Genomic DNA, 55,303 nt, shown 5'->3' with positions numbered 1-55,303 from the left:
CCGCAACGGTTGCCTCTACCTGTATCGTCGCGAGAGCGGTTTCGCCAGGGCGGCCGGTGGCAGGGCGCTGCGCGCCGGGTTTGGCGTGCATCAGGAGGTCCTGACGCCGGGTGAGGTGGCCGCGCTCGAGCCGCGCCTACCTCCGACCGGGACCCGCGGACTGTACTTCCCGGATTCGATGAACGTCACCGATCCAAAGACGCTGATGCGGCGGCTGCTCGATGCCGCAACCGCCCGCGGCGTGTCGGTGGCACACGCTGCTATATCAGGGCTGCAGGTCGAGGCGGACGGTGTCAGGCTCAGCGGTTGCGGCCTTCGCGTCAAGGCGAATACGGTGGTGATCGCCGCGGGTGCGCAATCGCGGGCGCTGGCCATGCAGGCAGGCGACGGCATCCCGCTCGAGACTGAACGCGGCTATCATCTCGAATTCCCGACCGAAGCGCCTTTGCTCAATCGTCCGGTCTGTCCTGTCGATCTCGGCTTCTACATGACGCCGATGACCGGCCGGCTGCGTGTCGCCGGAACCGTCGAGCTCGGCGGGCTTGCAGCGCCGGCAAATCCGCGCCGGCTGGCGCTGCTGGATCGCGGTGCCAGGCAGTTCTTCCCCTCACTCGGCCGGCCCTCATCCGAATGGCTCGGGTTCCGGCCGTCGCTGCCCGATTCCCGGCCCGTCATCGGTCGGTCACGTGGCAGCCCCAGGGTGATCCATGCCTTCGGTCATGGTCATCTCGGCCTCACTCTGGCGCCGATCACCGCCCGCCTGGTCGCCGACCTGATTGCCGGACGCGGCGATCCTGACTGCCTCGCGCCCTTTGCGGCGGACCGCTTCGGTGCATGAAGGTAGGTCGGCGCCGCCGCGGCAGCGTAGCGCGTGTAAGCTTGGGCAGGCGTTCGGCAATCCAAGCAAAAACCCGCCCCGGTCTCCGGAGCGGGTCTGTTGCCTGAGGCGGAACTCAACACATGTCCGCAGCCGCAAAGTCGCCTCACGATGCTGAAGATCTGGTTAACCCGCCATATTTGATTCAAATCCAACTGTGGATGTTCGCCTTTGGGTAAATCGAAATGGGCCATCCTTGTCCAGCGGCGGGCAAAAGGAGAATCCATGACCAGTGACTTTGCCGCAGCCCACCTCCATCTTGAACGAGCCTGCCACTATTTGCGCGGCGATGACGAGACGAGCAGCGCGGCGCGCCCCGCCCTGGACATCCTGATCGATGCAATTGTCGCAGCCCAGTACAAGCGTCCGCCCGCTGACGTGGTGGAATTTCCCAGAACGGCAAAGCAGCGTTAGTCGGCGAAGCGCGGCGCATCCGCAGGATTAATACGCCGCTTCAAGTTCTTGTTTTCATACATGTCGTTGTCTTGACATGTCGTTGTCTTGATACTGCTGCGCGCCCTCGGGTCAGGCCCGAGGGCATGCCTTGGGCGACATGCAGTCGCGGGCGAAACACATGGAGCGCGATGGCCAGTTCAAATTAAACGCATCCCGCTTTGGGGCCGCCGCACCTCTCCCAATGGCTGATGCTCGGCAGCAGGAGCTACCGACGACGGCGGATTGACTCTTATCTGCGCTCGTGCTGATGTTGCAGTGCAACATAGAACGGTTCCGAAGGCGCCAGGTCGTCCCCAGTTGGGCGCCAAAAGAACCTGCAGGGGAACTTGAGGGGGCTTAACTGGTGTTTATTGGGCAGCAGCAGTATTCAAGCGCGACACCGATATGGAACGTTGGTCGCGGCAAGATCACGAAAGTCAGAGGACGGGACGATACATTTGACGGGTTGACCGCATTTGCCCCGTTCTGGGCAATGGCGGCGATCTTCAGTATCGCCGGTGATATCTACTCCATGCTTGGCTACAAGGGGCCGCTGTTTGCCGCTCTGAGCTGGTCGGTCGTCCTGTTCAGCCTGCTACTCCTGCTGTACCCGCGGCGAACCGAGTTCTTGATCGGGCTCGTGATGGTATCGCTTGTGCTGTACGCGCTGCGCATGCCGGTCGCTTCGAACAACAAGACGATCACGGCGGTGATGAACGGGGCTATCCTGCTTAGCGCAGCAGTGCTCTATCTGCGGGCCGCCGGCCGCGGCGCCGCGCTGGCCCGGATGGAGCTTTATCAACAGATCCGGATCGTCGCCCGGGCGCTGCTCGCCATCATGTATTTCTACGGCATCTTCCACAAGATCAACACCGATTTCCTCGATCCTTCCGTGAGTTGCGCGGTGGGCCTCTACGCTCCGCTGGCTCGTCCGTTCGGCCTCGAGGACAATCTGTTTGGCCGGTATCTTGCGATCTTCGCCACCTTCGTCATTGAGGCGATCGCGATCGTGTCTCTCTACTGGAAGCGCTATTTCGCCGTGGGGTTCATCCTCGCACTCGTCTTCCATTACGTGATCCCGATCTCGGCCTATTCCTGGTACATGGACTTTTCCAGCCTGGTGTTCGCGCTGTATGTGCTGAGCATCCCCACGCCCGCCAGCGAGGCGCTCTATCGCACCTCGCTGGAGTTTACCAATCCGCTGCGCGAGACGTTCGGCCGGATCGGGATCTTGCTGCCGGGCGCGGCCGTGATGCTGGTCGCGGTCACTCTCGTCATTGTGCTCACCTATGCTTTTCCCGGGCGCTCCTTCGACATGATGGTCCACTCCGTCTGGATCCTCATTTGGGCGGTAGTGGGCGGCGCGGCGATGGTGGTGCTGTCCTATGTGGCCCTGCAGAACCTGCCTTGCCGGACCGTCTCCTCGCCGCGCCAGCCGCTCTGGGTCTATTTGGTGCCGGGCTTGTTCTTCCTCTCCTGCCTGTCACCCTATGTCGGGCTCAAGACGGAGAGTTCCATCAACATGTTCAGCAATCTGCACACCGAAGCCGGCCAGACCAACCATCTGCTCTTTCCCAAGCCACCATACATGTTCAACTATCAGAACGAGGTGGTGAAGATCGTTGATTCCTCCGAGCCCCATCTCGTCCGGCAGTCGCAGGCGGGCAATTACCACGTCCTCCTCGATGTGAAGAAACAACTGCGCCGGAAGCCCGAGGCTTGGGTGACTTACGTGAAGGATGGCGAGACGATTACCCGCGCCAACGCGTCGACCTTCGCAGGCGAAATGCCCAGCCTCCTCGAACGCAAGTTGCTTGTGTTCAAGTTGGTGGATTTCTCGCGGCCGAAGTCCTGCACCCACTGAGCGCCGCTCTCACGGAAACTGGTAGATGTCGCCGGGCAGTCTAGCCATCCATTTCGCCGGGAACTGTCTAAAGCGTGTCGCGATTGCAAGGGACACGCGGCGCTTTAAGTTCATGTCGTTGTCGCAAAACCGCTGCGCACCCTCGGGTCAGGGCCCGAGGGCATGCTTTTGTGACATGCTTTAGCGCCGTTCGAGGTCTGCAGGGATCAGCGAGCGGCCGCGAAGCCTCAGGGTGGCCCGGCGTCCGAGCTTGAGCGCCGGATAGATCAGCCGCGCGGCCGTCCTGTTTGAGAGAATCCTGCGGTTGAGCCAGCCGAAAAGCGTCGAAGAGGAACTGAGGATCGCCATGAGATTGATGGCTTCCTCGCCGTGGTAGACGCGATCCTCGAAAACGAAGAGCATGCCCTCGTTCAGGTCGAAGCCCTGGCGCTGAAACTCGACAACGCGCGGATCGCCGGAGCGCGCGTCAAGAAGTTCGACAGGACCGACCGCGTCGCGCAGCCGGGCAAAGCGGACATAGCTCTGGCAGAAGATGCAGTCGCCGTCATAGACGATAAGCGCCGACTTGCCGGGGGGCTTCATTGCAGCGTCGGATCCTGACTGTGCCCGATCGGTGCTTCTACGGAGCTATCGATCGCGCAATTGCCGTAGAACGCGCAGCCGGAGACGACGGGCAGATTGCTGAAGGCGTCGAGGATGGCGACGAGCACCAGCCCGACAATGCCGAGCATCAACATTTTCTTGTAGGCGGACAAGTCGCGAAGCATCTTGGTCCTTTGCTGCTTGATGCGGACCTGGTCGATCCGAGGTCAAAGCGCGATCGATTTCAACAGCCGGCTGGTTGCAAGAACGGCAGCCCGTGCCGGCCAAAGGTTTCCTATCGCTTGAACTGCCATAGTCGGCACCAGCCTGTTATTGTGCAACGCAACAATGGGTGAAGATCGGCGGAAAATCAAGCGGAATGCTGAATTTCGCCGACTTTTGCGACATTGCGTCGGCGGCAACCGGCAATGCGGACCTCCGAGCCAATTCGCACTTGCCACACAGTATGATGCAATGCACAATCACCATCGAAACCGAAGGACCGGGCCGGCCGATAAGCCGTATCCAGGAAACGCTGAAGTTGAACCTGCCCATACGTGAGACCTGGCTGGACACCGCCAAGGGCTTGGGAATCACCCTCGTCGTCATGGCCCACGTCCTCGACCACAGCACCTGGCGATGGGCGCACCCGATTTACTTTGCGGCATCGCTGTTCTTCATGCCGTTCTTCTTCATCATTTCAGGCTATCTTTTTGCCGTGACGGAGAGGAAGGCGCTTTTCCGGAAGCGCGTCCAGGGCCTGCTCATTCCCTATGTGATGTTTCTCGGCGCGATCATGGCGAGCGTGCTCGTTGTGGACTTTTTGCGCGGCGACACCCCGGCGCCCTGGCAGATCAGGGAACTCATCACCGACGCGCTGCTGGGCGGACGGCACCTGACGCGCGAACTCGGCGTGTTCTGGTTCGTCACCTGCCTCGTCGCCACGCAACTCGTCTACAACGAGGTCGCGATCAGGACCAGCGGACCGACCGATCCCGGCATGCTGATCTTCGTCGGCGCATCCGTCGGCCTCGCCTATTCAATCCAGGCCTACTGGCAGGAGGTGCGCGCGCCGCTGGCTCTGACGAACGTGCCGCTCGCCATCGGCGCATTCTGGTTCGGACATTTCCTGCGCGAACGCGGCATGAGCGCGCTGTGGTCGGCGGTGTTTGTCGTGGCGGTTGCCGGGGTCGCGCTCGCGGCGGCGCGGACGGGTTCCGACTTTACCTTCAGCATGAAGAACGCCATCTTCGGCCCGCCGCTTCTCGGCCTGCTCGTTGCATTGGCGATCTCGACCTTTATCCTCGGCCTCGTCCGCTTCATGGCGATGCCGAGCTTGCGCATCGCTCCGTTGGCGGAAATCGGCGCAGCCTCCCTGGTGATCATGTTCGTCCATCAGTTCGTTCATTTCACGCTGCGGGACTTCGGAATGTCTTCCGAGTTGGCGCTGATCGCCCTGTCGCTCGGACTTCCCTATCTGCTCTATCGCGGACTGAGATCGTCCCGGATACTGTCGCCCTGGTTCATCGGAAGCGGAGACCTGGCGCTCAGCATCCAACTGATGAGGCGGACCCTCGCCTTCCGGGCAGGCTGAGCAAGAACGCGTCCAGGTGACGGCAGCAGCGGTTTGCTTCCGGATCGGAGCCGTCCGGCGCCCGGTTCGTCTGCCTTGCCGGCCCGTTTCGGCCGAGCGTGTGGGCATCCCGAGTACGATTCCGGGCAGACCTTCCTGGCCCCTGTTCCCGCGAGGGCGGCGGGCGTATTCTCACGGTCCGACGGGTCGAAATCATCAGGGGAGGAGATTGCGATGGCTGAGGCAACGCGCCACGACGCCTGGCAGGCCGGGGATAGCTACGACCTCTATATGGGGCGATGGAGCCGTCAGATCGCTCCACCGTTCCTGGATTGGCTCGATCCGGCGGAGGGTCTGGACTGGCTGGAGGTGGGTTGCGGAACCGGGGCGCTGTCGGCAGCCATCCTGGCCCGTTGCAATCCCAGGAGCCTGGTGTCCATAGACCCGTCGGAGGGTTTTCTCGCCAAGGCGCGGGCAAACGTGCCGGACAAGCGTGTCGCGTTTCTCGCAGGCGATGCGCAGGCCTTGGCAGTCGAATCGGGCAGCAAGGACATGGTCGTGTCGGCGCTTGTTCTCAACTTCGTTCCCGACAGGCAAAAGGCGCTCGCCGAGATGCGGCGAGTGGCGCGCCCTGGAGCGACGATCGGCTTCTATGTGTGGGATTATCCTGGCGGCGGGGTGGAATTCATGCGGGCCTTCTGGACCGCTGCAACGGCGCTTGACCCCGGTGCCATCGACCTTACCGAAGACAGGCGTTTTCCATTTTGCACACAAGATGGATTGACCGATCTCGCGGAGAAGGCCGGCCTGGGCTCCATCGACTCCACCCGGATTGAAATGCCGGCCGTGTTCAAGGACTTTGAGGACTACTGGCGCCCCTTCACCCTTGGTGCGGGACCGGCGCCCGGCTACTGCATGAGTCTCGACCCCGCAGCTCGCCAGAGATTGATGGAGAGGCTCCGCGACAGTCTGCCGCGCGGCGAGGGCGGGTCCATTCCCCTGAAAACGAGAGCCTGGGCAGTCAAGGCGAAGGTGCGCTGATGACCGGCAGCCCATGTCGCACCAAACCGGTAGGCGGCCAATCATAGACTGCCGGCGCAAAGTTCGGGTTGACCGGCCTTGTGCGCGAAGCGACTATTCGTCTGGACAGCCGAGATGCAGATTGCGCGAGGAGATTACGATGGACGAGCCCGATCGCTGGCGTCACATGTCGAGCGCGCCAAGGGATGGCAGCCGAATCCTGGTCACAGTTCGGCCGTCTGAGCAGGGGCCAGCGGAAGTCGACCTGGCTTACTGGTCTCGAGCCGACCAGTTCGGCAGTGAGGGGTGGCGTGCTTCCGACTCGTCGCCCGGACGCGTGGTTGAATACGCCGAACCCGAGCTGAAGTGCTGGATGCCGCTGCCAACAGCCAATCTGAGCAAGGGTTCAATGCCGAGCCCTTGGGACGAAGAAGATGTCCCGCTGCTGGATGGATCGGGGATATGAGGCTGAGCGCGATCGTCACAGCTGCCAATTTCCCCCCAAGTGGGGAGATGTCCGGCAGGACAGAGGGGGGCGCCGTAGAGTGCCAACCTCAATTTCCGATCGCTGACTACATCGTCGACTTCGCTTGCCCGGACAAGAAGCTCGTCGTCGAAGTCGATGGTTCGCAGCATGCCAACGCCAATGCAGGCGACGAGGCAAGGACAAAGCGTCTTGAGCAAGACGGCTGGACTGTGCTGCGCTTCTGGAACGACGACGTCATTCGCGGCATCGACAATATCTGCCAGCATATTGTGATCGAGGCAGGGCTCGCCGGTACGACTTGATACGCCGGCGGGACAGCGCCCCTCTGTCCTGCCGGACATCTCCCCCACGAGGGGGGAGATTGGCAGCTCCGCTGTCGGCTCCCTTCTCTCAGACCCTCAGAACAGGAATGCCGCCGTGGCCGGGTTCGCGCCGGTACGGCCGGCTGATGAATCCATACCTCGAATGAGCTCGAGGTCCTTTGAATCCAGCTCGAAATCGAAGACGTCGAAATTGGCGGCAATCCGGTCCTGGTGGATCGACTTTGGAATGACGATCAGCCCTTCCTGAAGATGCCAGCGGATGATCACCTGCGCCACGGACTTGCGGTGTTTTCCGGCGATCTTTTCGAGGGTCGGGTCGCTCAACAGCCGGCCGCTGCCCAGCGGGCTCCAGCTTTCGATGCGGATGTTGTGCGTGCTGTGAAATTCTCTGGTCTGGCGCTGTTGAAACCGGGGATGGAGTTCGATCTGGTTGACTGAGGGTGTGACACCAGTCTCGCCGATGATCCGCTCCAGATGGTCCTGGTTGAAATTCGAAACACCAATCGACTTGATCCGGCCGGATTGCCTGAGTTCGATCAGCGTCTTCCACGCCTCGACATATTTGCCCTGGCTGGGCACCGGCCAGTGGATCAGGAACAGGTCGATCTGCTCGATGCCGAGCTTGTTCATCGTCTCGTCGAAAGCCCGCAGGGCGGCGTCACGCTGATGCGCGCCGTTGCGCAGTTTCGAGGTGATGAACAACTCGCTTCTCGGCACGCCAGCCGTGCGGATCGCCTGCCCGACGCCATCCTCGTTCTGGTAGCCTTCGGCGGTGTCGATCAGTCTGTAGCCGGCCTCGATTCCCCAACTCACGACTTGGGCCGTAATGGCTGGATCGACTTGCCAAACGCCAAGGCCGATCTGGGGAATGGCTGAGCTATCATTCAATGTGATCTGCTCAGCTTTAGTCAGGGTAATTTGTTCAGGCATGCTCAGGTCCTTCTGCATCGCTCCGCCCCGGCGCAGTGCTTATCTAGGCGCGGTGTCCGCCAATGCGAGTCGACAGGTGGAGAAAGTAAAAGTGCGCCGTGAAGCCGGGATGAGATCCGGTTCGAACCGCCCAGCGTTTCCAAACACGATTCCAGAGATCAATAAATTGGACCGGGGGATGGCACGCCAATCCGGATCAATCTCGAAAAATCTGGCGAAAGGCCCGACTCCCGCGCACGGCCGTCAATGTGGGCTGCCTCCCTCAAAACCGACATCGGCAAGCTGACATCGAGCGCACCCCGTGCATACGCATATTCGGGAAGATAGCCGTTAACGATGAGGCGCCAGTCAAGAGGCACCACGTCACCGACGGCTCGCATCATCTTGACGATCGTGGTCGTGCAGTTCGTCGTGATGGAATTGTAGAATTCTGGAGTCGTGGAAAGTGCATTTGCGTCCAAGACGTATTCCAGCAAGAGCGCCCGAGCCGCTTCCGGTGACACTTTTAGCCGATAGATTTGGACATCCTCTCCGCGAACGTTTGACCTGACGCCGACGACGTCTCTCTCGTCAGCCGCAATAATGACCAGGGGATTGCTCTTGAACAGGTCTGCCATGGGTGAAAACTTGCCGCCTCCATGGCGCCGCACCTCAATCGACCAGGCAAGATAGTCACCTCCTGCAAAGCCGAAGCTTATGATGACATGGGCGATTTTGGTCCCGGACCAATAAGACATGAAGAGATCCACCGTCTGAACGTTGGAGAGGTCGTAGGTCCGCGTTGTCCAGCGTTCGGTGAAATCAGTAGCGCTACGCCACTCGAAGTCGCGCACATCAGTCAGCGTCAACAGGTTTCCGTCGCGTGTGCCGGTTACCTGACGGGCGACGTCGGGCGCCCAGTCCGCGTGATCGAAAGGCCTGATGGTGCTCCACCAAACCAGAACCACAGCTAACGCAGCTGCAAACAGGACAAGCGCCCTGATGCGAAACCGGCTGAAGAGGGCGATGATAGTGGCGAGGCCGAACAAGATGAACAGGACACCGGCCAGAGCCCGTCCAAGCTCAGCCACAGGCAGACGATACCACATGGCAAGTCCGGCCCAGGCAGTCAGGATTGCGACGGCCAGCGAAAGGATGATGGCAAGCGAGATCCGAGCGATGCGACGCATCTATTCCCCCTCTGGCGGGCCGCTCTCTGGTGGCCTCGCATTGCCTGGATGCCATTTTTCACCGGACGTCCGAAGGCAGCTCTACATGACGATATTGGAGCACATTCGGGCTGTTGCGCCAACTCGGCGCCCGCCCGGCCAGCCGATAAGAGGACTGGTTGAAAAGCCCCGGCCAGCTTGCCGTTCATCGTTGGTACCCGGCGGGCCGACATGTTATGCTGTGGCGGCAACCACTGCAGCCCTAGGTGACTGTCAGGGGGATTGAGTTAGGCAACGCTTTCGGTCGTTTGGTCCCGGCCGGAAGATCGTGCTCGGAGCTGGAAATTTCGCACAAAAGCAACCGCCCGCAACGTTGTGTCTGACTGCCACAGATGCCGCGAAGCTGGCCACGTGGGAGGATATCGTGATCAAGAAACTGGCTTTCGTTTTGTCATGCACCGTCCGCATTTGCGCAGGACGAAAATCTCGAGAAACTTGGCGGCTTCAAGACGACCGGCACACCGATGATGGAGCCGATCCCGCAAACCGGAGAAAACGCAGAAGCCCTCAAAGCCATTGCAGCGAAGGTCAAAGTCCCGGATGGTTTTAAGATCTCTCTCTATGCCATCGTTCCCGACGCGCGTCATATCGCCGTAGGACCGCAGGGCGTGGTGACCTTCGTCGGTACCCGCAAAGAGCTGGTCTACTCCATGACCGACCGCAACAAGGACCGCGTCGCCGACGACGTGAAGGCCTTTGCGCCTTCGATCAAAATGACGGTTCCGAACGGCGTCTGTTTCTCGAGGGATGGCCACCTCTACGTCGTCGAACAGAACCGCGTATTGTGGTTCCCGGCGGCCGAGTTTTTCTATGAAGGTCCCGATGTCGCGGCTTTCCCGATCGTGAAGCAGGGCGAGCTGATACCCGCATCCAACGAGAGCTACAATCACACGGCCCGAACCTGTCGCGTCGGGCCTGACAACCGCATCTATATTACCATCGGCCAGCCGTTCAATGTGCCAGCCCCCGAAGTGCTCCCGGAATTCGAGAAACTCGGCATCGGCGGAATCATAAGCATGAAGCAGGACGGTACCGACCGCAAAATTTATGCGCGCGGAATGCGCAATCCCCTCGGCCTGGATTTCAACCCAAAGGATAAGACACTTTGGGTGAACGACAATCAGGTCGACGGCATGGGCGACACCATTCCCCCAGGTGAAATGAACCGTGTTACCGGACCGGACCAGAATTTTGGCTTCCCCTGGTATGGCGGCGGAAAAGTTCGTACGGTTGAGTACAAGGACGCAACAGTCCCCGAAGGCGTGATCTTCCCGGAGGTCGAGCAAGAGGCTCACGCGGCCGATCTCGGGCTGTCGTTCTATACCGGCAAGCAGTTCCCCGAAAAATACCGCGGCGGCATCTTCTCGACCCAGCACGGCTCGTGGAACCGCGTGGACCCGGTGGGGGCTCGGGTGATGTTCACCTCGCTCAAGGCGGACGGGACGGCGGACAAAGCTGAAGTGTTCGCTGACGGCTGGCTGAACGAGAATGGCGAGTATCTCGGCCGTCCTGTCGATGTTCAGATGCTCAAAGACGGTTCGCTGCTGGTGTCCGACGATTTGGCCGGGGCCGTCTGGCGGATTTCCTACGGCGATTAAGCGACTGGTCAGGCGGCGGCCTTCTGCTGCTGCCTGGCTTGCTTCTCTTGGATAAAGGAGTTCGGGGTGAGGCGTTTGATCGTCAGTCTGGCTGCGCTCTTTGCCTGTTCGTCGCTTGCGCAGGCTGGAGGTGATGCCGCTTCGGGCAAAAAAATCATGCTGAAGTGCCAAGTCTGCCATGGCAAGGACGGCATCGCCAAGCTGCCCGACGCGCCGAATATAGCAGGGCAAAAGGAGGCTTATCTTGTCAAGGCGCTGAACGCCTTCAAGACAGGCGAGCGCAAGAACGAGCAGATGACTGTCGTGACCAAGGGCTTGAGCGATGAGGATATAGCTGATGTCGCCGCCTATTATTCATCGATCAAGATCACCGTTCAGGTTCCGCCATGAGGCCAGTTCGGAGACGTCCGCCGCCTGGCTACGCCACCGAGCGATCACGGGTTCCATCCGCCGCTGCCGTACTGACGGGTAATGATCTCGAGCAGATGACCGTTGGGGTCCTCGAAATAAACGCCGCGGCCGCCGTCGTGGCGATTGATCGCGCCCAGCTGCGTCCGGCCAGGATCAGCCCAGTACGGCAGGTTCCGTTCACGAATCCTGGCGAAGATCTCGTCGAACTCGGCTTCGCTGACCAGGAAGGCGTAATGCTGCGGCCTGATTTCGCCTGAGGTATCCATGTAGTCGAGGTTGGCACCGTTTTCGGTAGTGACCATCTGGAAGGGCCCCCAGCGCCTTGGGGCGGGAAGACCAAGCATTTCCGCCAGGAATTTTGCCGACGCCTCGCTGTCGCGGGCCGGCAGTATTGTATGGTTGAAATCGATAGCCATGCCGTCACTCCCTTCGATCTCTCCTCGCACGTCGTTGTTCCGCGACTGAAGCGATGCTGCACGAGATGGGGTTTAAGGCCATAATGCTCAAGCCGGCGTGGCAACCTGCCCGATGACCTGCACGGGGTCAGCTCCATGAATACGGACAATGATCATTTCGCCGCTCTCCGGCACCTCGCCGGTCAAACCGGTGATGTTGACCTGATGCGTGACAAGGACCACAGGTCCGCCGAAACGCTGTGCGCGGAGCCAGGCCAGAAGGGCAGCGGTGCGCACTTCTGCGGCCGAACTGTCGCCAAAGAACGAATTGAGCAGCTCAAGAGGCACGACGTCGCCGATCCCGAGCAGGCGAGCGGTATCCAGGCAGCGACACCACTGGCTCGAATAGACGGCTGCCGACGAGATGCCGTTCGCACGGAACAGGTCGCCGATCGCGCGGGCCTGCGCACGACCTTGTTCCGACAGATTCCGCTGGGTGCTGCAGTCACCGAGCCTGAAGCCAGGCGGATCGCCGGAGCCTGGGGCCGCGGCATGGCGCAGCAGCGCAATGGCTTCTCCGGATCGCAGGGCTGCCCAGAGTGGCCCGGAGGCTTGGGCCGTGCCGAAGGCAGCCGCTCCGAGCGAAAGGATGAGAAATTGCCGACGTCCAATTCGCATCTTGCTTCTCACCTTTCCGATTGGCCGCTTGGCGCGGACCAGCACTTCATTCCGCAAGTAGCGACATAAATATTGGTGTCGACGATTTCAGGACCGATCAGGAGCTGGAAAGATTCCAGCCACGAGACAGGCCTCGCGTCAGCTTCCGCGATACCCTCCACATCAGCAAGGCGGCGGCCAGGCTGTAGACGCCCATCAAGGCCAGTTGCAGCGCGTAGTCGACGCCGGCGTCGATCAGGTATCCGGTGATGCCGGGGCCCATCGCCGAGGCCAGAACCATCACGGCCACCACAACCGAGCGGATCGCACCGAGATGCGCGGTGCCGTAGATCTCCGGCCACATGGCGCCCTCCAGGGTCGAGGAGAAGCCGTAGCTGATGCCAAGCAGCGCCATGAAGACGAAGATGGCGAAAGGCGCCGTCAGATAGGCAGCCGCGAAGCATGCCAGCGCCAGCGGCAGAAGGAATAGAGGCAGCAGCTGGACCGCCGAGAAGCGGTCGATCAGCCACCCGGCCAGAAGCGCAAAACCCATCGTCGTGGCGGACAGGACGGCAAATCCGGTGGCGAAGAGTTGCAGCGGCCAGCCCCGGAGCTCGGTTAGATAGACCTGGTGAAAGAAGATGGTCGTGCCGACGAAGGCGGGAGCCAGGACCCCCAGGCAGATGGCGTAGAAGGTCGGATCGCGCAGGACTTCCGCCCGCGTCCAGTGCTTCACTGCGCGTTGCGCCCTCGGCTGGGCCTCGCTCTGCGGATTGCGTTCCTTCCGGACCAGCGCACAAACCAGAGGCAAGGCCACGACCAGGATGAAGGCTGCGCAGACGAACCAGCTTCCCCGCCAGCCGACGAGGCCGGCCACGAGGACGAACAGGAAAGGCAGCAGAGCGCCGCCGACATGAAAGCCAAGCGTGACGACCGAGACGGCGCGGCCCCGGTTCGCGGCGAACCAGCGGCCTGTTGCCGTCAGAGCGGTCTGGGTCATCATCCCCTGGCCAAAAAGGCGCAGCAAATAGAGCGCAAGGAGCAGCGTTGGCAGCGAACCGGCGAACCCCATCGCAATGCTGGCGCAGGCAAGCATGAGCATCGTCGCGATCGCCATGGTCACTGTCGAATACCGGTCCAGCGGCCGCCCCAGGAACGGCAGAGTCGCCGCGCTAAGCAGCGTTGCCAGCATGTAAAGCCCGCCGAACTCGCCATGACTCAACCCGAACGTCTCGCGGATATCGCCGTTCGACAAGGCGATGAAGAAGGTCTGCCCGAAGGACGAGACGAGGGTCAGCAAAAAGGCGCCCGCGAGCCAGCGGACATTGTTGACGACGAATGCACTGAAGGACTGCATGATCCCTTTGTTTCTCGATAGAGTGCGCGCTTCCTGTTCGTCTTTATCGGCCTCCGCTGCCGGAGGATATCGGCCAGTTCCGCTTTGATCAGAGGCCTGGCTTCACGTTCGAGCCGGTCGAACTTCCATGCCGATTACCAACCAGCCAGTCCGACTTCGGCGTCCTCGCCACTCTGCTTGCGAGTGAACTCAGTCGGATGCCGTCGCGCTCTTAGGTCAGGCACTCAAAGGCATCATGCCTCTCGCTCAAGCTCAGGTTTGCTATCTTCTCCTTCTTCCCCTCTCGGATTGTATTTGCCGACACCGTCGAATGAGAAAGGCTTTTCGATGGAAGCCGGTCATTCGGTGGATGTCGGCCGAACCGGAACAATGGTATCCTGCAGGGAGCATTCGGGGAGGCGACTGCATTGACCGAGAGCTTGGAAGTCGAAGGGGCGAGAGGTTGGTCGAATCTGCTGATCGCGGCAGAAAGCGGCGATGCGGGGGCCGTTCGAGCGGAATTGGCGGCCGGCGCCAATATCAACGAGGCGGACGGCGGCGGCTGGTCAGCCCTTCATCTCGCAGCCCTCAATGCCCGCACCGCGGCGGTCGAGGCGTTGATCGAACACCCAGCAATCGATGTGAATTCCAGAAACAAATGGAAGAGCACGCCTTTGAGCCTTGCTTCGGCCAAGGGCCACTACGCCTCCATTTTCGCCCTCGTGAAACATCCCGAAATAGAGATCGATGCAAGAGCCGACTACTACGGCAGAACGGCCCTTATTGAAGCGGCAAAGAACGGGCATCTGGATGTCGTCAAGGTGCTTGTCGAGAATGGCGCCGACGTGAATCTTACTGACAAGACCGGAAGAAACAACGCGCTTATCGAGGCTATCAAGGGACGGCACTACGAGGTCGCGGGATACCTGCTTGATTCCCGGAAAATGAACTTTCTCAACAAGGATATGAGACTGAACGCCCTGATCTGGGCTGGAAGCTGCCATAACCCTCAACTCATCGAAAAGCTGGAAGTCTCGATTCATACGTTCTTCGAAGGCAAGTGAAGGTCTCGTCTCCGGTTGCAGTTGCCATTTGTGGTTACCGGACGAAGAAACAGGTAATCCTCCAATCCGGAAGGCTCGTCAGCCCTTCGCGATAAGCGCGCTGCTACTTACGATGTCTGGGCAGTGTGCCGACAAGGCCGGCCTCATATGCTGCAAATGCTTTTGCGACGCCGGCAGTGAAGTGTTCAATATCGCTCGCATGTTCGAACGCTATCCTGGTTTGCGCAAACTCCAGTGGCGAATAGTCAGGCGCTATCCGCTTGACCTCTGCGATAATGTTCTGGGCTTCCTTGAGATCGCCGAGTTGCGCATGGCACGCCGCGAGCCTTGTCAGCCGCCAGGGTGCCTTCAATGGGAGCTTCGACATGCTAAGGAGCGCGGCCTTGTAGTCTCCTGACGAGTAAAGCGCGATAGAGCGATCATAATGGTACCAATCAGGATGGATCGGGTTGATCCGTATCGCACTGTCAAGCGCCGCGAGTGCTTCAAGAGGCCTGCCTCTCATCGTGAGCAAGTATCCCATTTGAGCAATCGTATCGGCGTCATACGGATTGAGGTCGAGCGCGCGTTGAAGGTGATGTTCGGCTGCTTCGAACCGACGGGCTGAGAGGAAAGCCTGGGCGAGTACGCGATGGCAGCGTGGCTCTTCCGGCGCCAGGGTCACCGCACACTCTGCGCGGTCGATCACTGAACCAAGCAACGCTGGGGATGCCTCAGCATAGCCACCGATAATGAGATCGGCGAGCGCGATGTAGGAATGCGCCAAGGCATAGGTCGGGTCCTTCTCAACCGCCGCCTGGAAAAGACTGCGCGCAGCCTCATTGTCGTCATCACCATAGCCGCGCAGCCGGGCCAGTCCACGCAGGAGAAGCTCGTATGCGGCCAAGCTGTCCGTAGGTTTTGGGGTTGCTTGTTTAATCCCTGCGTCGTCGAGCCGAGCGACCAGCCGGTTCACCACACGGCGAGCGATTTCTTCCTGCATATCGAAGATCTGGCCGCCAGACGCAGAAAAATTATCGCTCCAGAGAACTCCACCCGTCGAGGCGGTAATGAGGCTGACGGTGACCCGCATGCCGTCTGCGCGAGTCGTCGCCCTGCCACGGACCAAATAGGTTGCGCCAAGGCTGTCGCCAACGGCACGCCAATCGGAAGCGGAATCCGAGACAAATGCAAATCCGGAATTGCGCGCCAGCACAACGACCGTTCCAAAGCGAGCCAACGCATTGACAATGTCCTCGGCGAAGCCGTCAACCAGAGGGGTGTCTTCCGGCGCACCTTCATTGCTGAAGCGCAGTACCGCAACGCTCGGCTGTCCAGAGCGCTCTGGCTTTGGCGCATCGAGAAGAGAGAGTACGTAGCCGCGTTTGGCGACCGTGCGGATAATGGTTTGGCTTTCGTCCTGCAGCGCCTTTCGCAACTCCCTGACGGCTTGCGTCAGTGAGTCCTCGGTCACGAAGACATCAGGCCACACCGCTGACATCAGTTCTGACTTGGTCGCGACACGTCCAACATTCCTGCTGAGATAGGTTAACAGATCAAATGCCTTGGAGCGGAGGGCAACAGGTTTCCCGTCGCGGAGAAGGAGGCCGCGCGCAAGATCAAGCTCGCAACTGCCAAGTGCCAGAACGTGCTCTGGATTTTCTTGCGACATCGAATGCCGACCTGATCAGCCTGACTAGACGCTGCCTGATTGGGGTCTCAATCCGCTCAGACGTCAAGGGATCAAAGGAATTTGATTCGCCTTCACTTTGGCTGGAAGCTATCCGCCTCTCCATGGCGATGATCTCGAGCATTTCGAACATCGTTCCAGGCATGGGCGCACAGGGCGACGCAGCCATAACGCAAGATACATATTCGAGGAGTTCTTGTCGGGCGGCTTGGCGCGTGTTTTCATTCAGTGACATGGTCGACCTCATCCGGTTTTTTCTTTCTTGAGAACAATGAAGCCAAAGAACGGGCGCGTACCGGAAGATTTCTGAAATTCTGCTGAATCTGCCGTGGCAGGGTTTTCCCGCAATCATTCAACCAATCGGTTGACAATTCGAAAGCGTGCCCCTATATTCAACTACATGGTTGAATTAGAGACGCCCCAGATCGACGCGGTTTTTCACGCGCTTGGCGACGCCACCCGCCGGCACATGCTTCGCGACCTCGCCGACGGCGAGCGAACGGTGAGCCAGTTGGCGGAACCCTTCGCCATGTCGTTGGCGGCCGCCTCCAAGCACATCAAGACGCTGGAGAATGCAGGGCTTATTCGTCGCGAGGTGAGGGGCCGCACACATCTGTGCCGCCTCGAACCCGGACCGCTGGCCAGCGCCCACCAATGGCTCGGCTTCTACGAGCGGTTCTGGACCAACCGTCTCGACGTCCTCGAGCGTCTGCTTCGCGAAGAGGACGCACGCAAAGCCCCGGGTGATTCCTGGGCCCAGGATGATTCCAGGAAATCGCCCGCCTCAAGAGAAGGAGACGACCAATGAACCAGATGAAAACCATCGAAGCCTATGGCGAACTGACCGAGCCCGCCACGTTCACCATCCAGCGGCTTTTGCCCGGTCCGATCGAGCGGGTCTGGGCCTATCTCACCGAGAGCGACCTGCGCCGGCAGTGGATGGCCGCGGGCCAGATGGAAATGAAAGCCGGCACCTCGTTCGAGTTGGTCTGGCGTAACGACGAGCTGACCGATCCGCCCGGCCAGCGCCCCGCCGGCTTTCCCGAAGAGCACCGGATGAAAGGACGGATCACCGAGCTCGATCAACCTTACAAGCTTGCCATCACCTGGGGAGACACCGGCGGGGTTTCCTTCTTGCTGGAGCCGAATGGGAACGATGTGCTGCTCACCGTCATCCATCGCCGGCTGCCGGAACGCGCAATCCAGCTCAACGTCACCGCCGGCTGGCACATGCACCTCGACGTGCTGGCTGCCCGCATCGCCGGCAAGACGCCGACCTCGTTCTGGGAGGGCTGGAGCCGCCTGCGGGAAGAATACGACCGCCGCCTGCCGGCCTGACACGATCGCGTCGGCTGAAGTCACCGCCCAGCCTCCACCGGCATTCGCCCGTGGAGGCTCGCACACCAGCAACGATGAAACGATGAAACGTGCTTGCATTGGGCAAGCCTGATGGAGGACGTCATGCGCAAATTGATCGCCGGAATGAAGGTTTCCGTCGACGGCAAGATGGAAGGACCCGAGGGTTACGCGGAATGGGTCGACGCGTGGTCGGAGGAGTATGGGCTGATGCCGCAAATCGATGCCTGCCTGCTCGGGAGCATCATGTACGCCGGCTACGAGCGCTACTGGAGCGCGATCCAGAATGAGCCGGTCAAGCCGTTGCCGATGACCGGCAAATTGCCGACGCCGGAGGAGCTCGAATGGGCCCGCTTTGCCGAACATACCCCGCATTATGTGCTGTCGAACACGATGAATTCGGCGGCCTGGCCAAAGACGCGCTTCCTGCGGACCTTCGACGACATCGCTGGCCTCAAGCAGCAGCCCGGCAAGGATATCTATCTCATGGGCGGTGCGCGAATGACCGCGAGCCTCATCGATGCCGGGCTGGTGGATGAACTGCGGCTTATCCTCTATCCGCTGCTCGTCGGCGAAGGGAAGGCGCTGTTTGGAGCAACGCAAAATCGTCGCGGGCTTGAACTGCGGAAGGTTCAGCAGCTCACAGATGGGCGCGTGAGCCTGGTCTATGGGATCGGCTAACGCAGCCGGTCTTCGCAGCGCTGCCTGGCTGAATTTTTTTTCTGAAAAGCACTTCGCCGGTCAGAGGGAAACCGATAGCCCACCGTCAACGGCCAGCACATGGCCGTTGACGTAGGCGGCAGCGTCTGAGGCGAGAAACACCACGGCTCCGCCGAGTTCCTCAGGCTGGGCCCAGCGGCCCGCCGGGGTTCGTGCCTCGACCCATTTGGTGAAGGCCTCGTCGCTCATAAGTGCGGTGTTGAGCTCGGTGGCGAAATAGCCGGGGGCGATCGCGTTGACGGTGATGCCGTGACGGCCCAGTTCAGCGGCGGTCGAGCGTGTCAGCCCGTGCAGGCCCGCCTTTGCCGCCACATAGGCGTGAATGGTGGGACGGCCAAGGATCGCTGCAACCGATCCGGTGTTTATTATGCGCCCGAACTTGTTTGGCAGCATCAGGCGCACCGCGTCGCGCATCATGCGGAAGCAAGCCGAAAGATTGACGGCAATCACATGGTCGAAATCCTCGTCCTGCCATTCGACCAACGGACTTCGATGCTGGATGCCGGCGTTGTTGACCAGAATATCGAGGCGGCTGTGGCGTTCGACAATCCCTTCGAGCGACGCCCTCGAGATCGCCGCGTCGGTGACATCGAACGGCAGGGCTTCGGCACCGATCCTTTCAGCCGCCGCGGACAGCGCCGCCGGATCGCGGGCATTGACGATCACCGTCGCGCCGTTTTCCGCAAGTGCCTTGGCCATGGCGAAGCCGAGACCACGCGAAGCACCCGTGACCAGCGCAACACGGCCGTTGAGCGAGAACAATTCCGACATTGAGATCCCCTAGGAAAAGGGCGGGCTATGAAAAGGGCGGGAGTTTGCTCCCGCCCAATTAACGCTATTTGGAGCACTATTTGGCGATGCAGGTATCCGCTGTCTCCGGCGTGCAAATGTCAAGGCCGGTATAGGTCGGGTCGGCCGGCGAAGCCTTGCCGTCCTTCATGTCCTTCAGCGCCATCATCGTCTTGTAGCCCATTTCGAACGGCCGCTGGCCGACCTGGCCGAGCGAGAACCCTCCTTCATCTGGTCGATCTGCACGGGAAGCGTATCGGCGACGACCAGGGACCCTGGAGCATCGAGAAGAATAGGACTTGCGAAGTTGTAGGATGACCGTATGATCTGACCCGATGATCACGGATGGCCCCTCTCAACGCGAAGCTTCCGGCGCAATTGCTGAGCTGCCTGCGCAGTTGGCGGGTGATGCGTTGATAGACGGACGGTCGCCCCAGGCAGAGCCCTACCTCCTCGATTGGGGCCGCGACAGGCGCGGAAGTGCCCGCTTCATCGTGCGTCCAGGATCGGTGGAAGAGGTCCAGGCGTTTGTGAAATGGTGCTCGCAGAGCGGTGTCGCCGTCGTCGTGCAAGGCGGCAATACCGGACTTGCCGGTGGCGCCATTCCAGACAATTCGGACTACGCAGTGCTGTCGCTTGAGCGTCTCAATCGGATACGCCGCGTCGACCCGCTCGACTTCACGCTGCAAGCGGATGCCGGGGCTGTGCTGCAGGACATCAAGGACGCCGCTGAAGCATCCGAGATGACCTTCCCGCTCGCGCTTGGCGCACAGGGATCGTGTACGATCGGCGGCAATGTCGCGACCAACGCCGGCGGTATCAATGTGCTGCGCTACGGCATGACGCGTGACCTGGTGCTCGGGCTTGAGGCGGTGCTGCCGGACGGCACCCTTTGGAGCGGCATGAACGGGCTGCGCAAGGACAATCGCGGCTACAGCCTGAAGCAATTGATGATCGGCTCGGAAGGGACGCTGGGAGTCGTCACCGGCGTCGAAGTAAGGCTCTCGCCCCGGCCGACGCAGGTCGAGACCGCCTATGTCGGACTGGGCAGCTTCCGCCAGGCGTGCGAGCTGTTCCGGATGGCAAGGCATCTCTGCTCCGACCTTCTCAGCGCGTTTGAGGTCATCGGCGAGGAGTGCCTGCCGCTGGTCCATCTCATCGATCCGAACCTGCGCTCGCCGTTGACGCGAGAATGTCCGGTTCACGCGATCGTCGAACTCGCCTGTGGGCCAGGGATAGATGCGGGCGGCCTTCTTGAAATTATGCTGACGCGCGCCCTCGAGGCCGACCTGATCAGGGACGGCGTCGTCGCGCAAAGCCGCTCGCAGGCCGCCACATTCTGGGCCATCCGTGAGGGCCTGGTCGAGGGGCAGGCGCGGCGCGGCTTTCATGTCCGCACCGATCTCTCGGTTCGTCTCAGCCAGGTGCCGACGTTGATCGAGCAAGCACGCGCGTGCATTGTGCGCGACTGGCCTGGCTGGGCATCCCTGACCTATGGCCATGCGGGCGACGGCAACATCCATTTCAACGTGCTGCCTCCGATAGATTGCGAGCCCGGCGAAGCGAGGACCGTGGGGCAGGCGGTTTTGGCCCGGCTCTACGAGCTGGTCGCAGCGCTCGGCGGCTCGTTCAGTGCCGAACATGGCGTCGGTCGCAGCCGCAGTCACGTGTTCTGGGCCGGCCTGTCGCAACGCGAACGGCAGCTTCATACCGCGATCAAGGCAGCCTTCGATCCGGCAGGCCTGTTCAATCCCGCGTGTCTCATGCCTGGTCCGGGCGATTTGTAGGGGAAAGCCGCATGAAGCAGCGTTCGTCCATCATCGGCAGCGTGGAGGCGCTTCCGCATCGCGTCGCTTCGCATCTGAGCCGCGAGATCGAGGGCGGCGACATCATCCCGGGAGCCCGGCTCCCCACCGAAAGCCAGCTCGCCGACAAGTTCGGCGTCAGCCGCAATGTTGTCAGGGAAGCGATCGCGCAGCTTCGCGCCGATGGCATGATCGAGGCGCGTCAGGGCGTAGGCGCATTCGTTATGGCGCCGGAACAGCGGACCGCCATCCGGATCGACCGTGAGGCGCTGAAAGACCAGCGCAACATGGAGCAGCTCTTCGAGCTGCGCAGCATCCTGGAGACCGAGTCTGCCACGCTGGCCGCGGCGCGCTGTACATCCGATGATCTTGACGCCATCAAGGCTGCGCTGGACCGCATGGGCGGCGAGGAGCGCTGGGAGGACGGCAGCATCGAGGCCGATCTGCTTTTCCATCGGGCGATCGCCCGGGCGACCGGCAATAGTTACATCTACACCTTCATTTCCTTCGTCTGCGAGCAGATCCGCCAGTCGATCCACTATGCCCGCCTCACCAATCCGCTCCACGACCTGGTCGAGGTCAACGTCGCCGAGCACGTGCGGATCTACGACGCGCTCGCCGCGCATGATCCACAGGCTGCCGGCGAGGCGATGCGCCGGCACATCGAAGGCGCCGCATCGCGCGTAGGCGTCGAGCTCACCGCGATCAATCGAGGCAAATGACCATGTCGCTCGGGCAGACCAAGGCAATCACCGATATCTGCCTGCTTGTAGAGGATATCGACCGCACCATCGACTTCTACACGCAGAAGCTTGGCTACCGGATCAGACGCCGCGCCGAGGGCTTTGTCGATTTTCATTCCGAGCGCGTGACGCTCGCTGCATGGCAATTGGACCACATCAATCGCCACTGCGGCGTCTCGAATGTCCGCTCACCGAAGCGGGCGCACAAGGCATGCGTCGCCATGGAACTCGAAAGCGCCGGCGAGGTCGACCGGCTCTACGCCGAACTGTCGGACAAGGGCGTGCCGTTCGTCGGGCCGCCCGGCGACTATGTCTGGAACGCGCGCTGCGCCTACTTCCACGATCCGGACGGGACGCTGTGGGAACTCTATGCCTGGACCGGCGCGGGACCGGGCGACTATCACGACACGCAAGTGTGATTGGATCGCGACGGCCCCGCAAGAAAGGGCCGCGCCGCATGCAAGCAGTCCAACAAAGGAGCAAGAAGATGAGTGGGAACGCATCGCAGTGGAATCGCAGATCGATCCTGAAGGCCGGCGCCGCCGGCCTGGCGGCTTTCGGGCCGGGACTTCAGCTGTTCGGCGCCAGCGCCTCGGCAGCCGCCAAGCTCGTCGTCCAGTATGACTGGCTGATGTCGAACGGCCAGATCGGCGACGTCGCAGCCGTCGCCAATGGCTACTTCAGCGAAGCTGGGCTCGAAGTGGAGTTCAGCCCCGGCGGGCCGAACGCCGCCACCGTGCCGCCAGTGGTGTCCGGTGCCGCCCAGCTCGGCCAATTCTCGGAATCGCCTCAACTCTATGCCGCGCGGGCGAGCGGCGTTCCGGTGAGGATCATCGCCTGCGGCTATCGCACCGGGCCCTATGCGCTGACGTCGAAACCGGAGAAGCCGATCCGGTCGGTGGCGGATCTGAAGGGGATGCGGATCGGCACGCAGCCGACCGCGCGCTTTGCCATCGACGCGATGCTCGCGAAGAACAAGATCGACCCTTCCGAGGTCACCATCGTCAATGTCGGGTTCGACAAGGCGCCGCTGGTTCGTGGCGACGTCGATGCGATCGGCGGCTGGATCACCAACACGCAGGCGCTCAGCGTCGTCGGTGACGATCGCATCGATCTGCTGTTGTCGGAGCTCGGCCTGGCGTCCTATGCCAATGTCTATTTCGCGACCGACAGCGCCATCGAATCCGATTCCGAGACCCTGGCGAAATTCATCGGCGCGGTGGCCAAAGGATGGGGCTGGGTCCATGCCAATCCCGAGCAGGCGGTCGACAAGCTTGTCGCGGCCTATCCCGAGATCGACGCGGGCTGGGAAAAGAAGACGATCCCCCTGGTGCTGAAACTGTCGTTCGACGACAACACGAAAAAGGATGGATGGGGCACCTTCGATCCTGCCTCGATCGAGAGCCAGATCGCGCTGCTTGACCAGATTGGCCAATACCCGAGCGGCAGGCCGAAGGCCGAGGACGTCTATACGACGAAGGTGCTCGAACTCAGTGCGGCTGAACGGCCGAAGCTCGGCGCGCCCGCCTCTTGATGGCCGCGCCGGCCATCGAAACCTCGGGGCTCGACGTCGGCTATCCCGGCCGGCGCTCGCCCGTGACGGTGATCTCCGGTCTCGAACTGACAGTCGAGGCCGGCACATTCCTGTCGATCCTCGGGCCTTCGGGGTGCGGAAAGTCGACGTTTCTGCGCGTTGTCGCCGATCTTCTGGCGCCGCTCGCGGGCACGATACGCGTGATGGGCGAAACGCCGTCGGCGGTGCGCTCCGGCCGCGGCGTGGGTTTTGTCTTCCAGGACTCGACCCTTTTGCCGTGGCGCACGGCGCGCGAGAATGTTCGGCTGCCGATCCAGGTCGGCCGCCGCAGCCTGTCGCGCATGATAGACGACCGGGCCGACGAGCTGCTCGAACTCGTCGGCCTGTCGGCCCTCAGTGAGCGCCTGCCGCATCAGCTTTCCGGCGGACAGCGCCAAAGGCTGGCGATCGCCCGGGCGCTGCTTGGCGAGCCACGTCTGCTTCTGATGGACGAACCCTTTGGTGCGCTTGACGAGATCACCCGCGATCGCCTCAACGACGAACTGCTGAACCTTTGGCGGCGGACCGGAACGACCGTGCTGTTCGTCACACATTCCATTGCCGAAGCGGTCTATCTCGGACAGCGTGTGATCGTGCTTGCCGCCCATCCCGGCCGGATCGTCGCCGACCACGACCTTCGTCCGCTGAAGGGGCCGGACAACAGATGCTCGCGCGAGGATCCGGCGATCGTCGCGGCAATGGCCAGGATGCGCTCCGCCCTCGGAACGGCGTCGTGAACCAGGGCGCGCTTTCGCCATTCGCACAGGCTGCGCTGCCGATCCTCGGCGCCGGCTCGCTTATTCTCGCATGGCAATTCCTGCTGCCGCTCGCCGGCGTGCCCGCTTACATCGTTCCGACGCCGACCGCGATAGCGGGCGTGTTTGCCAGGAACGGATCGCTTCTCCTGTCGAACCTCTGGCCGACGGCCATCGAGGCGCTCTCCGGCTTCGTGCTCGGCAACCTCGCCGCAGTGCTGCTGGCTATCGTCTTCGTTCACAGCCGTACGCTGCAGGCGGCCTATTTTCCGGTCGTGCTGTTCTTCAATACGATCCCGGTGCTGGCGCTGGCCCCGGTCGTCATCCTCATCTTCGGCCTCGGCATGCTGCCCAAGATCGTGATCGCGGCGGTGATCTGTTTCTTCCCAACGCTCATCAACATGATCCGGGGTCTGGAATCGGCGAGCCCCAGCGAGCACGAGCTGTTCCGCGTGCTGTCGGCGACGCGCTGGGAAGTATTCTGGCGCCTGCGCCTGCCGCGCGCGCTGCCAATGCTTTTCGCTTCGCTGCGGATCGCCTCGGCGACCGCGGTGATCGGCGCGATCGTCGGCGAGTGGATCGGCTCCGACAAAGGTCTCGGCGCGCTGATCATCCAGGCGACCTTCAACTACCAGTCCGACCGGCTCTACGCCGCCATCGTGCTCTCATCGCTGTTGTCGATCGGGTTCTTCATGACCGTCGTCGCCGCTGAGCGATGGTCGGTTCGATACCGTTAGAGGCGGCTGAACGCGTCGGCGACGGACGTAGCATCATTCCCGCGAAGGCAGGGCGCCTCCTTGAGAGCCGCCCTGTTGCTTGTGTTTCTGGCGATGATTAGAGCTTTCCCGCTGCGAGCAGTTCGCGGATCCGCTTCAGCGTCGACAGCAGGGCGGCCTTGTAGCCGTTTTCGCTGGCGAACTGAGCCTGGTCGGCCTGCTCCTCGCGACCGTTTGGCTCTTTGCCGCGCAGGCCAATGTAGCAGTAGAAGCGAAGCTGCAGTGCGCCTTCTCCATCTTCGAACAGTTCGTTGACAATCGCTCCCTCGCGCGGACCGGATGCCTGGAAGAAGGTGACCTTGCTTTCCGGCTCGAGCGTGACGATTTCGCGCAGGTCGTGGCCACCGATCGTGGCCTCACGCACGAAGTGGGTAGCGCTTTCCTCCACAACGTCGCAACGGGTGCAGAGACCCGTGACAAGGAACAAGCGGGCGTCGCGTGCTTTCAGCTCGAGACCTTTCCACACTTGAGCGCGCGTCAATGGGACTTCGCCTTCCGGGTTCACCGGAACTGTGGCAGTTGAATAAATCATGATGACAGTCCTTGTGATCAGACAGAGGCTGCGCTTCCGTCAGGCGGAGGCAGCGGTTTCCGAGGCGAAGGCTCGATATGGGCGCAGTGGACGTCCGAGCAGGGCAGTCAGGCGCTCGACGTCGCCGGCCCCAGGCAGCATCCCGTCGGTGAAGAAGCGCTCGCCCATCAGACGCATGTCGTAGGCCATCCAGGCGGGCACGAACCGCTTGAGATTTTGCTCAAAATCTTCGGTATTGTCGCCGCCGTAGTTGATCGGGCGGGCGAGCACCTCTGACCAGATGGCGGCGATATCTGCCCCAGTCAGTGTCTCTGGACCGACGAGGTTGATCCAGTCGATCGCAAGCGGCTCTGCGGCCTGTTCACGGCGCAGCAGCTCAACGGCGGCGATCTCGGCGATATCACGGACGTCGATCATGGCGAGACCCTTGTCGCCGATCGGCATTGTATAGGTGCCATAGCCGGTGATGACGTCTTTGATCATCAGATCGTTCTGGATGAAGTAAGCTGGGCGCAAGATCGTAGCCTTGAAGTCCATCTGCTCGATCATTCGCTCGACGCCGAACTTGCCAGCGAAATGGGGCACGTTCACGTAGCCGTCAGCGTGGATCACCGACAGATATACGATCCGCTCAATACCGGCCGATCGGGCGACGTTCAGCGCGACCAAAGCTTGTGTGAATTCGTCCGGAACTACGGCGTTCAAAAGGAACAGAGTGGAAACTCCAGACATGGCTTTTCGCAGCGAATCGACATCGAGAAAGTCGCCTTGCACGACGGATACGCCTGCCGGGAAGTTGGCTTTCGACGGATCGCGGACGAGAGCACGTACATCAGCGCCGCGCTTGACAAGGTGTTCGACGACTTGGCGGCCAATATTGCCTGTGGCCCCGGTAACGAGAATGGTCATGAAATTTCTCCTGTTGGGTTGCTTGACACGGCCAATATGTGTGGCTCACTGAGGGTCCAACAGGCTGAAATTTTAGACGCACCGTCTCGCTGGTGGAACACACATGGATCTTCTTGCCCTCGCCGATTTTAATCTCGTTGCCCGCCACGGTGGTTTCGGCAAAGCCGCAAGGGCCACCGGCCGGCCTAAGGCGACCCTGTCCCGGCGCGTTGGAGAATTGGAAAGCAGCCTTGATCTGCGCCTGTTTGAACGGGGTGCGCGTAGCCTGAAGCTCACCGAAGAAGGACGGGCGCTCTTCGAGCGGACAGGGGCGCTGCTTGCCGAACTGGACGAGACGGCTTCGGCGATTGCCTCGGGCGGTCAGAGACCCAGGGGCAGATTACGGATTAGCGCACCTTTGCTTTTTTCTCAGACCGCAATGGGGAGGATTGCTGCGGGGTTTGCCCTTAAATATCCGGAGGTGAGGCTGGAGGTTACGACTGAGGATCGGCCTGTTGACATGATCGAGGAAGGCTACGATCTGGTAATTCGAGTCAATCCAGATCCCGACGAAAGCCTGGTTGGACGGGCGTTTCTCCGCGACCGCCTGGTCGTAGTGGCGAGCCCTGACCTTCCTCGCGCGAGTGGTGGACTCGCCGCTCCTGGCGTCGCGCGCTGGGCGGGCGATCGGCAAACATGGCACGTGAAGACACAAGGTGGCCGGTCAACAATTGCAATCGAGCCTGTCCTCGCTTTGTCGATGCTCATCATGGTCCGGGATGCGGTGCGAGCCGGCGTCGGTGCAGCACGTCTTCCCATTTCGTTGGTGGCCCACGACTTGGCTGACGGCACGCTGGTACTATGGGGGGATATCGACGGCCCCGAGATCGCTCTATGGGCGCTCTACCCATCTCGGCGGCTACTCAGCGCGCGAGTGTCGGCGTTCTTGAATTTTCTAAAACAGGCCTTCCCAAATGGGACGCCGGACGAACTAGCCGCCTATATTGGCAGGTGATGACCGAACCCGCGTTCGGGCGTAGAAAGTCCTATGCAACAAAAAAACGAAAACTGAGAAGCGCTTTGCCAGCGTCATGGATGAACTCACGTCCCATGCCAGCCTGCTTAGCAAAATGTGCTGGAACTATGGCCTGTCTTCCGATGCACTTTGTCAACAGAACCTAGTGGTGAAAGTCTGACGCTTGGTGCCGGTGGACGGCAAGAACCGACCCAAACGAGCCATTCCGGCAGGTAAGCTCGAATGTCTTGAATGTGGTAGAATACGAAATTGGTCAACCGTCGCCGCATCAGCCATCAAAGAACGCGCGGAAAGTAGCGATTTGCTGAGTACTGGTGAGGTCAGTTTCTTATCGGAACAACCAATACTATGATCCGCCGGGGCCAGGCCAACAATGGACCGCAAGCTTGCCGCGATTCTAGCCGCAGATGTAGTGGGCTATTCGACTCTGATGGAGCGCGATGAGGCGGGCACTTTCGAGCGCCTTCGTGCCGGACGCAAGGATCTGTTTGAGCCCGAGATTGCCCGCCATCACGGCCAGATTTTCAAGCTTATGGGCGACGGGATGCTCGCCGAGTTTGGCAGCGTGGTGGACGCCGTGGAATGCGCCGTCTCGCTGCAGCGCGGGCTGGCGGAACGGAACGCCGCCGTTCCCGAGGACCAGCGGATCCGGGTCAGGATCGGGATCAATCTTGGCGAAGTGATCGTCGAGGGCGAGGACCGGTATGGCGAGGGCGTCAATGTCGCGGCCAGGCTCCAGCAGCTGGCCGACCCAGGCGGCATCTGTGTCTCGGCAAAGGTCGCCAGGGAGGTTGAGAGGAAGCTGGCGTTCGGCTTCGAGCCGATGGGCGAGCAGAAGGTGAAGAATATCGCCGAACCGGTGCAGGCCTTCCGCGTCATCCTTGAGGGACAAGCCCCACGCCAACCAACGCGGTCATCGCCTCCGCGCTGGGTTTGGGCAGGAGCAGCGGTGCTCGCCCTTATTCTGGTTTTGGCCGGGACGACCTGGCGGTTCTGGCCGTCGGCGACAGTGAGCGACATGCCGAGGATTGCGGTCCTTCCCTTCGATGACATGAGTGCCGGCGCGGATCAGGGATATCTCAGCGACGCCGTCGCCGAGGGGATCATCACGGAGCTTTCGCGGAGCAAGACTTACGCCGTCATCGCCCGCAACTCGAGTTTCAGATACCGCGACAAGCCCACCGACGCCAGGCAGATCGGAGATGAACTCGGCGTCGACTACCTGCTCGAAGGCAGCCAGCAGAAGATCGGAGACCGGCTGCAAGTGACCGCCCAGTTGCTGAATGCGGATGACGGATCGCATCTGTGGGCTAACACCTACAACCGCGAGATCGGTGACCTCTTCGTCGTCCAGGAGGAGATCATCCGCACGCTTGCGGATCGGGTCGGGCGCAGGATCCAGCGCCCCCTGCCAAAGAGCGACGCCGCGCAGGTCAGCGCGCTCCACTATCACCTGATGGCGATTGCCGAGATGCGCAGCAGTGCTTTCACGGCCGCGGGGAACCAACTGGTGCGGCAACTGAGCCTCAAGGCGATCGAAGCGGATCCAAACGCCCAGTTCGGCTATATCGGGCTGGCCTGGTCCTATCGCCATGATGTGACATTCGGGTGGCACGAGCAGGAACATAACCGGGACGAGGCCTTGAAGCGTGGCGCCGAGTACGCCGACAAGGCAATCCTGCTCGCTCCGGACGATGCCGAGGCACATCATATCCGCGCCCGCATCCATACCGAAGCCGGAGAGATCGAGCAGGCCCTTGCACAGTTCGATCAGGCAATTGCGCTGAATCCGAGCAATTCAAGCATCCTTCACGGCAGTACGGACCCGCTGCTGTATATTGGCCGCATCGACGAAGCGATCGATCGGATCGAGCAAGCCAAGGGCATCGATCCGTTTCACTCTGATTTGCTCCACTGGCAGATGGGCTGGGCGCTCTGGCAAAAGAACGATTGCCGGGCTGCGCTGGCGGCGATGCGGAAGATGTCCAGAATCCCGACAGGCGCACACCGAATGCTTGCGGGGATCCACGCTTGTCTGGGAAACGAGCGGGAGGCAAGGGAAGCGCTTGCGGTTTTCCTCAAAGACTCTCCCGGCCAATCCATCAGCAAAGAACGCAGGAAGTGGGAGAAGATATGGACCGCCCCCGGAAGCCTCGAACGCTGGATCAAGGACATGCGCTTCGCGGGTTTGCCGGAGGAGTGACGGCTGCCCGTGCGCCAGGCTCTCACCGGAACCTCTGGAATGGTCGGTTAGCGACTGAGTGCCAATGTCGGAAATTGGCGCTTCCTGTCAGTTCAGATCGATGATGGCAACGTGAACTTTCCACCCTGAGCTGCCTTACGCGTCGGGTAGCAAGCGTCAGGCTTTCACCACTAGGCGCCGCCTCCGGCGGCTTACCGCCGCGATGCGACCGCGGTTGGCGAATGGATCGCGTCCGACTAGGTCTTGGCGACGATCGTCGACGCGACCTTAACTATTGGTCCGACCGGCTCGACGCCGCTATCGTGCTCTCATCGCTGTTGTCGTTCGGGTTCTTCATGACGGTCGTCGCCGCCGAGCGATGGTCCGTTCGATATTTTTGACCGGTTGGCTTTCGGGGTTGGCCGCTTGGCGTCGCGCAGCGGACTTTGCTGTATCGCGCAGGCGAGGGCTGGCCTTCCCTGCGTCGGCCTGTAGTATGACAGTGCTTGCAGGGGAGGAGCTCGAGCGTGCGGTTGGGTCGGAATTTCCGCCGTTGGGGGACGTTGGCCTTCATCGCCGTCATGGTGCTTTCGCCGCAGGCGGCGTCGGCCGACAGCCTTACGCCCGACCGGATCACTGCCGCCCTGTCGAAGCTCGAACTGCTCGCCGAAGGTGTCGTCGCGGACGGTGCCGTACCCGGTCTCGCCATCGGGGTCGTGCATGGCGACGAGGTGGTCTTTCTCAAGGGGTTCGGGCATCGCGAGGCCGGCAAGCCGGAGACCGTCGACGCCGACACGGTGTTCCAGATTGCCTCCCTCTCCAAGCCGGTCTCGGCAACGATAGTGGCGGCGCTGGTCAGCGAGGGCATCGTTTCCGGGGATGCGAAAATAGTCGATCTCGATCCGACCTTCCGGCTCGCCGAGCCCTATCCGACCAGTGAACTCACGGTACGCGACCTGTTTTCGCACCGCAGCGGGCTTCCCGGCACCGCCGGAGACGACTTTGAGGACATTGGCTACGATCGCGCGGAGATCCTGCGTCGTCTGCGGTTCGTGTCGCCATCGTCGAGCTTTCGCGCCGGCTACTCCTACAGCAATTTCGGACTGACCGAGGGTGCCGTCGCGGCCGCGAAGCCGACGGGCAAGTCCTGCGAGGAGATCGCCGAGGAGAAGCTCCACCGTCCGCTTAAAATGGCCTCGACCAGCTCCCGTCATGCGGACTTCGTCAAGCATGCCAATCGCGCTGCGCTCCACGTCAAGATCGACGGCGTCTGGGCCGCGAAGGTAAAGCGCAATCCGGATGCGCAGGCGCCGGCCGGCGGCGTCAGCTCCACAGCGCGCGATCTTTCGCAATGGGTGCGCCTGGTGCTCGGCAACGGCGTCTATAGCGACGAGACATTCATTAAAGCCGATGCGCTGGACCAGACGCATGTTCCGCTGATGGAACGCGGCCAGAACCCCGTCTCCGGCGGCACGTCTTTCTACGGCCTCGGCTGGAATGTCGAATTCGGCTGTCACGGTCTGAGCTGGGGCCATGCCGGCGCGTTCAGCGTCGGCGCCCGCACCCTGGTGACGCTCTTCCCGGAGGAGAAGCTTGGCATCGTCATCGTCGCCAATGCCTTTTCGACAGGCGTGCCGGAAGGCCTGTCCGAGAGCTTCGCCGATCTCGCCTTTGACGGGACGGTCGAGAAGGACTGGGTCAAGGCATGGGACGATGCCTATGCGAGCCTGTTCGGCCCGGCAATCGCGGCGGCCAAGGCCACCTATGCCGCGCCACCGTCTCCGGCAAGTCCGGCCCGGCCAGCCAGCGCCTGTAAGGGACGTGATTTCAACGACTTCATCGGCGATGCGGTTGTATCTGGTGAGGGCGACGGCCTTGTGCTCAAGGTCGGGCCGGGCGGCGCCCGGTCCTATTCACTGGAGCATTTCGACCGCGACATGTTCCTGACCTTTCCGGACGCCGAGACGCCGGACAGGCCCTCGGCCGTAGGCTTCGACATCGGCCCCGACGGCAAGGCGTCGGCCATGACGATAGAGTTTCTCGACGATAACAATTTCGGCACACTGAAGCGCGTCGGTGATTAGTTCCCCTGCGCCTTCGTCATCCTGGGGCGGAGCAAGGAGCGAAGCGACGCGGCGAAGACCCTGGGATCCATTCCGTTACCTTGGAGCGCTGCTGCGGTGCAGGACCTTTGATCGTGGAGGGACAGCGCCCCCCCTCTGTCCTGCCGGACATCTCCCCCACAAGGGGGGAGATTGGCCTTCACCAATGATTTCGCCAACCACCAACCTTGCAAAAAGGACGCTGTCCGCGAAGCTGCCGATCTCCCCCCAAGTGGGGGAGATGTCCGGCAGGACAGAGGGGGGGCGCGAAGGATCGCTACGGAGCGCTTTTACTCTGAGCCGTTACAGGCTGGGGCTTGGCCGTGAGGTGGTGCCACTCACCCCCCAGCCAGCCGCGGCAGCAGAAAAATCTCCGCCCCCTGCGGCAATTCCTTCGACCAGGTGTCGCGATAGATAACCCCGTCTATGGCGACTGCGATGCCGCGGTCGATGTAGGGCTCGAAGCCGGGATACTGCTCAGCCAGCTTCCTGAACAGCTCCCGAATATCCTTTGCCTCGATCTCGAGCTTGCTCTTGCCTCCGGCGATTGCGCCGAGCGATCCCCAGAGCGTTACTTCGACCATCGGCCTCCCCGTTCCGCCTCGATCGCAGCAAGAATCCGCGGCGGCGACATCGGGATATGCGTCATCCGCACGCCCGCGGCGTTCGACACCGCATTGGCGATTGCCGCCAGCGGCGGCACGATCGAGGTCTCGCCGACGCCCCGCACCCCGTAAGGATGGTTGGGATTGGGGATCTCGAGGATCTGCGTGTCGATCATCGGCAGGTCGGAGCAGACCGGGATGCGGTAGTCGAGGAAGCCGGGGTTCTGCAGCCGCCCGTCCTTGCCGTAGACGTACTCTTCGTTGAGCGCCCAGCCGATGCCTTGCGCAGCACCCCCCTGATACTGCCCCTCGACATAGGTCGGGTGCACCGCCTTGCCGGCATCCTGCACGACCGTGTAGCGCAGCACCCTGGTGGCGCCGGTCTCCGGATCGACCTCGATATCGCAGATATGGGTGGCGAAGGAGACGCCGGCGCCGTCGGCGACGAGCTCGCTGTGGCCGGCGATCGGCCCGCCTGTCTTTCCTGACCCGGCCGCGATCTCCTTCAGAGACAGCGCCGCAAGGTTGCCGTACTTCTCGCCTTTGGCGATGGCGTGGCCCTTTTCCCAGACCACGTCGTCGACGGGAACATCCCACATCTGCGCGGCGCGTTCCCGCAGGATCTTGATGGCGTTGCGGGCGGCCGAGATCGTCGCCATCGAGGAGGAGAAGGTACCGCGGCTGCCGTCCGTCATGTCGTTGTAGCCAAGGCTGGAGGTGTCGGCGACCACCGCCTTGACCTGCTCATAGGCGATGCCGAGTTCCTCCGCCGCCACCAGCGACAGCGACGCGCGGGAACCACCCACATCGACCGTGCCGACGGCAAGCGAGACCGAGCCGTCCATGCCGATGTTGAGGTCGGTGCAGGTCTGGCCGCCGAAGTTGAACCAGAAGCCGCAAGCCATGCCGCGGCCCTGGTTCTTGCCCAGCGGCGCCTGCATGTGCGGATGGTTCTTCGCCGCCTCCAGCGTCGGGCCGATGCCGATCGGGCCGTAAACCGGGCCGTAGGACGATCGGGTGCCTTCCTGGGCGGCGTTCCTGATCCGGAACTCGACCGGATCCATGCCGATCTCCTTGGCCAGCTCGTCGACGGCACTTTCCACTGCAAACGCCGCCATCGGCGCCGATGGCGCGCGATAGGCCGCCGTCTTTGGCCGGTTGACCAGCACTTCGTAGCCGACCGTCCTGACGTTAGCGAGATTGTAGCAGGCGAACGCGGTCATGGCGCCGAGCTCGGCCCACATGCCGGCATAGGGGCCGCAGGAATAGCGCAGCGTCGCCTCGGCCGCGGTGATCGTGCCGTCCTTGCGGGCGCCGATCTTGACGTCGATCGAGGTGGCACTGGTCGGCCCGGAGGCGCGGAACACCTCGTCGCGCGTCATCACCAGCTTGACCGGCCGGCCGGCCTTGCGCGACAGCGCCAGCGCCACCGGCTCGGCCCAGACGTGGGTCTTGCCGCCGAAACCGCCGCCGATCTCCGACGAGGTGACGCGCAGCTTGGAGGCTTCCATGCCAAGCAGCTGAGCGCAGTGCTGGCGGTAGACGAAATGGCCTTGCGTGCAGACCCAGAGGTCGGCGGTGCCGTCGGAACTGACGCTCGCCACGCAGGCATGCGGCTCGATATAGCCCTGGTGCGTCTGCTCGGTCTTGAAGGAGCGTTCGACGACGTAATCGGCCTGGCCAAATCCCTCATGGATGTCGCCATGGCCGTACTGGCTGCGTTTGGTGACGTTGGACGGCTTGACGGGCTTTTGCTCAAGGCCCTCGGTGAAGATGGTGTCGTCGAGCACGGGCGCCGAGTGCTTCATTGCCTCGTCGACATCGGTCACATGCGGCAGCACTTCATAGTCGACCTCGATCAGCTTCAGCGCCTGCCTTGCCGTGCGGGCGTCGACCGCGGCGACCGCGGCCACCGCATGGCCGTCATAGAGCGCCTTCTTGCGCGCCATGCAGTTGTCGAGGATGTCGTACAGGGCGGCATCGCCGTCGGTGAGGTCGGGCAGGTCGGCCGCGGTGATCACCGCCTTCACGCCGTTGAGCTTCTCCGCCTTAGAGGTGTCGATCTTCCTGATCGTGGCGTGCGCGTGCGGGCTTCTCAGGACACGCCCGACCAACTGGCCGGCCATGTTGAAATCCGCGCCATAGCGCGCGCGGCCCGTTACCTTGTCGACGCCGTCGGGGCGGATGGGACGCGTGCCGACGGAGGCGAAATTGCGTCCGGAATAGCGCGGATCGAAGTTCATCGTCAGGCTCCCTTCATCACGCTTGCGGCGTCCTGAACGGCGCGCACGATCTTGTCATAGCCGGTGCAGCGGCAGAGGTTCCCGGCGAGGCCGAAGCGGATTTCCTCCTCGGTCGGGTCGGGGTTCTTGGCCAGCAGGTCTTTCGCCGCGATCAGGAAGCCCGGCGTGCAGACGCCGCATTGCAGCGCTGCGTGTTCGAGGAACTTCTGCTGCAGCGGATGCAGCCTGTCGCCGTGCGCCATGCCCTCGATGGTCTCGACGCGCCGGCCCTCGGTCTCCGCGCCAAGCACCAGGCACGAGCACACCAGCCGGTCGTCGAGGATGATGCTACAGGCGCCGCAGTCGCCGGTGCCGCAGCCTTCCTTGGCGCCGGTCAGCCCGAGGCGGTCGCGCAGCACGTCGAGCAGCGTCTCGTCCGGGTGGCAAAGGTACTCGACATTGTCGCCGTTGATCGTCGTTGAGACTGCAATTGCGGCCATCACTTGCCTCCTGTACGCGCATAGGCGGTCGTGGCGGCCCGCCTGGCCAGCACACCCGCAACTTTTCTTCTGAACTCGACCGTGCCCCGCTTGTCGTCGATGGGGCGGCAGGCCCCCGAGCAGACCTTGGCGAGCCGCTCAAGTGCTGCTTCGTCAAGTTTCCTGCCGATGAGGGCCTCGGCCGCCTCTTCCACCAGCAGCACCGTCGGCGCCACGGCACCCAGCGCCACGCGGGCCGATTTGACGACACCTTGCTCGTCGAGCGTCAGGTTCACCCCGGCGCTGACCACGGCGATGTCCATCTCCGTGCGTGGAATGAAACGCAGATAGGCATCGCCGGAGCGCGGCGCGCGCCTGTCGAGCAGGATCGCCTCGATGATTTCTCCCTTGGCGAGCGACGTCTTGCCAGGCCCGGTCGGGACTGCCTCCACCGCGACCGTGCGCCTGCCTTCTGGCCCGACAATCGATGCCCTGGCGCCGGCTGCCACCAGCGCCGGCACGCTGTCGGCGGCCGGCGAGGCGTTGCAAAGATTGCCGACGATCGTGCAGCGACCCTGCACCTGTTTCGAGCCAATCAGCTTGGCCGCTTCGACGACGCCCGGCCATTCCCTGTTCAAGGCCGCGCTCTCTCCCATCAGGGCGCAGGACACCGCGGCACCGATGCTGAAGCCTTCCGCCGTTTCCCTGATCTCGCCCAGTCCGTCGATTGCCTTGATGTCGACGATCAGGTCGGGCTCGATAAAGCCGCCTTTCATTCTCACCAGGAGGTCGCTGCCTCCGGCGAGAATGGCGGCGGTGCCGGGCGAGCCGGCCAACTGGCCAACGGCATCTTCCATTGAAAGCGGACGTATGTAGCGCATCGTCTCCCCTTGATCATCGCAATTCTGTCGGCCCGTTATAGAGCCTTGGATCGGAATGGTCATCCGGTTCTGCATGAGCAGCGATTAGGCCAGGCCGCGGCGGGGCGGCGGGCCGCTTGCCGGCGCGTTCTCAACTCAGGGCGCCGGGTTGAACTGGAGCAATTTGAAACAATCGCCGCTTCCCGACTTCAACTGCGTCAGGAAGCGTTTCGACCGATCGATCCATTCCTGGTGCGACCTGGCATCGGCCTCGATCTCGTCGACCGGTCCAAGCTTGACGAAGCTGCGCCCCTCGCTGAAAAGCCAGCACGCACGGCCGAGAAGTCTCCTGCTGCGCTGGCGCAAGAGATCGGCATCATAAAAGATGTGGAGCACCTCCTGCTTGATCTTTGCCTCCTTTTCAGGATTTGCGATCGCAACCGCGATCGAGTCTCCGCCGATCGCATCCTGCAGGTCCTTGTAGTCGAGGGCGAGCTGAGTGGTGGCATATTTGATCTCGCTCTCATCCTGGACGATGTTGAACCACAGCGCGGGATTGAGTTCGTTGACGACGAACGATGCTTCGAAATCGCGCGATAGGTTCAGGATCTCGAACGCTTGAACTTCAACGTCGCGCTCAACCAGAAGGATCTCGGCGACCTGCTTGCCGAGTTCCGCCCCGTGGGCGCTGATCGCGGCATTCGTTCCACCGAGTTCCGGGCTGATATAAGGACCGCCATCATCGAGCAGCGCATCGAATTCGCCAAGGTATTCGACGACGGCGGCGCCGCGAGCAATGCGCGCGGCCAGTTTGGCAAGAACCAGCTGGAGCTCCGTTTCGCGTTTGCGCTGATCCTGATAATTCTGCTGAAAAAAGAAGATGAACAGAGAAACGCCAATTCCGATCAGGATGACCCCGAGCTGGGAAAAGATGTTGCGATAATATTCCAGCAGCTTTTCACGATGGCGCATGTCGTGGCGCACGCTGTGCGCCACACGAGCATTGACGATCAGCGAAAGGATCAGCAGCCCAGCACCGATCAGGATGAGGCCACCGATGAGGAAATAGCCTTGGCCTGAACTGAAATCCATTCTTTTGCCCGCGTCCTTTAAGCCCGAGACCGCGCAGACTAATCCCATTCCGTTTCAACGCCTACGGGCACCTCCCAAAGCGCGCGCTCGCCTAATACTTTAGTTGTAATCTGTCGCGTGTTTGATATCGTCACGGCGGGAGGAATTCAGATGGCCGTGGAGTGCAAATCCGCGCCCTATATGGGCGTCTTTTCAACCATTGAACTGGATCTCTTGAGGGGTGTGGTTCGGGAAATTTTGCGGTCTGGCGAAGCGGAGCTCGACAACGAGGACGCCGAAATGATCGCGCGCGTGGTCATCGCAACCTACAAGGACGGCGCCTCGGGTCGCGAGGAATTGGTTGAAGCCGCCCGGATTGCCGCCAGGCGCTGCGCTCTCGACCATTTTTACGATCGAGCAGTAGGCTTGTTCGCATAGGATTTCGCATCTGGAGGCCGGCCGGCAGCAACGCTTTCAGGCTCAGGACCACATCCTCTGTGCAAACGCTCTACGCAGACAGGCCCAGCCTGAACTTGTCCGTATCTTTCATCCTGCCTCGCCTCGCAGCCAGGTGGTTCGTCAGCCGATTTTCTTCGATCGGTTGGGACAGGAAAAACCCCTGAGCGCTGTGACAACGCTCGGCAATCAGGAAATCGAGCTGCGCTTCGTTTTCCACCCCCTCTGCCAGAACGGTCAAGCCGAGGGAATTGGCCAGTGCTATAATGCCTCGAACGACGTTCTGTTTTTTCTTCGACGCTTCCAGACCGCCCAAGAACGATCGGTCGATCTTCAGCCGATCGAGGTTGAAATCGGCAAGGTAGCCGAAGCTTGAATAGCCGGATCCAAAATCGTCGAGTGCCAGACCGACGCCGATATTTCGAATTTCCGTCAGCATGTTCAAAGCGTTTCGGCTGTTCTGGATAAGCACCCCCTCCGTTATTTCCAGTTGCAGGCGCGAGGGCGGCAGTCCTGTTTGTTGCAGCACCAGAACAAGGTGGGCGAAGTACGCATCGTTCTGAAGGCTTTTGCCCGAAAGATTGACCGAGCAAACGAAATCATCGGCAGATAGTGGCGCCCATCGAGCTGCCTGCAGGCAAGCCTTGCTCAGCACAACCTTGTCGACTTCCAGTATCAGGTCGCTTCGTTCGGCAATTGGAATGAATGACATCGGCAGACGAATCGCTCCCGAAGTGGGATCGCGCCAGCGCACAAGCGCCTCGGCGCCGATCATGCGGCCGGTTGCCAGCTCGAACTGCGGTTGCCAAACCAGAAAGAACTCGTCGCAGTTAAGCGCACGCTTGATCCCAGCTTCTTCGCCGAGCTGCATATCGAACTGATTGAGGATTGCAGGCGAGAACGTCACGAAGCCAGAGCGTCCTTCGGCTTTGGCGACATAAAGAGCGCTGTCCGCGTTGCGCAACAGGGTGGAAATATCCGAACCATGTTCGGGGAAACACGCCATGCCGATACTGGCTCCCATCCGCACGTGGTGGCCCGCGAGTTCGGCAAACCGGTTCAATTGCTCGCGAAGCCGATCGCCGAGCGCATCGGCTGCCGCGTGCCGGTCCCCGATCGCCATGACGGCGAACTCGTCACCGCCCAAACGGATGGCGACAACTTCGTCGGGCCGTTCGACCGATTGCAGGATTTCGGCGACGGCTTTCAGCAGCAGATCACCGATGTGATGACCGAACGTATCGTTCACGCCCTTGAAATGATCCAAATCTATCAGGAAAAGGCGGAGTTGCTTGCCGGCCAGCCTTGCCCGGTCCAGCATCACGTCCCTGTTGGCTGACATCCAGGCACGGTTCTTCAATTCCGTCGTCGCGTCGCGCCAGGCCAGAAACTCCAGTTTCCTTATCGTTTCCCGACGGCCGATGAGCAATACGGCAGTTCCGATCGCCAGCAGCGACAAGACCGCCAGAGCGAATGCAATCTGGTAGTTGAATCTCTTCAGGCTTTTTTCCGCCGAATAGAGATCTACGTTGATCTCATCTCCATATTTGTAATATTCGTCGTTCATCCTCGCTACGAGATGCTCGAGTTCCAGCCCCATTTCTTTCAATATATTTTCATCGAGAGGCGGCCCGGCCGCAATCATGGCATCAAGCCGTGTCACCGCGTCAACGACACGCGGAACGATACTTGCGTAGGCGGGAATCTCGCTCGCTGTCCCGGTGCCGTCGATCCGCTTGAAACGGATGTAGACCAGGTCGTTCGCCGCCGATAACTGCTCAAGGCTGTCTGCTGAGCCGGGGGCTGCCTGGGCGAGCGATGTCATGTCTTTGAGGTGGGTTACATCGCGTATTGCAATGTGGAACTCGCGGATGGCGAAAAAGCCGAACCGCGGCAGCGAATATTCGATCTTGCTGAGGCTGAGAAACAGTACGGTGATCAGGACGGCAGAGCTGGCTGCTGCAGCCGCAATGGCGGTCCCGTAGGTGATGGGAACGCGCCAGCCTCTCGATCCAAAGCGTGCCATTCGAGCCACGCCGGAACTCGATCAGCCGCCAGGCTCGAGCGTCTTGATCAGCCAGACCCACCGTGGTTTGTGGATTGGCGTATCGAAGGCCGGGTGGTCGTTGAGCGGATAGACCAGCCGGGTCGGACCTTGCGTGCGTCGGGTCAGCAATTTTCCGTCCTGGCGGGTGGCAAGCAGGAGAGGACCTTCCGTCCAATCTTGGCGCGGAATTATCTGCACATATTCGTCCACCGCCCGCAGAACAACGGAATCCTCGCCTTCCAATCCAACGAGCTTGAGCACATCGCGGAACAGGACGCCTTCAAATGTAAGCTGCCCCTTTTCAAATGGACTTGCGGTGGTGACCCGGTAGAGACCGAGCTTTTCCAGCTGTCGCAACGTGACTGGGACCGACTTGCCGTTGTTCTGAACATTGAAGGCCACAGTGTCTGGCGATTCCGGGCGATCAACGGGCTCCAACGCCCCGGCCGGCAGGATGCAAAACGCCAGGACTGCCAGCATGATCAGACTGCGCTTAAGCGATGAACGTCCTGTGTTGAGCAAGGATGACATGCGCAATCCTTTTCTTGTCGATGGGCCAGCACCCAGCCGTCGCCTGACCTTCATTCGGGCAGGCGGGTTTAACATTGCCATGAATGTCTGATTTTTCCGTTAGCCCTGTTCGGCCTGGAAGAGTCGCGCAACGGCGAAACTGCCGATCTCCCCCCTCGTGGGGGAGATGCCAAGTGGGGGCAAAGAGGGCAGGCCAGAGGGGGCGTGAAGGATCGCGGCCTCGCTCCAGCCTGGGTTCCTCGCCACCACAGCTCGATGCCAGCGCGTAGGCGATCCGTAAACGGGCATCTGCCAGCCTTCCCTCGACATCCAAGCGAGGGGAGGCCGATGTCGAAGCTCCATGCCAACCTTGTTGTTCTGTTTGCCGCAGCTCTGTGGGGCTTCGGCAATGTCCCGCAAAAGACTATTCTCGACCATCTCGACCCGTTGAGCGCGGTCGGCATGCGCTGCCTGATCGGCGGGCTTATGGTCCTGCCGCTGATCGCCACCGAACCCCGACAGCCGGCAGGCGGCCTCTATCGCGCCAGCCTGGCAAGGGTAAGCGCGTTGTTTGCGGTCGCGGTCGTTTTTCAGCAGATCGGCTATCTCGGCACGTCAGTGACCAATGCCAGCTTTCTGGTCAGCACGTCGACGGTGATGACGCCGATTGCGGCGCGGCTGCTGATCGGCGAGCGATTGACAACGACCGTTGGGCTCGCCGCCGGCCTGTCGGTGGTCGGCGCGCTGCTCCTGTCCGGCGGCATCGCGAGCTTCAACCGCGGCGATGCGGCGATCATGCTGTCGGCGGTCTGCTTTGCGCTGTGGATGGTCGAACTCGGCCGCCATGCGCAAACCTACGGACGTCCGTTCACCGCCATGGCGACGCAATGCCTCGGCGCGGCGGTGGTCACCCTGCCGTTCGGCCTGTTGCACGGCAATCTGTCGCCTGCCACCGTGATCGACGCCTGGCCGCAATTGCTTGTGCTTGGCGTGTTCTCGACCGCCGTCGGCTTCAGCATCCAGACCGTCGCCCAGCGCTTCACCTCGGCCAGTCACGCGGCGGTGATGCTTAGCGCCGAAAGTGGGTTCGGCGCGTTGGGTGCCGCGCTTTTCATGGGCGAGCGGACGTCGTCGGCAGGCGTGCTCGGCGCGACGATCATGCTCGGCGCCGTCCTCTACCTCGCCACGTCCGGCGGCAAAACTGCCAAAGCCGGCGCCTGAGGAACCCGAACCGGTGCCTCGCTGGAGGCATTGAAATCGCTAGTCAAACAGGCCTGGGCGGGGGGCGCGGGTGACGCTTCGCTCTGTGCAACACCCCTTGGCAGGAAACGGGTGGTTTGCACGCGCCGATTCACCCATCTGATTGCAGAAGCCGATGAAGCCAGAGGAGGCAGAGCCATGACCATACACACGGTTCCAGAAGCAGCGGTCCGATCGGCGGAAGCGCGCGTCGCCGGATATGACTGGCAGGCACTGGCCGAGGAGATGAGCGGCTATGGCTGCGCGGTGATGGAAAAGCTGCTGACACAGCAAGAATGCCGGGAGATCGCCGGGCTCTATCCCGACGAAGGCCATTTCCGCAGCCATGTCCACATGGCGCGGCACGGCTTCGGCAAGGGCGAGTACCGCTACTTCCGCTATCCCTTGCCAGAACTGATCGGCGGCTTGCGCACCGCACTCTATCCGCGCCTTGCCGCCGTCGCCAACGACTGGAACGAGCGCATGGGCATCGCCCAGCGCTACCCGGACGAACACGCCGCGTTCCTCAAGCAATGCCACGAGCAGGGCCAAACGCGGCCGACGCCGCTCCTGCTCCAGTATGGCCTTGGCGACTTCAACTGCCTGCATCAGGATCTCTACGGCGATCTTGCCTTCCCGCTGCAGGTGGCAATCCTGCTATCGGAACCGGATAAGGATTTCACCGGCGGCGAGTTCGTGCTGACCGAACAGCGCCCGCGCATGCAGAGCCGCGCCGAGGTGGTGCCGCTGCGCCAGGGCGATGCAGTCGCCTTCGCGGTCCACAATCGTCCGGTGCAGGGCAGCAAAGGCAGTTACCGCGTCAATCTCAGGCACGGCGTCAGCCGGCTTCGCTCCGGCCTGCGCCATACCGTCGGCATTATCTTCCACGACGCGAAATAGGGCTGTCCCTGCGTGGAGGCGACCAGCAACTTCGTGCCAAGGGGATCAGTTGTCGGAGTCGGCGCCGCCCCTCATCGCCCTGCCGGGCACTTCTCCCCGTGTGACGGGGAGAAGGGACTGGTCGCACCGTGGCGGATATTCTGCAACGCTGGTGATTGGCGAAACCATCGATGAGAGCGCCTCACTGTACGGGGAGAGGGTGCCGGCAGGCAGGTGAGGGGCAGCGCAAAGCTGAAGCGATTGGCTGCCGAACAATTCTTCAGGCAACCGCGGCAATCGCGGAAAAATAAAAATCTCGCCCACAAAGATCTTTGTCATCCAATCGTTAACCAAGGTTTATACGGTGAGCGGTGTTGTTTCTCTGCCGACGTTCGTTCGCCGGGCGGATGACTGTTGATATCTGCCAAGACTAAAAACTAGCTATTTGTTCGCGCGTCGGGGATCGCCATGATGTTTCCAGCAGGCTTTGCGTCACTCCGGCGCAAATCGGCGAAGATCAGCGGCTCGAGCAATACTGGGCAGGGCAGGGGCCCGTCGCAAACTGACCGGAAGAACCAGGCTGCTGCTTGGCACAGCACCTGAACTGAAATTCATATCGCGCCGTGATGGCGGCTTGTTGGGGACTGCGTGACATGGACATCGATATCTTCAAGGACATCCTCGTGCCGGTGATCGGCGGGTTGGGCATCTTCATGCTCGGGCTCGACTTCATCGCCAACGGCATCCAGGCGGGCACGCAAGGAATCCAGGCCGCACGCGCTGGGCGATCCCGGCCTCAGCCCGGTCCCGGCCGAGTAGCGGGGCGGGACATAGCGCGTTCGCATTAGAGGCGACGAATTATCGAAGTCGGCGCCGCCCCTCGTCGCCCTGCCGGGCACTTCTCCCCGTATAGTGACGGGGAGAAGTGGCTGGCGGCGACCTAGGTGAATATTCTGCAACGCTGGTGATTGGCGAAACCGGCGAAGAGAGTGCCCTCTCCCCGTCACTATACGGGGAGAGGATGCCGGCAGGCAGGTGAGGGGCAGCGCCAACCTGAAGCAATGGGCTTGCCGTTCCGCTTTGCCGGGTCGCTTCGGCGCCTTCGCTCAGCCTTGAAACAGCGCCAGTTCTTCGGCCGTGAGGTGGCGGGCCTTGCCCTTGGCGAGGTCGCCGAGCCGCAAGCGGCCGATCGCCACCCGCACCAAGCGAAGCACCTCGACATCGTGCGCGCCGAGCAGCCGGCGGATGTGGCGGTTGCGGCCCTCGTCGAGGGTGACTTCCAGCCAGGCGGTGCTGGCGCCGCTGCGCAGGATGTCGATCGACCGCGCCGTCAAATCTTCGCCATCGACCGTGGCGCCGGCGCGCAACCGCGCCAGCAGGGCCGCGTCGGGCAGGGCGCCGATCTGCACATGATAGATCTTGGCGACGTGCGAAGCGGGGTCGAGCAGGCGCTGGGCGAAGCGGGTGTCGTTGGTCATCAAGAGCAGGCCTTCGCTGGCCTTGTCGAGGCGGCCGACCGGCGACACGAAGGGCAGGTCGAGTTCTGCCAGGCAGTCGTAGACGGTGCCGCGGTCCTGCGGGTCGTTGCGGGTGGTGACCAGGCCGCGCGGCTTGTTGATCATCAGATAGACCTTGCGCGAGGCGACGACGCGGCTGCCGTCGACCTCGATGCGGTCGCGGCCGGGATCGACGCGCAGCGCGCCGTTGCGCACGATTTTGCCGGCGACCCGGACGCGCCCTTCGGCGACCAGAATTTCCGCCTGCTTGCGCGAGCACAGGCCAAGCTTTGAAAGGGCACGGCAAAGGCTGACGCCTGGCAGACTGGCTCCGGCGCTAGGCGAGGGGCGTGGCCAGCCGGCGTTCGGCCGTGGCGCCATAGTTTTGCGTGATCGTTCCGGCAAGTCAGGTCTTCCCCGCCACCTGAGGTGAATATTTGCTAACAGAAAGCCGCCGGGGTGGATATCTGGATTTCTCGAGTGGAGTATCCGGACGTGTGAGCTGCGGCCCTCCGTTGCGACAGGTCGCCTCCGGACATCATGGCAAAGTTGGCGGGACAGCGCCCCCTCTGTCCTGCCGGACATCTCCCCCACAAGGTGGGAGATCGGCCGTTATCTCTGGTTCCGCCAATCGCCCAACTTTGAAAAGGGGCGCGGTTGGCAAAGCTGCCGATCTCCCTCCTTGTGGGGGAGATGTCCGGCAGGACAGAGGGGGGCGCCGTAGAGCGCCAACATTTCGAGCCTCGCACGCGCCCCGACGCTGATCGCCCGGGGGCGCCACGATCGTCAGTTTGCCCTGGGCTCGTCCTCGACGACGAAAGATGCGGCAATCAGGTCGTCGGCATCGATCCGCAGGGAGCCTTCATCTCCTCCCATGACAGCGGCTACCTTCTGAAAAATTTTCATCTCGTGCTCGGTAATCCGGGCGCTCCGCATCCTGGCCTTGAGATCAGCGATGCGCAGCCCCAATGTTTGGGACGTTCCAATTTCACGGTTCGACATGACAACATGCTCCTCCCCAACCCACGCTTTTTTGCCTCCCCGCCGGTATTCGCCCGTCGCCTACGATGTTTGCCCAGACATAGGGGCATCGCGAATACAGCGCCCCGAACGCTGGTGCGAGGGGAAGGTTCCAGCGCAATACGGTCACGAAATAATACGGGCCGCCGCCGCCCGCAGGAGGCAGCTGGCCGTCCTTCTCCGATTTGTGATGGACTCAAGGTGGGCTCAAGCAAGATTTGACTACATCCTCCCCGGGAGGATACAAAACAGGCATGTCCGAAGGCATCCACCGTTCGCATCCGGCTATCGTGAAGCGTCTGAAGCGCGCGCAAGGCCATCTTGCGGCGGTGCTGTCGATGTTCGAGGCGCATCGTCCTTGCGTTGACCTGGCGCAGCAGCTCCACGCCGTGGAGAGCGCCATCAGCAGTGCAAAGCGCGAACTGATCCACGATCATATCGAGCATTGCCTGACGGACTCCGCGGAAGCCGGCGGCAACTCGCTGGCGGAACTCAAGGAACTGGCGAAATATTTGTGAGCTGTCAAATGCCTGTGCTCGGCGCGCGCATCCTCGACTGGTTCGGGTTCGGGCCGCGCGATCACGCCGCGCATGGTCATGGCCATCACGATCATGTGAGCGGGTCGCATAGCCACGGGGTCATCGATACGACCATTGCCACGACCGACCGCGGCATATGGGCGATAAAATGGTCGTTCGTCATCCTGGCAATCACCGCGGCGATGCAGATGGTCGTGGTCGCGCTGTCGGGCAGCGTGGCGCTGCTGGCCGACACGGTCCACAACATCGGTGACGCCACCACCGCCATTCCGCTGTGGATCGCCTTCCTGCTGGCCCGGCGCAAGCCGTCGCCGATCTTCACCTACGGCCTGGGCCGGGTCGAGGACCTGGCCGGGATGATCATCGTCGGGATCATCCTGTTCAGCGCCATCGTCGCCGGTTACCAGGCCATCGACCGTTTGATCAATCCACGCGTGGTGACGCATCTGGGCTGGCTGGCGGCGGCGGGCATTGTCGGCTTTCTCGGCAATGAGGCCGTCGCGGTGTTCCGCATCCGCGTCGGCCGCGAAATCAACAGCGCCGCACTGATTGCCGACGGCTACCACGCCCGCACCGACGGCCTGACCAGCCTTGCCGTGGTCCTCGGAGCGTTCGGCGTCTGGCTCGGTTTTGCGCTGGCCGACCCGATTGTCGGCCTGCTCATCACGCTTGCGATCTTCGGCATCGTCTGGCAGTCGGCGCGCTCGGTGCTGACCCGCATGCTCGATGGTATAGATCCTGAAGTCATCGGCGACATCGACCATGCCGCCGCGCATGTGCCGCAGGCGCGCATTGTCGATGCCAAGGCGCGGTGGATCGGTCACAGGCTGCACGCCGACATTGCCATCGCCGTCGAAGAAAGCCTGCCGGTCAGCGAAGCGCAGAAGATCACCGCAGCGCTGGAACACGAGTTGTTCGAGCACATGCCGGCGCTTGCGGCGGCGAATATTAGATTGGCGAACGCGGTTGCCGATCATCGCCACGGACATCCGCACGGCGAGCACGACAGCCACTAACGGTCGCTCCGACCGGCGCGTTTCCGTTCGCCGCGCGAAAGATGTTGAGACCGCCGCGTCTTAGTCCATTATCCCCGGGTCCATTATCTCTGGCTCGCGCAACGCTTGACCCGAGCGCCAAGCGTGGCCGGAAACCTGGATTGGGAAGATGCCCCAGGCGCCACTTATCGCAACCCTTGTCGCCGGCCTCGGACTCGCCTTCATCCTCGGCACGTTGGCGAACCGACTTCGGCTGTCGCCGCTGGTCGGCTACCTCGTGGCTGGTGTCTTGATTGGCCCGTTCACGCCCGGCTTCGTTGCCGACCAGGCGCTGGCGCGCCAACTCGCCGAGCTCGGCGTGATCCTGCTGATGTTTGGCATAGGGCTGCATTTTTCGCTGAACGATCTGCTGTCGGCAAGAAAGATCGCGATTCCCGGCGCTGTCGGTCAAATGGCTCTGGTGACCATGCTCGGGCTCCTCGTGACGCAGGCGATCGGCTGGCCGATCGGAGCCGGAGTGGTGTTTGGACTGGCCCTGTCGGTTGCAAGCACAGTCGTGGTCCTACGGGCGCTGCAGGAAATGCGGCAGCTCGAAACCGATGGCGGACGCATCGCAGTCGGCTGGCTGGTCGTAGAGGACCTCGCCATGATCCTCGCGCTCGTGCTGTTGCCGGCCTTCGCAGGCGTGCTCGGTGGCAATTTCAACAGGCCAAACCTTGACGGCAATGACCTGGTCACATTGTTTGAGCCGCAGACCATCTGGAGCGCGCTCGGGCTGACGCTGGGCAAATTGGCGGCTTTCTTCGCGATCATGGTTGTCGTCGGGCGACGTGTCATTCCGCCGATCCTTCACTACGTTGCTCACACTGGCTCGCGAGAGCTTTTCCGTTTGGCCGTGCTGGCGATCGCCCTTGGTGTCGCTTTCGGGGCAGCCGAGCTGTTCGGCGTCTCGTTTGCTCTTGGCGCGTTTTTCGCAGGAATGATCCTTGCCGAATCCCAGTTGAGCCAAAGGGCCGCTCAGGAAACGCTGCCGCTGCGCGACGCATTCGCCGTGCTTTTCTTCGTCTCCGTCGGCATGCTGTTCAACCCGATGATCCTGGTCGAGCAGCCGCTGCTCGTCGGCGTGACATTTTTGATCATCGTCATCGGCAATGCCACGGCCGCATCGGCCATCGCATTGATGTTCGGCTATCCGTCCCACGTGGCCCTGACACTCGGCCTGAGCCTGGCACAAATCGGCGAGTTCTCCTTCATCCTGGCGGGACTGGGTGTCGACCTCGCGCTTCTTCCAGAGGCTGGACGTGACCTGGTGCTTGCTGGAGCCATCCTTTCGATCCTCGTCAACCCGCTGCTGTTTGCGGCGTTGGATCGACTGACGCCGTGGCTGAAAGCACGAGAGCGAACCATCGCCACGCAAGAAGGCAGAGCCGAAATCCCCGAACTCGCGGCTTCCAGCCTGACAGACCACGCGGTGCTTGTCGGCCATGGACGGGTCGGAAGCCTGGTCGCGGAGACGTTGCAAAAGGCAAGGCAGCCTTACCTGGTGATCGAGGAACGACAAGCGATAGTAGAACGGCTGCGCGCCCGCGGCGTTGATGTCATTGCGGGAAATGTCACCCAGCCGGGCCTGCTTGAGGCGGCCAACGTTGCCTCAGCCCGGTGGTTGATCAGCGCCATTCCTAATCCGTTCGAGAGCGGCAATCTCATCGAGCAAGCCCATGCCATCAATCCAAAGCTCGAGATCATCGCCCGCGCGCATTCCGATGCCGAAGTGGATTACCTCAAGAAGTTCGGCGCCGACCTGATCATCATGGGCGAGCGGGAGATCGCGCGCGGCATCTCGGATCACATTCTGAGCCGGATCGATGCCCCAGCCGCCCCGGTCGCAGACCAGAGCCAAAACGCGCGCCAGGTCGACTCAAAACCGATGGCCGGGTGATGGCGGCAGGTGCGCGAACAGCATCTCCAGCTTCTTCCGCTGATAGCGTGAGGTCTGGCAGGCGTCGGTCTTTGAAGCAACGCCGGGTTTCGGCACCTGCAATCACGCCCGGCCGACCTATATCCAACTGAAGCTTGCCGATATCGAGCGGCTGTGTCGACGGGCGGAAACGTCGTTTGCAACGGCAATAGCTTGTTTGTTCGCATCATTTTCAGGGAGATAAGGAGCCATGATTTCCGGCGCACACATGATCATCTACAGCACGGATGCCGAGGCAGACCGCGCATTTTTTCGCAATGTCCTGCGTTTTCCAGCAGTCGATGCTGGCGAAGGCTGGTTGATCTTCGCATTGCCGCCGGCCGAGATTGCCGTTCACCCGGCCGCCGAAGTCGACAGCCACGAAGTCTATCTCATGTGCGAAGACATCAATGCTACGATCCAAGAGCTGAAATCGCACGATGTTGAATGCACTTCGGTCACCGATGAAGGCTGGGGCCTGCTCACGCATGTCTCGCTTCCCAGTGGCGGCTCGCTTGGCCTTTACCAGCCGAGGCATGCTTTGGCGCACAAAGCCGGGGCTGCTTAAGTGGCCGTTTTCCGGCTGCACCCGCTCATTGGCTGCCGATCACCATGCGGTTGCCCTCGCTATCGCGAAATTCCGCCACCGTGCGGCCTGGCTGCCAGGGCGCCTCCTGCGGTTCGGTGATGATCTCGACGCCGCCCGCCTTCAACGCCGCGATCGTCGCCTCGACATCGTCGTCGACCAGCACCAGCACCGGCTCCGCGCTTGGCGTGTCGTCGGCGCGCCTCGCAAAATGCAGGTTCGTCACGGCGCCGGGAAATTTCAGCTCGATCCAGCGCCAACCGCTATCGCCCATCTTCTCGTCGGCCGTCACCTTGCAGGCGAAATGCCTGGTATAGAACGCCTTGGCGCGGTCCTGGTCGAATACCGGCAGTTCAGCAAACTGGATGTGCATGGTCGTCGCTCCTGCTCCTCGATGGCTGCTGCCTAGCCGTCCGCAGGTGGAAGTCGATCCGGGCGGCCGAAAAAATTTATAGCGTGCGAGAATCTTTTCGGGAACGCGAAACGTCTTCTGCTCAGACCAACCATTCAGGAGACGAACCATGGGCTACAAACTCATTCGCTACAGCGTGAAAGACACCGGGCTGGAAGAGAACCGCGCGCTGGTGGCAAAAGTGTTCGAGACGCTGGATGAAACGGCGCCGCAGAGCGTGCGCTATCTCGTGCTCGAACTCGACGACGGCGAGTTCGTCCATGTCGTCGGCGAAGGAAATGACACATCCGCGCTGACCGGGCTTGCGGCCTTCGAGGCGTTCACGCAAAACCATGCGGAACGGCGCTCGACGCCGGTCAAGCGATCGCCTGCCAAAATCATCGGCAACTACCGTGTGCTTGAGGAGAGCAAGGCCGGATAGAATGGACGCCATGATCCAACCGAAGTTCGATCGGCCGGCGCTTGAGGCGATGCTCTCCGGGTTGCGCGCAAAACTGCACCGCTACTGCGCCCGCATGGCCGGCTCGGTGATCGACGGCGAAGACATCGTCCAGGAGACGCTGGTCAAGGCGCTGCAGGCGGTCGACGGCAGCATGACGGTCGAGCGGCCCGAGCAATGGCTGTTTCGCATCGCGCATAATGCCGTGCAGGATCATCTGCGCCGGCGCCATCGGGAAAGGTCGCGCATGACCGAGACCGACATGACCACGATCGAGGATCCTTCCGGCAGCGCCGACTCAAGGCTCGCCGCGACGGCCGGCCTGCGCAGCTTCATGCAGCTCTCGGTGGCGCAGCGCAGCGCCGTGATCCTGGTCGACGTGCTCGGCCTTTCGCTGCATGAGACCTGCGAGGTGACCGGCGCGACGCTGGCCGCCACCAAGGCGGCGCTGCATCGCGGGCGGGCGCAGTTGCGCCTGCTGGCAGCCGAGCCCGAACAGGCTGCCGCGCCACGGCTCGACGCCGATGACGAGCGGCGGCTGCGCCGCTATGTCGATCTGTTCAACGCGCACGACTTCGACGCGATCAGGGCGCTGATCGCCGAGGATGTCCAGCTCGAATTGGTCACCCGGCTCCGCATGCGCGGCAAGGCTGAAGTGTCGACCTATTTCGGCAATTACGAGCGCATCAGCGACTGGGCGCTGTCGCTGGGTTTTGTTGACGGCCGGCCGGCGATCCTGATCCGCAACCCGCAGGAGCCGGACGGCGCGGTGCGCGGCTTCATGCTGGTCGAATGGCGGGACGAGCGGGTCGTCCAGATCCGCGATTTTCGCTATGCACCCTGGTGCCTGATCGATGCCGAGATCAGCACTGTGGAGGGGTAGGGGGAGGGTCGGCCTCCGGCCGCCCGTTATCCGCGCCGGCCGTCGCGCCAGCCAGCCGGCGAGACGCCCGCGAGCTTCTTGAAGCTCCGGCTGAAGGCCGCTTCGGACTCGTAGCCGACATCACGCCCGACCGCCGAGACTTTGGCCAGCCCATCAGTGAGCAGTCGTGCGGCCAGTTGTACGCGCCATCGCGTGAGATACTGCATCGGTGGGCAGCCGACGAGACGCGTGAAGCGGGCCGCGAGGACGGACCGCGAGACGCCGGTTTCGCGTGCGAGTTCTTCAATTGTCCAGCCACGCGCCGGATTCTCGTGGACAAGCGCAACGGCCCGGCCGACGGCGGGGTCGCGCAAGGCGGCCAGCCAGCCGGCCTGCTCCGGCGGTAGTGCCTCAAGATAGCGGCGAACGACCTCAACGAATATCAGCTCGCTGAGGCGCAGGCGGATGCATTCAGCGCCAGGTCGTTGAACGGACACCTCTGCCAGCGTTAGCTCGATCAGCCGGTCGAGCAGGTCGCTTGGTGCGCCGGCCGCGCGCCGGATGCGTATCAGCGGAGGAAGGGCCCCGAGCAGAGGATTGAACGGCCGTGCATCGCAGCCAAGGAAACCGCAGACATATTTGGTCAGGAGGGGGCCGTCGCCACCTTCGTTGACCACGAAGGGCAGTTGTCCGGCCGCCATGGCGCGAAAGAAATCGAGCGAATCTTCCTGGCTCAAACCGGACCGCACTCCGGGCGCACTGCACATCGCGTACGAATCCTCATGCGGGATCACAAGTATGTCGCCTTCGGCAAATTCCATCGGCGGACCGTCGCCGATGCTGACCGAGCCCGATCCTTGGGTGATGATGTGGTAGGAAATCACATGTTGGGCGCGCGGCAGGATGAGATGGGCAAATGAATCCGCCCGCGGCACTTCCACACTCCAGGGCGAAGAGGCATCGACCCAGAAGAAAAGCGCGCCGGTGAGCTTTATCACGCGCAGCACATCCGAAAGCACATCCTTGTCCGGCGCGGCCGAAGGTGCGGCATCGGCAACGACCTCTTTCGGTGGCCGCCCAGGCGATGGCGCAGGAACGGACGCTGCGGCAAGCGATTGAGACGCTGGGTCATGGAGCGTGCCCATGGCCAAGCCTACTATGCGCCGAACAGCATATCCACCGCGCATCCCGTGGAGTCCATGCGATCAACGGAGGTCGGCCATGTCTACTTATTGCTTCTTCGACGTGCGTGAAATCACCGACCAAGCCAAGGTCGAGCAGTATCTGGCAGGGGTCTTTGCAACGGTTGAACAGTATGGAGGGCGCTATTTGGTGCTGGGCGGGAAGTCCGACCTTGTCGAAGGAGACTGGCAGCCGGTCTATCCGGTCATCGTCGAATTTGCCGACGGCGAGCATGCCCAGCGCTGGTACTCATCGCCTGAATACGAGCCGCTGAAGGCGCTTCGCGTCGCCGGAACCCGATCCAACGCAGTGTTCCTTGAAGGTGCAACGCCGGGATCGGAGCAAGCGGCGGTCCAGACCTACCGGGGCAAGACATCGAAAACTCCGGCTGAAATCTACGACTCACTGTTCGTTCCAGCGCTGTTCCGACAATGGGGGCCTATCGTCGCCGCCGAGGCGGGAATAGGGAGGGGCGACTGCGTGATCGACATTGCCTGCGGTACGGGTGTGCTGGCGCTCGCAGCCCTCGACCGCGTTGGCGCGGAGGGCAAGGTGGTCGGGCTTGACCCCAATCCCGATATGCTTTGCGTTGCCCGCCGCAAAAGCACTCGCATCGAGTGGCGAGAAGGGCGCGCCGAGCAGATACCTTTCCCGGATGAAAGCTTCGACGCCGCAGTCAGCCAGTTCGGCCTGATGTTCTTCGACGATCGAGCAGCCGGACTGCGGGAAATGATGCGCGTGGTCAATTCCGGCGGCCGGCTGGCCGTCGCGGTCTGCGGACCGCTCGACCAGTCGCCCGGCTATGCCGCAGTGGCGGATATGCTTGATCGGCTGTTTGGAAGCGACGTTGCCAACGCGTTCCGGGCGCCCTTTGTGCTCGGCGATGCGGAGTTGCTGCGCTCGCTCTGCGCGAAGGCAGGCATAGAGCGTGCCGAAGTGAAGCGGCACCGCGGAACGGTCCGTTTTGCCTCGATCGAGACGCTGATCTCGACTGAAAGAGCCTGCGTCTGGACGTTGGGCGGGCTTTTGGACAACGAGCAGTTCAAGCGGCTTCTGGAGGAGGCCGAGCGGGCACTTATGCCTTACGTGACAGCAGCCGGCGCCGTCGCTTTCGACATGCCGGCGCTCGTCATCACGGCATCCAAGGACTGACGCTGGCGACCGATTTCCAGGTTATTCCGGCCGTCTGCGGTTCAATAGGTGAACCTGCCGAAGGTCCGAGAAGGGTCGGGGAACGAACCCGCTGCGCGGGAGGGCGCCTGCGGTTGAGGTAGAGGGGACAGGCCGGCCGTCGCGCCTGCATTGAGCGTCGTCCGCCAGCGGGCGGAGAAAGAGCGGCTGGTTGGCGGCGACGTTCGAGCCCGGCGTGACGGTATCGGAAGATACGCAGTATCGAGTCCCGGCTACGTCAACCGATTTGCGACATCTCCCAAATTTCTCGTGAACGTTGGGGATAACCGCACTGACCCCATTTGCGGGGGAATCGGTGTCCATTACACTTCCGTTAACAAATGGACGATTAGATCTGGTGGGGGTCACCGCGAAAATGTTGCGTGAACGAGGAACCCATCAATGGCTGCGATTGCTCTTCCTGGCGATTGGACTGGACAGTACAAGGGATCGAAGCTGAACCTCTCCGGGTTCAAGCTCTCCTTTTCTGACGAGTTCAATACGTTTGATGTCGTGCCGAACAACGGCACCGGCAAGTGGTTCGCGCCGGTACACGCCCCCTATGGGGCCGCCACGTTCATGTCGCCGGTAGGGGCAACGAATCCGTTCTCCGTCTCTGACGGGAAGCTAACCATTACCATGAAGCAGGTGGACGGCGTCTGGCAGTCGGGAACGATGCAAACTGTTAACAGCGCCGGCCAGGGTTTCGCGCAAGAGTACGGGTACTTCGAGATGCGCGCAGCCTTTCACGGCGGGGCGGGAGCCTGGCCGGCTTTCTGGATGCTGTCGCCCGATCAGACTGTGCCACGCGTCGAGGTCGACATCGTTGAAGCGTATGGGGGCGATCCCGATGGTCATCACCAGGCGGTGCACTTGAGCAATAAGGAAAGCCACGCTTCGAAAGGCAACTATTCGGGCCTCGCCAGTTCGATGTTCGACGGGGCGTTTCACACCTATGGCGCGAGGATCACGACGGACTGGATCACCGTGTACTATGACGGCAAGGAGCTGAGCCGCTTTCCAATGAGCGAGTCCTTCCGCACGCCGCTCTATATGATAGCCTCGCTTGCCATGAATCCCCTTGAGGTCGAGCGGGCGTCCGGCACCTACAAGATGGTCATCGACTACGTCCGCGCCTATGCCGCGCCGGACGTGATGGAGCAGCACCTGACCGGGACGGATGCGGCGGATATCCTGAACGGCGGCAGCTTTGATGACGTGCTGGACGGCGGAACCGGTGCTGACAAAATGTCCGGCGGTTTCGGCAACGACACCTACCGCGTCGATGACGCACTCGACGTAGTCATTGAGGCTGACGGCGCCGGAATCGATCTGGTCATCACCTCGATGACGTATTCGCTGTCCGGCCAGCAAATAGAGCAGCTCACGCTCACCGGCGTTGCCGACATCAACGCGATGGGTAACGAACTCGACAACACGCTGGTCGGCAACGCTGGCAACAACCTGCTCTCCGGCGGGGTCGGAATCGACAAGATGGAGGGCGGCGCAGGCAACGATACCTACTATGTCGACAATGCGCTCGACCGCGTGGTCGAGGGCGATGCGGCGGGCAACGATTCGGTGTTCAGCTCGATCACCTATTCACTGCCACGCTATGTCGAAAATCTGACCCTCATCGGCCTTGGCGCTATCAATGGTCGCGGCAATTCTTCCGACAATGAGCTGACCGGGAACAATGGGAACAACACGCTGGACGGCCTTGCCGGCAACGACACCATAAGGGGTGGAGCGGGTAGCGACCGGTTAGCGGGCTATGATGGCACCGACCTTCTCGATGGCGGGACCGGGGCCGACCTGATGAATGGCGGAGCCGGCAACGATACCTATTATGTGGACAATGTACTGGACAACGTCATCGACGAAGCGGGCCTCGACCAGATTTTCAGCTTGGTCACGTACTCACTGGCGGTCGATCGCCGGCTGGTAGAAAATCTGCGTCTGACCGGAAACGCCAACGTCGGAGCCACGGGAAATTCCCTCGACAATGTGCTCGACGGCAACGACAGCGACAACAAACTGGACGGCGGCCGAGGCAATGATACCGTGCTTGGGCGGGGTGGCAACGATGCACTAACGGGCGGCCTGGGCATTGACCGGCTTACTGGTGGCGCCGGCAACGATTTCTTCGTTTTCAGCGCGCCGCTCTCAGTGGCCAACCGCGACATCATCACGGATTTCAACCATACGGCCGATGCATTCAGGCTCCAGAATTCGGTAATGCAGGGGCTTGGAGCCACCACGGGAGCCCTCGATCCAAGGTACTTCTTCGCTGGGACTAGCGCGCACGACGCCGACGACCACATCGTCTATGACAAGGTTACGGGTACGTTGTTTTACGATTCCAACGGAAACGTCGCAGGCGGCATGACAGAGCTCGCGACGCTGACGAACAGGCCGACGCTGCTGGCCGACGATTTTTTCGTGATCTGATCCGGCGCTACAGCGGTGCGCGTGAAAAAGAGATCAAGCGCACCGTTGTAACTTCTTGTTTGCGCATCGCTTTGTTCGAAAAACCGGTGACCTCTTTTTCGAGCGATGGTCTGGTCTAAAATAGTTCTACTGCGCCACAA

The 55,303-nt window shown here is 61.8% G+C and carries 56 protein-coding genes and 1 pseudogene (1 of these 57 cut by a window edge); 34 read left to right on the top strand and 23 right to left on the bottom strand.

What is annotated here, in order from left to right; translation table 11 throughout:
- From AC0L3H_RS15610 to AC0L3H_RS15600, 3 genes are all read left to right on the top strand, one after another.
- On the top strand, positions 1–838 hold the 3' portion of the coding sequence (locus AC0L3H_RS15610; RefSeq protein ID WP_473586047.1) for an NAD(P)/FAD-dependent oxidoreductase. Its footprint begins 437 nt before the window's first position; only the last 838 of its 1,275 coding nucleotides appear in the window; the start codon falls outside the window, past its left edge; it ends in the stop codon at positions 836–838.
- Between the two features lie 264 nt (positions 839–1,102).
- On the top strand, positions 1,103–1,291 hold the full coding sequence (locus AC0L3H_RS15605) for a hypothetical protein (RefSeq protein ID WP_473586046.1): 189 nt from the start codon (positions 1,103–1,105) through the stop codon (positions 1,289–1,291).
- A 385-nt stretch (positions 1,292–1,676) separates the two neighbouring features.
- A complete protein-coding gene (locus AC0L3H_RS15600) occupies positions 1,677–3,176 on the top strand; it encodes a thiol-disulfide oxidoreductase (RefSeq protein WP_473586045.1) in 1,500 nt (499 codons plus the stop codon).
- Positions 3,177–3,356: 180 nt separating this feature from the next.
- Here the strand turns inward: AC0L3H_RS15600 and AC0L3H_RS15595 are convergent, their stop codons facing one another.
- Together AC0L3H_RS15595 and AC0L3H_RS15590 are read right to left on the bottom strand one after the other, a co-directional pair.
- Positions 3,357–3,758, bottom strand: a complete 402-nt coding sequence (locus AC0L3H_RS15595; RefSeq protein WP_473586044.1) for a DCC1-like thiol-disulfide oxidoreductase family protein — start codon at positions 3,756–3,758, stop codon at positions 3,357–3,359.
- On the bottom strand, positions 3,755–3,943 hold the full coding sequence (locus AC0L3H_RS15590; RefSeq protein WP_091599270.1) for a hypothetical protein: 189 nt from the start codon (positions 3,941–3,943) through the stop codon (positions 3,755–3,757). Before AC0L3H_RS15590 ends, AC0L3H_RS15595 begins: the two co-directional genes overlap by 4 nt.
- 194 nt (positions 3,944–4,137) lie before the next feature.
- Between AC0L3H_RS15590 and AC0L3H_RS15585 the strand changes: the two genes are divergently transcribed.
- The 4 genes from AC0L3H_RS15585 to AC0L3H_RS15570 all read left to right on the top strand — a co-directional run bounded on the left by AC0L3H_RS15585 (position 4,138) and on the right by AC0L3H_RS15570 (position 7,140).
- On the top strand, positions 4,138–5,352 hold the full coding sequence (locus AC0L3H_RS15585) for an acyltransferase family protein (RefSeq protein ID WP_473586043.1): 1,215 nt from the start codon (positions 4,138–4,140) through the stop codon (positions 5,350–5,352).
- A 213-nt stretch (positions 5,353–5,565) separates the two neighbouring features.
- The gene (locus AC0L3H_RS15580) at positions 5,566–6,372 is read left to right on the top strand and encodes a class I SAM-dependent methyltransferase (protein WP_287121107.1); all 807 of its coding nucleotides are present in this window, start codon (positions 5,566–5,568) and stop codon (positions 6,370–6,372) included.
- Between the two features lie 139 nt (positions 6,373–6,511).
- Positions 6,512–6,817 (top strand): hypothetical protein, encoded by a 306-nt coding sequence (locus AC0L3H_RS15575; RefSeq protein WP_095496525.1) that lies wholly within the window; start codon positions 6,512–6,514, stop codon positions 6,815–6,817.
- Between the two features lie 47 nt (positions 6,818–6,864).
- Positions 6,865–7,140, top strand: coding sequence for an endonuclease domain-containing protein (locus AC0L3H_RS15570; protein ID WP_473586087.1), 276 nt, complete (start codon positions 6,865–6,867; stop codon positions 7,138–7,140).
- A 96-nt stretch (positions 7,141–7,236) separates the two neighbouring features.
- On the opposite strand, the gene AC0L3H_RS15565 is transcribed toward AC0L3H_RS15570, so the two are convergent.
- Both AC0L3H_RS15565 and AC0L3H_RS15560 read right to left on the bottom strand, forming a co-directional pair.
- Complete coding sequence (locus AC0L3H_RS15565; RefSeq protein WP_473586042.1) at positions 7,237–8,091, bottom strand: aldo/keto reductase; 855 nt, start codon at positions 8,089–8,091, stop codon at positions 7,237–7,239.
- Between the two features lie 158 nt (positions 8,092–8,249).
- Positions 8,250–9,260 carry an Lnb N-terminal periplasmic domain-containing protein gene (locus tag AC0L3H_RS15560; protein WP_473586041.1) on the bottom strand — a complete coding sequence of 337 codons (1,011 nt, stop codon included), beginning with the start codon at positions 9,258–9,260 and terminating at the stop codon, positions 8,250–8,252.
- Positions 9,261–9,700: 440 nt separating this feature from the next.
- Here AC0L3H_RS15560 and AC0L3H_RS15555 point away from each other — a divergent pair.
- Both AC0L3H_RS15555 and AC0L3H_RS15550 read left to right on the top strand, forming a co-directional pair.
- Positions 9,701–10,897, top strand: a pseudogene (locus AC0L3H_RS15555) (PQQ-dependent sugar dehydrogenase); the annotation flags it as partial.
- A gap of 66 nt (positions 10,898–10,963) precedes the next feature.
- Positions 10,964–11,287 carry a c-type cytochrome gene (locus AC0L3H_RS15550; protein WP_413468391.1) on the top strand — a complete coding sequence of 108 codons (324 nt, stop codon included), beginning with the start codon at positions 10,964–10,966 and terminating at the stop codon, positions 11,285–11,287.
- Positions 11,288–11,331: 44 nt separating this feature from the next.
- Here the strand turns inward: AC0L3H_RS15550 and AC0L3H_RS15545 are convergent, their stop codons facing one another.
- The 3 genes from AC0L3H_RS15545 to AC0L3H_RS15535 form a co-directional block, all read right to left on the bottom strand.
- A complete protein-coding gene (locus AC0L3H_RS15545) occupies positions 11,332–11,724 on the bottom strand; it encodes a VOC family protein (protein ID WP_473586040.1) in 393 nt (130 codons plus the stop codon).
- 87 nt (positions 11,725–11,811) lie between these two features.
- The gene (locus AC0L3H_RS15540) at positions 11,812–12,426 is read right to left on the bottom strand and encodes a histidine phosphatase family protein (protein ID WP_473586039.1); all 615 of its coding nucleotides are present in this window, start codon (positions 12,424–12,426) and stop codon (positions 11,812–11,814) included.
- A 52-nt stretch (positions 12,427–12,478) separates the two neighbouring features.
- A complete protein-coding gene (locus AC0L3H_RS15535; RefSeq protein ID WP_473586038.1) occupies positions 12,479–13,717 on the bottom strand; it encodes an MFS transporter in 1,239 nt (412 codons plus the stop codon).
- A 407-nt stretch (positions 13,718–14,124) separates the two neighbouring features.
- On the opposite strand from AC0L3H_RS15535, the gene AC0L3H_RS15530 reads away from it, so the two are divergent.
- A complete protein-coding gene (locus tag AC0L3H_RS15530; RefSeq protein WP_473586037.1) occupies positions 14,125–14,760 on the top strand; it encodes an ankyrin repeat domain-containing protein in 636 nt (211 codons plus the stop codon).
- A 103-nt stretch (positions 14,761–14,863) separates the two neighbouring features.
- Here AC0L3H_RS15530 and AC0L3H_RS15525 read toward each other — a convergent pair whose 3' ends face one another.
- Complete coding sequence (locus AC0L3H_RS15525; RefSeq protein WP_473586036.1) at positions 14,864–16,411, bottom strand: winged helix-turn-helix domain-containing tetratricopeptide repeat protein; 1,548 nt, start codon at positions 16,409–16,411, stop codon at positions 14,864–14,866.
- A 418-nt stretch (positions 16,412–16,829) separates the two neighbouring features.
- On the opposite strand from AC0L3H_RS15525, the gene AC0L3H_RS15520 reads away from it, so the two are divergent.
- The 3 genes from AC0L3H_RS15520 (at position 16,830) to AC0L3H_RS15510 (ending at position 18,466) form a co-directional block, all read left to right on the top strand.
- Complete coding sequence (locus tag AC0L3H_RS15520; protein ID WP_473586035.1) at positions 16,830–17,237, top strand: ArsR/SmtB family transcription factor; 408 nt, start codon at positions 16,830–16,832, stop codon at positions 17,235–17,237.
- Positions 17,234–17,767 (top strand): SRPBCC family protein, encoded by a 534-nt coding sequence (locus AC0L3H_RS15515; RefSeq protein WP_473586034.1) that lies wholly within the window; start codon positions 17,234–17,236, stop codon positions 17,765–17,767. Before AC0L3H_RS15520 ends, AC0L3H_RS15515 begins: the two co-directional genes overlap by 4 nt.
- A gap of 123 nt (positions 17,768–17,890) precedes the next feature.
- The gene (locus AC0L3H_RS15510) at positions 17,891–18,466 is read left to right on the top strand and encodes a dihydrofolate reductase family protein (protein ID WP_473586033.1); all 576 of its coding nucleotides are present in this window, start codon (positions 17,891–17,893) and stop codon (positions 18,464–18,466) included.
- 60 nt (positions 18,467–18,526) lie between these two features.
- Here the strand turns inward: AC0L3H_RS15510 and AC0L3H_RS15505 are convergent, their stop codons facing one another.
- Positions 18,527–19,276: a glucose 1-dehydrogenase gene (locus AC0L3H_RS15505; RefSeq protein ID WP_473586032.1), complete on the bottom strand. Its 750-nt coding sequence runs from the start codon at positions 19,274–19,276 to the stop codon at positions 18,527–18,529.
- Positions 19,277–19,352: 76 nt separating this feature from the next.
- On the bottom strand, positions 19,353–19,478 hold the full coding sequence (locus AC0L3H_RS15500) for a hypothetical protein (protein WP_473586031.1): 126 nt from the start codon (positions 19,476–19,478) through the stop codon (positions 19,353–19,355).
- Between the two features lie 229 nt (positions 19,479–19,707).
- On the opposite strand from AC0L3H_RS15500, the gene AC0L3H_RS15495 reads away from it, so the two are divergent.
- From AC0L3H_RS15495 to AC0L3H_RS15470, 6 genes are all read left to right on the top strand, one after another.
- Positions 19,708–21,081, top strand: coding sequence for an FAD-binding oxidoreductase (locus AC0L3H_RS15495; RefSeq protein ID WP_473586030.1), 1,374 nt, complete (start codon positions 19,708–19,710; stop codon positions 21,079–21,081).
- Between the two features lie 11 nt (positions 21,082–21,092).
- Positions 21,093–21,821 (top strand): FadR/GntR family transcriptional regulator, encoded by a 729-nt coding sequence (locus AC0L3H_RS15490; RefSeq protein WP_128246959.1) that lies wholly within the window; start codon positions 21,093–21,095, stop codon positions 21,819–21,821.
- Between the two features lie 2 nt (positions 21,822–21,823).
- Entirely contained in the window at positions 21,824–22,261 is a 438-nt protein-coding gene (locus AC0L3H_RS15485; protein WP_473521432.1) for a VOC family protein, read from the top strand.
- A 68-nt stretch (positions 22,262–22,329) separates the two neighbouring features.
- Positions 22,330–23,376 carry an ABC transporter substrate-binding protein gene (locus AC0L3H_RS15480; RefSeq protein WP_473586029.1) on the top strand — a complete coding sequence of 349 codons (1,047 nt, stop codon included), beginning with the start codon at positions 22,330–22,332 and terminating at the stop codon, positions 23,374–23,376.
- On the top strand, positions 23,376–24,152 hold the full coding sequence (locus tag AC0L3H_RS15475; RefSeq protein ID WP_473586028.1) for an ABC transporter ATP-binding protein: 777 nt from the start codon (positions 23,376–23,378) through the stop codon (positions 24,150–24,152). The genes AC0L3H_RS15480 and AC0L3H_RS15475 overlap by 1 nt, the downstream gene beginning before the upstream one ends.
- Entirely contained in the window at positions 24,149–24,907 is a 759-nt protein-coding gene (locus AC0L3H_RS15470) for an ABC transporter permease (protein WP_287214871.1), read from the top strand. Before AC0L3H_RS15475 ends, AC0L3H_RS15470 begins: the two co-directional genes overlap by 4 nt.
- A 97-nt stretch (positions 24,908–25,004) precedes the next feature.
- On the opposite strand, the gene AC0L3H_RS15465 is transcribed toward AC0L3H_RS15470, so the two are convergent.
- Together AC0L3H_RS15465 and AC0L3H_RS15460 are read right to left on the bottom strand one after the other, a co-directional pair.
- Positions 25,005–25,478, bottom strand: a complete 474-nt coding sequence (locus AC0L3H_RS15465; RefSeq protein ID WP_473586027.1) for an SRPBCC family protein — start codon at positions 25,476–25,478, stop codon at positions 25,005–25,007.
- Between the two features lie 39 nt (positions 25,479–25,517).
- A complete protein-coding gene (locus AC0L3H_RS15460; RefSeq protein ID WP_473586026.1) occupies positions 25,518–26,387 on the bottom strand; it encodes an SDR family oxidoreductase in 870 nt (289 codons plus the stop codon).
- Positions 26,388–26,490: 103 nt separating this feature from the next.
- Between AC0L3H_RS15460 and AC0L3H_RS15455 the strand changes: the two genes are divergently transcribed.
- The 3 genes from AC0L3H_RS15455 to AC0L3H_RS15445 all read left to right on the top strand — a co-directional run bounded on the left by AC0L3H_RS15455 (position 26,491) and on the right by AC0L3H_RS15445 (position 31,668).
- Positions 26,491–27,381: a LysR family transcriptional regulator gene (locus AC0L3H_RS15455; protein WP_091599218.1), complete on the top strand. Its 891-nt coding sequence runs from the start codon at positions 26,491–26,493 to the stop codon at positions 27,379–27,381.
- 394 nt (positions 27,382–27,775) lie between these two features.
- A complete protein-coding gene (locus AC0L3H_RS15450; RefSeq protein WP_473492829.1) occupies positions 27,776–29,605 on the top strand; it encodes an adenylate/guanylate cyclase domain-containing protein in 1,830 nt (609 codons plus the stop codon).
- Positions 29,606–30,111: 506 nt separating this feature from the next.
- Positions 30,112–31,668, top strand: coding sequence for a serine hydrolase (locus AC0L3H_RS15445; protein ID WP_473586025.1), 1,557 nt, complete (start codon positions 30,112–30,114; stop codon positions 31,666–31,668).
- 356 nt (positions 31,669–32,024) lie between these two features.
- Here the strand turns inward: AC0L3H_RS15445 and AC0L3H_RS15440 are convergent, their stop codons facing one another.
- The 5 genes from AC0L3H_RS15440 to AC0L3H_RS15420 all read right to left on the bottom strand — a co-directional run bounded on the left by AC0L3H_RS15440 (position 32,025) and on the right by AC0L3H_RS15420 (position 36,944).
- Positions 32,025–32,270, bottom strand: coding sequence for a MoaD/ThiS family protein (locus AC0L3H_RS15440; RefSeq protein ID WP_236391206.1), 246 nt, complete (start codon positions 32,268–32,270; stop codon positions 32,025–32,027).
- Positions 32,258–34,534, bottom strand: coding sequence for a xanthine dehydrogenase family protein molybdopterin-binding subunit (locus AC0L3H_RS15435; protein WP_473586024.1), 2,277 nt, complete (start codon positions 34,532–34,534; stop codon positions 32,258–32,260). The genes AC0L3H_RS15440 and AC0L3H_RS15435 overlap by 13 nt, the downstream gene beginning before the upstream one ends.
- Positions 34,535–34,536: 2 nt before the next feature.
- Complete coding sequence (locus AC0L3H_RS15430; RefSeq protein ID WP_128246968.1) at positions 34,537–35,013, bottom strand: (2Fe-2S)-binding protein; 477 nt, start codon at positions 35,011–35,013, stop codon at positions 34,537–34,539.
- Complete coding sequence (locus tag AC0L3H_RS15425; RefSeq protein ID WP_473492834.1) at positions 35,013–35,873, bottom strand: FAD binding domain-containing protein; 861 nt, start codon at positions 35,871–35,873, stop codon at positions 35,013–35,015. The genes AC0L3H_RS15430 and AC0L3H_RS15425 overlap by 1 nt, the downstream gene beginning before the upstream one ends.
- A 135-nt stretch (positions 35,874–36,008) precedes the next feature.
- A complete protein-coding gene (locus AC0L3H_RS15420; RefSeq protein ID WP_473586023.1) occupies positions 36,009–36,944 on the bottom strand; it encodes a hypothetical protein in 936 nt (311 codons plus the stop codon).
- 117 nt (positions 36,945–37,061) lie between these two features.
- On the opposite strand from AC0L3H_RS15420, the gene AC0L3H_RS15415 reads away from it, so the two are divergent.
- Positions 37,062–37,361: a hypothetical protein gene (locus AC0L3H_RS15415; RefSeq protein WP_236377448.1), complete on the top strand. Its 300-nt coding sequence runs from the start codon at positions 37,062–37,064 to the stop codon at positions 37,359–37,361.
- Between the two features lie 70 nt (positions 37,362–37,431).
- Here AC0L3H_RS15415 and AC0L3H_RS15410 read toward each other — a convergent pair whose 3' ends face one another.
- Together AC0L3H_RS15410 and AC0L3H_RS15405 are read right to left on the bottom strand one after the other, a co-directional pair.
- On the bottom strand, positions 37,432–39,405 hold the full coding sequence (locus AC0L3H_RS15410) for a putative bifunctional diguanylate cyclase/phosphodiesterase (RefSeq protein WP_473586022.1): 1,974 nt from the start codon (positions 39,403–39,405) through the stop codon (positions 37,432–37,434).
- 21 nt (positions 39,406–39,426) lie between these two features.
- Positions 39,427–39,957 (bottom strand): putative pterin-binding protein, encoded by a 531-nt coding sequence (locus AC0L3H_RS15405; protein ID WP_473492839.1) that lies wholly within the window; start codon positions 39,955–39,957, stop codon positions 39,427–39,429.
- Between the two features lie 327 nt (positions 39,958–40,284).
- Here AC0L3H_RS15405 and AC0L3H_RS15400 point away from each other — a divergent pair, with 327 nt between their 5' ends.
- The 3 genes from AC0L3H_RS15400 to AC0L3H_RS15390 all read left to right on the top strand — a co-directional run bounded on the left by AC0L3H_RS15400 (position 40,285) and on the right by AC0L3H_RS15390 (position 42,902).
- Entirely contained in the window at positions 40,285–41,157 is an 873-nt protein-coding gene (locus tag AC0L3H_RS15400; RefSeq protein ID WP_473492841.1) for a DMT family transporter, read from the top strand.
- A 177-nt stretch (positions 41,158–41,334) separates the two neighbouring features.
- Positions 41,335–42,075: a 2OG-Fe(II) oxygenase gene (locus AC0L3H_RS15395; RefSeq protein ID WP_473586021.1), complete on the top strand. Its 741-nt coding sequence runs from the start codon at positions 41,335–41,337 to the stop codon at positions 42,073–42,075.
- Positions 42,076–42,707: 632 nt separating this feature from the next.
- Positions 42,708–42,902, top strand: a complete 195-nt coding sequence (locus AC0L3H_RS15390; RefSeq protein WP_473586020.1) for a hypothetical protein — start codon at positions 42,708–42,710, stop codon at positions 42,900–42,902.
- Positions 42,903–43,160: 258 nt separating this feature from the next.
- On the opposite strand, the gene AC0L3H_RS15385 is transcribed toward AC0L3H_RS15390, so the two are convergent.
- Positions 43,161–43,931 (bottom strand): pseudouridine synthase, encoded by a 771-nt coding sequence (locus AC0L3H_RS15385; RefSeq protein WP_473492960.1) that lies wholly within the window; start codon positions 43,929–43,931, stop codon positions 43,161–43,163.
- A 405-nt stretch (positions 43,932–44,336) separates the two neighbouring features.
- Positions 44,337–44,552 (bottom strand): hypothetical protein, encoded by a 216-nt coding sequence (locus tag AC0L3H_RS15380; protein ID WP_473492845.1) that lies wholly within the window; start codon positions 44,550–44,552, stop codon positions 44,337–44,339.
- 272 nt (positions 44,553–44,824) lie between these two features.
- Between AC0L3H_RS15380 and AC0L3H_RS15375 the strand changes: the two genes are divergently transcribed.
- The 4 genes from AC0L3H_RS15375 (at position 44,825) to AC0L3H_RS15360 (ending at position 48,629) form a co-directional block, all read left to right on the top strand.
- Entirely contained in the window at positions 44,825–45,088 is a 264-nt protein-coding gene (locus tag AC0L3H_RS15375) for a metal-sensing transcriptional repressor (RefSeq protein WP_473492846.1), read from the top strand.
- A gap of 8 nt (positions 45,089–45,096) precedes the next feature.
- Positions 45,097–46,125 carry a cation diffusion facilitator family transporter gene (locus AC0L3H_RS15370; RefSeq protein WP_473492847.1) on the top strand — a complete coding sequence of 343 codons (1,029 nt, stop codon included), beginning with the start codon at positions 45,097–45,099 and terminating at the stop codon, positions 46,123–46,125.
- A gap of 148 nt (positions 46,126–46,273) precedes the next feature.
- On the top strand, positions 46,274–48,043 hold the full coding sequence (locus AC0L3H_RS15365; protein ID WP_473586019.1) for a cation:proton antiporter domain-containing protein: 1,770 nt from the start codon (positions 46,274–46,276) through the stop codon (positions 48,041–48,043).
- Between the two features lie 229 nt (positions 48,044–48,272).
- Complete coding sequence (locus AC0L3H_RS15360; protein ID WP_023799084.1) at positions 48,273–48,629, top strand: VOC family protein; 357 nt, start codon at positions 48,273–48,275, stop codon at positions 48,627–48,629.
- A 25-nt stretch (positions 48,630–48,654) separates the two neighbouring features.
- Here the strand turns inward: AC0L3H_RS15360 and AC0L3H_RS15355 are convergent, their stop codons facing one another.
- The gene (locus AC0L3H_RS15355) at positions 48,655–49,020 is read right to left on the bottom strand and encodes a VOC family protein (protein ID WP_473492850.1); all 366 of its coding nucleotides are present in this window, start codon (positions 49,018–49,020) and stop codon (positions 48,655–48,657) included.
- A 148-nt stretch (positions 49,021–49,168) separates the two neighbouring features.
- On the opposite strand from AC0L3H_RS15355, the gene AC0L3H_RS15350 reads away from it, so the two are divergent.
- Positions 49,169–49,480, top strand: coding sequence for a hypothetical protein (locus AC0L3H_RS15350; RefSeq protein WP_023799082.1), 312 nt, complete (start codon positions 49,169–49,171; stop codon positions 49,478–49,480).
- 10 nt (positions 49,481–49,490) lie between these two features.
- Positions 49,491–50,381 (top strand): sigma-70 family RNA polymerase sigma factor, encoded by an 891-nt coding sequence (locus AC0L3H_RS15345; protein ID WP_473492851.1) that lies wholly within the window; start codon positions 49,491–49,493, stop codon positions 50,379–50,381.
- A 26-nt stretch (positions 50,382–50,407) separates the two neighbouring features.
- On the opposite strand, the gene AC0L3H_RS15340 is transcribed toward AC0L3H_RS15345, so the two are convergent.
- The gene (locus AC0L3H_RS15340) at positions 50,408–51,505 is read right to left on the bottom strand and encodes an AraC family transcriptional regulator (RefSeq protein WP_473492852.1); all 1,098 of its coding nucleotides are present in this window, start codon (positions 51,503–51,505) and stop codon (positions 50,408–50,410) included.
- 76 nt (positions 51,506–51,581) lie between these two features.
- Here AC0L3H_RS15340 and AC0L3H_RS15335 point away from each other — a divergent pair, with 76 nt between their 5' ends.
- Both AC0L3H_RS15335 and AC0L3H_RS15330 read left to right on the top strand, forming a co-directional pair.
- On the top strand, positions 51,582–52,694 hold the full coding sequence (locus AC0L3H_RS15335) for a DUF1330 domain-containing protein (RefSeq protein WP_473492853.1): 1,113 nt from the start codon (positions 51,582–51,584) through the stop codon (positions 52,692–52,694).
- 420 nt (positions 52,695–53,114) lie between these two features.
- The gene (locus AC0L3H_RS15330; protein ID WP_473586018.1) at positions 53,115–55,163 is read left to right on the top strand and encodes a family 16 glycosylhydrolase; all 2,049 of its coding nucleotides are present in this window, start codon (positions 53,115–53,117) and stop codon (positions 55,161–55,163) included.
- Positions 55,164–55,303: the final 140 nt, after the last annotated feature.

It is taken from the genome of Mesorhizobium sp. WSM4816 (assembly GCF_055811535.1).
This window is presented reverse-complemented; position numbering and strand designations above follow the sequence as displayed.

Bases quoted from the DNA above. Each gene is read 5' to 3' on its own strand.
- AC0L3H_RS15605 (WP_473586046.1), top strand. From the start codon at position 1,103: ATGACCAGTGACTTTGCCGCAGCCCACCTCCATCTTGAACGAGCCTGC.
- AC0L3H_RS15595 (WP_473586044.1), bottom strand. From the start codon at position 3,758: ATGAAGCCCCCCGGCAAGTCGGCGCTTATCGTCTATGACGGCGACTGC.
- AC0L3H_RS15590 (WP_091599270.1), bottom strand. From the start codon at position 3,943: ATGCTTCGCGACTTGTCCGCCTACAAGAAAATGTTGATGCTCGGCATT.
- AC0L3H_RS15585 (WP_473586043.1), top strand. From the start codon at position 4,138: ATGCTGAATTTCGCCGACTTTTGCGACATTGCGTCGGCGGCAACCGGC.
- AC0L3H_RS15580 (WP_287121107.1), top strand. From the start codon at position 5,566: ATGGCTGAGGCAACGCGCCACGACGCCTGGCAGGCCGGGGATAGCTAC.
- AC0L3H_RS15575 (WP_095496525.1), top strand. From the start codon at position 6,512: ATGGACGAGCCCGATCGCTGGCGTCACATGTCGAGCGCGCCAAGGGAT.
- AC0L3H_RS15570 (WP_473586087.1), top strand. From the start codon at position 6,865: ATGTCCGGCAGGACAGAGGGGGGCGCCGTAGAGTGCCAACCTCAATTT.
- AC0L3H_RS15565 (WP_473586042.1), bottom strand. From the start codon at position 8,091: ATGCCTGAACAAATTACCCTGACTAAAGCTGAGCAGATCACATTGAAT.
- AC0L3H_RS15560 (WP_473586041.1), bottom strand. From the start codon at position 9,260: ATGCGTCGCATCGCTCGGATCTCGCTTGCCATCATCCTTTCGCTGGCC.
- AC0L3H_RS15545 (WP_473586040.1), bottom strand. From the start codon at position 11,724: ATGGCTATCGATTTCAACCATACAATACTGCCGGCCCGCGACAGCGAG.
- AC0L3H_RS15535 (WP_473586038.1), bottom strand. From the start codon at position 13,717: ATGCAGTCCTTCAGTGCATTCGTCGTCAACAATGTCCGCTGGCTCGCG.
- AC0L3H_RS15525 (WP_473586036.1), bottom strand. From the start codon at position 16,411: ATGTCGCAAGAAAATCCAGAGCACGTTCTGGCACTTGGCAGTTGCGAG.
- AC0L3H_RS15520 (WP_473586035.1), top strand. From the start codon at position 16,830: ATGGTTGAATTAGAGACGCCCCAGATCGACGCGGTTTTTCACGCGCTT.
- AC0L3H_RS15515 (WP_473586034.1), top strand. From the start codon at position 17,234: ATGAACCAGATGAAAACCATCGAAGCCTATGGCGAACTGACCGAGCCC.
- AC0L3H_RS15510 (WP_473586033.1), top strand. From the start codon at position 17,891: ATGCGCAAATTGATCGCCGGAATGAAGGTTTCCGTCGACGGCAAGATG.
- AC0L3H_RS15505 (WP_473586032.1), bottom strand. From the start codon at position 19,276: ATGTCGGAATTGTTCTCGCTCAACGGCCGTGTTGCGCTGGTCACGGGT.
- AC0L3H_RS15500 (WP_473586031.1), bottom strand. From the start codon at position 19,478: ATGGGCTACAAGACGATGATGGCGCTGAAGGACATGAAGGACGGCAAG.
- AC0L3H_RS15490 (WP_128246959.1), top strand. From the start codon at position 21,093: ATGAAGCAGCGTTCGTCCATCATCGGCAGCGTGGAGGCGCTTCCGCAT.
- AC0L3H_RS15485 (WP_473521432.1), top strand. From the start codon at position 21,824: ATGTCGCTCGGGCAGACCAAGGCAATCACCGATATCTGCCTGCTTGTA.
- AC0L3H_RS15480 (WP_473586029.1), top strand. From the start codon at position 22,330: ATGAGTGGGAACGCATCGCAGTGGAATCGCAGATCGATCCTGAAGGCC.
- AC0L3H_RS15475 (WP_473586028.1), top strand. From the start codon at position 23,376: ATGGCCGCGCCGGCCATCGAAACCTCGGGGCTCGACGTCGGCTATCCC.
- AC0L3H_RS15465 (WP_473586027.1), bottom strand. From the start codon at position 25,478: ATGATTTATTCAACTGCCACAGTTCCGGTGAACCCGGAAGGCGAAGTC.
- AC0L3H_RS15460 (WP_473586026.1), bottom strand. From the start codon at position 26,387: ATGACCATTCTCGTTACCGGGGCCACAGGCAATATTGGCCGCCAAGTC.
- AC0L3H_RS15455 (WP_091599218.1), top strand. From the start codon at position 26,491: ATGGATCTTCTTGCCCTCGCCGATTTTAATCTCGTTGCCCGCCACGGT.
- AC0L3H_RS15450 (WP_473492829.1), top strand. From the start codon at position 27,776: ATGGACCGCAAGCTTGCCGCGATTCTAGCCGCAGATGTAGTGGGCTAT.
- AC0L3H_RS15440 (WP_236391206.1), bottom strand. From the start codon at position 32,270: ATGGTCGAAGTAACGCTCTGGGGATCGCTCGGCGCAATCGCCGGAGGC.
- AC0L3H_RS15435 (WP_473586024.1), bottom strand. From the start codon at position 34,534: ATGAACTTCGATCCGCGCTATTCCGGACGCAATTTCGCCTCCGTCGGC.
- AC0L3H_RS15430 (WP_128246968.1), bottom strand. From the start codon at position 35,013: ATGGCCGCAATTGCAGTCTCAACGACGATCAACGGCGACAATGTCGAG.
- AC0L3H_RS15425 (WP_473492834.1), bottom strand. From the start codon at position 35,873: ATGCGCTACATACGTCCGCTTTCAATGGAAGATGCCGTTGGCCAGTTG.
- AC0L3H_RS15420 (WP_473586023.1), bottom strand. From the start codon at position 36,944: ATGGATTTCAGTTCAGGCCAAGGCTATTTCCTCATCGGTGGCCTCATC.
- AC0L3H_RS15410 (WP_473586022.1), bottom strand. From the start codon at position 39,405: ATGGCACGCTTTGGATCGAGAGGCTGGCGCGTTCCCATCACCTACGGG.
- AC0L3H_RS15405 (WP_473492839.1), bottom strand. From the start codon at position 39,957: ATGTCATCCTTGCTCAACACAGGACGTTCATCGCTTAAGCGCAGTCTG.
- AC0L3H_RS15400 (WP_473492841.1), top strand. From the start codon at position 40,285: ATGTCGAAGCTCCATGCCAACCTTGTTGTTCTGTTTGCCGCAGCTCTG.
- AC0L3H_RS15395 (WP_473586021.1), top strand. From the start codon at position 41,335: ATGACCATACACACGGTTCCAGAAGCAGCGGTCCGATCGGCGGAAGCG.
- AC0L3H_RS15390 (WP_473586020.1), top strand. From the start codon at position 42,708: ATGGACATCGATATCTTCAAGGACATCCTCGTGCCGGTGATCGGCGGG.
- AC0L3H_RS15385 (WP_473492960.1), bottom strand. From the start codon at position 43,931: ATGGCGCCACGGCCGAACGCCGGCTGGCCACGCCCCTCGCCTAGCGCC.
- AC0L3H_RS15380 (WP_473492845.1), bottom strand. From the start codon at position 44,552: ATGTCGAACCGTGAAATTGGAACGTCCCAAACATTGGGGCTGCGCATC.
- AC0L3H_RS15375 (WP_473492846.1), top strand. From the start codon at position 44,825: ATGTCCGAAGGCATCCACCGTTCGCATCCGGCTATCGTGAAGCGTCTG.
- AC0L3H_RS15370 (WP_473492847.1), top strand. From the start codon at position 45,097: ATGCCTGTGCTCGGCGCGCGCATCCTCGACTGGTTCGGGTTCGGGCCG.
- AC0L3H_RS15365 (WP_473586019.1), top strand. From the start codon at position 46,274: ATGCCCCAGGCGCCACTTATCGCAACCCTTGTCGCCGGCCTCGGACTC.
- AC0L3H_RS15360 (WP_023799084.1), top strand. From the start codon at position 48,273: ATGATTTCCGGCGCACACATGATCATCTACAGCACGGATGCCGAGGCA.
- AC0L3H_RS15355 (WP_473492850.1), bottom strand. From the start codon at position 49,020: ATGCACATCCAGTTTGCTGAACTGCCGGTATTCGACCAGGACCGCGCC.
- AC0L3H_RS15350 (WP_023799082.1), top strand. From the start codon at position 49,169: ATGGGCTACAAACTCATTCGCTACAGCGTGAAAGACACCGGGCTGGAA.
- AC0L3H_RS15345 (WP_473492851.1), top strand. From the start codon at position 49,491: ATGATCCAACCGAAGTTCGATCGGCCGGCGCTTGAGGCGATGCTCTCC.
- AC0L3H_RS15340 (WP_473492852.1), bottom strand. From the start codon at position 51,505: ATGGGCACGCTCCATGACCCAGCGTCTCAATCGCTTGCCGCAGCGTCC.
- AC0L3H_RS15335 (WP_473492853.1), top strand. From the start codon at position 51,582: ATGTCTACTTATTGCTTCTTCGACGTGCGTGAAATCACCGACCAAGCC.
- AC0L3H_RS15330 (WP_473586018.1), top strand. From the start codon at position 53,115: ATGGCTGCGATTGCTCTTCCTGGCGATTGGACTGGACAGTACAAGGGA.